Genomic DNA, 54530 nt, shown 5'->3' on the forward strand with positions numbered 1-54530 from the left:
AGGTGTCGTTGAACAGTTCGCTGGCCGGCGCCATGGCGGGCGTCGGTGCGGCCGCGGGTGGCGCAGCCGCAGGGGCCGGCGCCGGTGCCGGTGGTCTGCTGGCGGCCCTGGGCGGTATCGGCCTGGGTGGTGCGGCTGTGGCGGCTGGTAGTGGTGGCGGTGGTGACAATCGAGGCGGTAGCAATACTGGCGGTGCTGGTGGTGGTAGCGGCGCAGGCGGTGGCAACACAGGTGGCGGCACTGGCGGTGGCACAGGTGGTACAGGTGGTACAGGTGGTACAGGTGGTACGGGTGGTACGGGTGGTACGGGTGGTACGGGCGGTACTGGCAGTGGCACATTGCGCACCGTGCCGACGCTACAAGGGATGAGCAAGGACCAAGGTGCCAGCGACTCGGATTTCGTCACCAACAATGGTGATGCCGGGCGTGGCCTGTTCGGCAGCTTGTCCGCGCCGCTGTTACCTGGTGAACGACTGCGGGTATCGACCGACGGCGGCACGACCTGGCTGGACGCGTCGGTCAACGGACAGCGATGGACCGTGGTCGATCCCAATGCGCACAGAACCAACTGGACGGTCAAGATGGAAGTGGTCAACGGCAGTGGAAGCGCGGCTACCTATACCCAAGACATTATGCTCGACGCTATCGCGCCCAACGCGCCGGTGTCGATCACTCGTAGCGACGACACGGTGACGGTGGGTATCGCCGGCACCAATGCGGCAGCGGGCGATACATTGCACGTGACGGTTGGGCGCTATACGTTCGACCAGGTCCTGCGGGCGAGCGATATTGCTGTAGGGACAGTCCTGATTACCATTCCGCCATCGTTGTTGCCTTCGGTACTGCCAGGAACGGTGCTCGGTGCCAGCCTGATCGACCAGGCGGGTAACAGTTCTGCTTATAGGACTCTGGGCGCCGGATTTGTGGATTTCAATTCCGCCGTCTATACACTGGCAAATGGTGAGAGCTCAACGGCGGTATCTTCGCAGGCCGTGTTGACCGGCGACCTTCACATTGGTGGCGTCGGGAATTTCACCTTTGAGTCCAGCGAGGCACGGGGAAATATGTTCTCGGCATCCAATAGTGTCTTGATGGTCAAGTCCATGAGCGGTTACATGAGCCGGGTGTCGTTTGAATTGCTTGAAGTCTCATCGCCTGGCGCCGGAACTCGGGTTACGTTCTATGACGAAAGAGGTGACGTCATTCATGCCACGACCTACGCAGTCAATAAAATGTCGCAGACGGTTTCGTTTACTGCGCCCAGCGGCCGCAATCTTTCTTATATCAAACTGGACGCGGCCGACGGCAGCACTGGGACCCAATTCAAGCTCAATAACTTCAATTACACGGTCGATGGCGTTGCTAAGTCAGTTGATTTCACCCGGCCCTCATTCCGCTATGGTGATGGCAGTGCGATAGGAGATGATACTTTTAATATACAACCCTTTTACCTCGATGGCTCCCATGGCATGCAGATCAATTCCAGTGGATGGATATCCAGCTACACGCCGAGCGATGGCGCCACTAACTACACGACGGGTAATCGCCTTCTTGTAGGGGCAGACCAATCAACCACATTGACCTTGCCTGGCAATGGCATGAAGAGTGTTAGCCTGGACGTGGCGGCGGGTACGGCCGGCCATACGGTGGTGTTCTACAACGGTCTCGGGCAGGTTCTTCATACCTCCGAGCCCTTGCCCGTTGCTTCTAATTGGACTACGTCGCAGGCAGTATTCACGCCGGTACGCTTTACCGCCCCAGTCGGCGAGTCGATCGCATATCTCATCGTCAAGACCGTGGATGGCAATGGGGCCCAGATCGACAACATCGGTTATTCCAATCATGCCGACAGCTATCTCAATCCGTTTCCGGCAGAGTATAAGGTCATGCCTGGTGCTGATGCCTACTATGGCGGCCCGGGCAACGAGACCTTCGTGCTGCCCGAGACCCGTTATTTCCTGGCATCCGGAGCCGGCGTGCATGGCGGTGCCGGCATCGATACGCTCAAGCTGACCGGTGCCGACCAGACCCTGGAGCTGAGCACGATGGGCGGTTTCTCGACTGGGGCCAAGATATCGTCCATTGAAAAGATCGACCTGACCGGCAACGGTGACAACAAACTCAAGCTTTCGCTCAACGATGTGCTCAACCTGGGTGGGCGCGACCTGTTCGTGACCGACGGCAAGACGCAGTTCATGGTCAACGGTAATCACGGTGATCGAGTCGAGTTGTCGAAGATGCATGGCAATGGCGTCGATCCCGGCAGCTGGGCCAAGGCCGTCGATACCGTGACGGTGGCAGGACAGGTATATAACGTCTATGAGCACTCGGTTACCCATGCCGAGTTGCTGGTGCAGCAAGCCGTGACGACTACCCTGGTGTGAGTCCCCAATGCTGACGCTCGGGAAATGATCGGCAATATCGGCCCGGCCATCCGCCGGTCCGGTCGCCTTTGCCGATGGTCGCGCGCCGCGCCGCTACCGGTCCACTAGGTGGGGACCGGCAGTGGCGCGGCGCGCGGCCATGATGCAACGCCGCATAGGAAAAAGTGGAAATGCCGGATATTTAAAAGGGATATAGGGATATAATCCCGCAGAACCTACCTGGATGGTCCGAATATCCAGGTGGAAAAAGGTCCTTCCCCACAACTTGATGTGCAATCCGCTAACCGGTCAGGCCGTGTCGCGGAAGGTTTAGACACCCGCCAATGTCGCGAAGCGCGAAGAAAGGTGAGCAAATGACGAAGCTCTACGAGCAGTACAACATCAACTCCTACCTGTTCGGTGGGAACGCGCCGTACATTGAAGAATTGTACGAGCAATACCTGGAAAACCCAGGCTCGGTCCCCGATAACTGGCGCGCCTATTTCGACGCCGTGCAGCACGTACCCGCCACCGATGGCTCGGCCCGTCCCGATGTTGCCCACGCTCCCGTCATCGCTTCGTTCGCCGAACGCGCCAAGCAAGGCCCGATCCGCACCGTGATCGCCTCGGCCGACTCCGACATGGGTCGCAAGCGCGTGGCCGTGACCCAGCTGATCGCCGGCTACCGCGACCTGGGTTCGCGCTTTGCCAACCTGGACCCGCTGCAACGCCAGGAACGCCCCAGCATTCCAGAACTCGATCCAGCGTTCTACGGCTTCACCGATGCCGACCTGGACATCGTGTTCAACATCAACAATACCTACTTCGGCCCCGAAACAGCCTCGTTGCGCGACCTGCAACAGATGCTGCGCGACACCTACACGCGTTCCATCGGTGCCGAATTCACCTATATCTCGGACATGGCCGAAGTGCGCTGGCTCGAAGAGCGCCTGGAGCCGACCCGCGCCGCGCCGAGCTTCTCGGCCGAGAAGAAGAAGCACATCCTGGAGCGCCTGACGGCAGCCGAGGGCCTGGAACGTTATCTGCATACCAAGTACGTCGGCCAGAAGCGCTTCTCGCTGGAAGGCGGCGAAAGCTTCATCGCCTCGCTGGACGAAACCATCCAGCGCGCCGGTGAAAAGGGCGTGCAGGAAATCGTCATCGGCATGGCCCACCGCGGCCGCCTCAACGTGCTGGTCAACATCCTGGGCAAGACGCCGCAGGAACTGTTCTCCGAATTCGAAGGACGTCACGCCGACGACCTGCCGGCCGGCGACGTCAAGTACCACCAGGGCTTCTCGTCCGACGTCAGCACCCCAGGCGGCCCGGTGCACCTGTCGCTGGCGTTCAACCCGTCGCACCTGGAAATCGTCAACCCGGTGGTCGAGGGTTCGGTCAAGGCCCGCATGGATCGTCGCGGCGACAAGGATGGCTCGCAAGTGCTGCCGATCCTGGTGCACGGCGACGCCGCCTTCGCCGGCCAGGGCGTCGTGATGGAAACCCTGAACCTGGCGCAGACCCGTGGCTACGGCACCGGCGGTACGGTGCACCTGGTGATCAACAACCAGATCGGCTTCACCACTTCCGACCCGCGCGACTCCCGTTCGACGCTGTACTGCTCGGACGTGGTCAAGATGATCGAGGCGCCGGTGCTGCACGTCAACGGCGACGATCCCGAAGCGGTGGTGTTTGCGACCCAGATCGCAGTCGACTACCGCATGAAGTTCAAGAAGGACATCGTGGTCGACATCATCTGCTTCCGCAAGCTGGGTCACAACGAGCAGGACACCCCGGCGCTGACGCAGCCGCTGATGTACAAGAAGATCGCCCAGCATCCAGGCACCCGCAAGCTGTACGCCGACAAGCTGGTGGCCCAGGGCACGTTGCCGGCCGACGGTGGCGAAGAGCTGGTCAAGGCCTTCCGCGCCGCGATGGACGCCGGCAAGCACACGCTGGATCCGGTGCTGACCAACTTCAAGAGCAAGTACGCGGTCGACTGGATGCCGTTCCTGAACCGCAAGTGGACCGATGCTGCCGAAACCGCCGTGCCGCTGGCCGAACTCAAGCGCCTGGGCGCGCGCATCGCCACCATTCCGGAAGGATTCAAGGCGCACTCGCTGGTCGAGAAGGTGATCAACGACCGTGCCGCCATGGCGCGCGGCGAAATGAACCTGGACTGGGGCATGGGTGAACACCTGGCCTACGCGTCGCTGGTGTCGTCCGGTTACGCCATTCGCCTGACCGGCCAGGATGCCGGTCGCGGCACCTTCGTGCACCGTCACGCCGTGCTGCACGACCAGAACCGCGAACGCTGGGATGCCGGCACCTATGTGCCGCTGCAGAACGTGGCCGAGACCCAGTCGCCCTTTACCGTGATCGACTCGGTGCTGTCGGAAGAAGCGGTGCTGGCGTTCGAATACGGTTACTCCACGGCCGAGCCCAATACCCTGACCATCTGGGAAGCGCAGTTCGGCGACTTCGCCAACGGTGCCCAGGTGGTGATGGACCAGTTCATCAGCTCCGGCGAGGTGAAGTGGGGCCGTGCCTCGGGCCTGGTGCAGATGCTGCCGCACGGCTACGAAGGGCAAGGTCCGGAACACTCGTCGGCCCGCCTGGAACGCTACCTGCAACTGTGCGCCGACAACAACATGCAAGTGGTGCAGCCGACCACGGCCGCGCAGATCTTCCACGTGCTGCGTCGCCAGATGATCCGCCTGTTCCGCAAGCCCCTGATCATCCTGACACCGAAGTCGCTGCTGCGTAACAAGGATGCCGGTTCGCCCCTGTCGGACCTAGCCCGTGGCTCGTTCCAGACGGTGATCCCGGAAGTCGACGAAACCATCGACGCCAAGAAGGTCAAGCGCGTGATCGCCTGCTCGGGCAAGGTCTACTACGACCTGGTCAACGCCCGCAAGGAACGCGGCCAGACCGACACGGCCATCATCCGTGTCGAGCAGCTGTATCCGTTCCCGCACAAGACCTTCGCCGCTGCCTTGAAGCAGTTCCCCAACTTCAGCGAGCTGGTGTGGGCGCAGGACGAGCCGCAGAACCAGGGCGCATGGCTGCAGATCCAGCACAACATCTTCGAGAACCTGTCCGAAGGTCAGAAGCTGGCCTATGCAGGCCGTCCGGCCAGCGCTTCGCCGGCAGTCGGCTACTACGACAAGCACTACGCACAGCAGAAGGCATTGATCGAAACCGCCTTCGCCAAGCTCAAGGGCTTTGTGCTGACCAAGTAAGCATAGCGAGAACCGGGCGTGTCGCGAGGGCGGCACGCCTGCGTTTGAATGAACGAATTACCCGAAATCGGAGAAATATAAATGGCACAAATCGAAGTCGTTGTCCCGCAACTGTCCGAATCCGTCGCTGAAGCCACGCTGCTGCAGTGGCACAAGAAGGTGGGCGAAAAAGTCACCCGCGACGAAAACCTGATCGATGTCGAGACCGACAAGGTGGTGCTGGAATTGCCAGCCCCGGCCGATGGCGTGATCGCCCAGATCATCGCCGCCGATGGCGCCACCGTGGTGGCCGGCCAGGTCATCGCGATCCTCGACACCGACGCTGCCGCCCAGGTCGAGCCGGTCGAAGTGAAGGCTGCCCCGGCGCCGCAATCGACCAACGAACCGACCCCGGTGGCCGCGCCCGAGCTGGCCAGCAAGGGTGACGTCGCCATGCCGGCTGCCGCCAAGCTGCTGGCCGACAACAACCTGTCGACCTCGCAAGTCACCGGCACCGGCCGTGATGGCCGCGTGACCAAGGGCGACGTGCTGGGCGCACTGTCTTCGCCTGCCGCCGCTCCTGCGGCCGCCAAGCCGGCGCTGGCGCAAGTGCCGGCGACCGCCGCCGCCGGCCTGGAAAGCCGTCCGGAACAGCGCGTGCCGATGAGCCGCCTGCGTGCCCGCGTGGCCGAGCGCCTGATCCAGTCGCAATCGACCAACGCCATCCTGACCACCTTCAACGAAATCAACATGCAGCCGGTCATCGACCTGCGCAACAAGTACAAGGACCGTTTCGAGAAGGAACACGGCGTCAAGCTGGGCTTCATGTCGTTCTTCGTCAAGGCCGTGGTGCATGCACTGAAGAAGTACCCGATCATCAACGCCTCGGTCGACGGCAATGACATCGTCTACCACGGTTACTTCGACATCGGCGTGGCCGTCGGTTCGCCACGTGGCCTGGTGGTGCCTATCCTGCGCGATGCCGACCAGATGTCGATCGCCGACATCGAGAAGAAGATCGGTGAATTCGGCCAGAAGGCCAAGGACGGCAAGCTGTCGATCGACGAAATGACCGGCGGCACCTTCACCGTGTCCAACGGTGGCACCTTCGGTTCGATGCTGTCGACCCCGATCATCAACCCGCCGCAATCGGCGATCCTGGGCATCCATGCCACCAAGGATCGCGCCGTGGTCGAAAACGGCCAGGTCGTGGTGCGCCCGATGAACTACTTCGCGCTGTCCTATGACCACCGCATCATCGATGGCCGCGAAGCCGTGCTGAGCCTGGTCGCCATCAAGGAAGCGCTGGAAGATCCCGCACGTCTGTTGCTTGATCTGTAATGACCGCTGAGCAAGCTACCGCGCGAACCGATCTCGCCGCTGCGATGCTCGCCGTACATGGGTACGGCTGCGCTTGTCGCGACGACCTCGGTCCGCTCGCTACGCTTGCCCAACGGCCCACAGGGGTGGCTATGCGCTGAACGGCTTGTTGTTCGGCGCTTTTTTGTTTTCGTATGCGCGGATTGCTTGTCCGCGATCGACAAGGTTAGGAAAATCACATGAGCAAGAATTTCGACGTGGTCGTCATCGGCGGCGGTCCTGGTGGCTATATCGCCGCCATCCGCGCGGCCCAGCTGGGTTTCAACACTGCCTGCATCGACGAATGGAAGAACGAAAAGGGCGGTCCTGCGCCCGGCGGCACCTGCACCAACGTCGGTTGCATCCCGTCCAAGGCCCTGCTGCAGTCGTCCGAGCACTATGAGCACGCCGGCCACGGCTTCGCCGAGCACGGCATCGAAGTCAAGGGCCTCGGCCTGGACCTGGGCAAGATGCTGGGTCGCAAGAACACCGTGGTCAAGCAGAACAACGACGGCATCCTGTACCTGTTCAAGAAGAACAAGGTCACCTTCTTCCACGGTCGCGGTTCGTTCGTCAAGGGCGACGCCAACGGCTACGAGATCAAGGTCGCGGGCGCCACCGAGGAAAGCATCACCGCCAAGCACGTGATCATCGCCACCGGTTCCAATGCGCGCGCCTTGCCGGGCACGCCGTTCGATGAACAGCTGATCCTGTCCAACGCGGGTGCGCTGGCCATTACCGAAGTGCCGAAGAAGCTGGGCGTGATCGGCGCCGGCGTGATCGGCCTGGAAATGGGTTCGGTATGGCGTCGCCTGGGTGCGGAGGTGACCGTGCTCGAAGCGCTGCCGGCGTTCCTGGGCGCGGTCGACGAACAGATCGCCAAGGAAGCGCAGAAGCTGCTGACCAAGCAGGGCTTGAAGGTGAGCCTGGGCGTGAAGATCGGCGAGATCAAGGCCGGCAAGAAGAGCGTCACGGTCGAGTACACCGATAGCCAGGGCGCTGCGCAGAAGGGCGAGTTCGACAAGCTGATCGTATCGATCGGCCGTACCCCCAACACCATCGGCTTGAATGGCGAGGCGATCGGCCTGAAGCTCGACGAGCGTGGCTTCGTGGCCGTCGATGGCGATTGCAAGACCAACCTGGCCAACGTCTGGGCCGTGGGTGACGTGGTGCGCGGCCCGATGCTGGCGCACAAGGCCGAGGAAGAGGGCGTGGCGGTGGCCGAGCGTATCGCCGGCCAGCATGGTCACGTCAACTTCAACACCATTCCCTGGGTCATCTACACCTCGCCCGAGATTGCGTGGGTCGGCAAGACCGAGCAACAGCTCAAGGCCGATGGCGTGGCCTACAAGGCGGGCACCTTCCCGTTCCTGGCCAATGGCCGGGCTCGTGCGCTGGGCGATACCTCGGGCATGGTCAAGTTCCTGGCCGACGCCAAGACCGACGAAATCCTGGGCGTGCATATCGTCGGCCCGATGGCTTCCGAATTGATCTCGGAAGCGGTGGTGGCGATGGAGTTCAAGGCCTCGGCCGAGGACATCGCACGGATCTGCCACGCGCACCCGTCGTTGTCCGAAGCGACCAAGGAAGCCGCACTGGCGGTGGACAAGCGCGCATTGAACTTCTGATCTGCTTCGATACGCGCTTGCACCGCTACCCAGCACGACCGGGATAGGGTGCAGTACCTGTATCATGATGGGCGAGCCTGGCTCGCCCGTTTTGCTTTGAGCCAGTCAAACAACGAAGAACCCCACCATGGATGTCCGCCAATTCTACGAGCACGCGCTGGCCGAGCGCGACTACAAGTCCGACGAGGCCCAGTTGCGCGCCATCATGCGCCTGCAGCAGGCCTATGAAGAATGGACCGCCTACAAGGCCCAGCGCGCCAGCGCCTTCAAGCGCCTGATCAGTCGGCCCAGCGTGCCGCGTGGCGTCTACATGTGGGGTGGCGTGGGACGCGGCAAGTCGTTCCTGATGGACAGCTTCTATTCGGTGGTGCCGCTGGTGCGCAAGACCCGGGTCCACTTCCATGAATTCATGCGCGATGTGCATCGCCAGCTCGACGAGCTCAAGGGCATCGCCGATCCGCTCGACGAGGTGGCCAAGCGTATTGCCAAGAAATACCGCCTGATCTGCTTCGACGAGTTCCACGTCTCCGACATCGCCGATGCGATGATCCTGTACAACCTGCTCAAGGGCTTGTTCGACCTGGGCGTGTCGTTCGTGATGACCTCCAACTACGAGCCCAGCACGCTCTATCCCGAGGGCCTGCACCGCGACCGCATGCTGCCTACCATCGCCTTGCTCAAGGAAAAGCTGGACGTCATGAACATCGACGCCGGCATCGATTATCGCAAGCGCGTGCTGGAGCAGGTGCGGGTCTATCACACCCCGCTCAATGCCCAGACCGACGCGCAGCTGCGCGGCGCCTTCGCGGCCGTGGCCGAGACCGCCGATGAGGACTGCCGCGTCAATATCGAGGGGCGCGACATCCGCGCGCTGCGCCGCGCCGGCAGCGCCATCTGGTTCGATTTCGCCACGCTGTGCGGCGGCCCCCGTTCGCAGAACGATTACCTGGAGCTGGCCAGCCGCTTCCAGACCGTGATCCTGTCGGGCATCCCGCAGATGTCGGCGGCGATGTCGTCCGAGGCGCGCCGCTTTACCTGGCTCATCGACGTCTTCTATGATCACAAGGTCAAGCTGATCATGTCGGCGGCGGTCGAGCCGGACCAGCTTTACACCGCCGGCACCCTGTCCAATGAATTCCACCGTACCGTTTCGCGTATCATCGAGATGCAGTCCAAGGAATACCTGGAAGCGGATCGCCGCATTGCCGCCGACCGCCTGTCGTGAAGAGATTGGATAGACCCAAGATGGACAAGAAAAACATGTACGGCCTGGTGGCCGCTACCTCGCGCCGCCGCGGTGCGGCCGGCGTTGCGCTGGCGTGTGCGGTGGCATGGCTGTCGTTGACCCCGTCGGCCGGCGCCCAGGGCCTGCCGGTGGTCACGCCCCTGGCCGAGCGTTATCCGGCCGGCTCGATCAAGTCGGAGCAGGCCGCGGCTGCGGCGCTGGCGCAGGCGGCCGACGACCGGCGCGTGCTGGACACGCAATATGTACTGGACCAGCGCGAATGCTATGCCAGGTTCCTGGTATCGGCTTGCCTGGAAGCCGCCAAGGATCGCAAGCGCGAGGCCGAGAAGTCGATCAAGCAGGTCGAGATCGAAGCCAATACCTACCGCCGCCAGGCACAGGTGGATGATCGCGACCAGTCGCTGGCCGAGCAGCATGCCCGCGACCAGGCCGAGTCGGCGCGTCGCGTCCAGGAGCAGAAGGACCGCCAGGCGGCCACCGCGCGCCACCTCCAGGAAAGCGATGCCAAGCGCAACCAGGTGCAGCAGCGCGTGGACCAGAACCCCGATCCGGACACCCGCATTCGCGAGCATGAAGCCCGGGTGGCCCAACAGCAGGCCGACGAGGCGGCGCGCGCGCCCGAGCGCGAGGCCAACGCCGTGCAGCGCCAGCAGCGCATCAAGGATGCCGAGCAGCACCGCCAGGAAGTGGAGCGCAAGAAGCAGGAGAGCGAGCGCGAACGCGCCGAGAAGAAACGGAGCAGTCAGCCATGACCAGTACGCATCGCGAAGACATCCAGCGCCGTATCATCGAGCTCGAGGTCGAGCACCGCGACCTCGACAACGTCATCGACCTGCTCATCCGCGATACCCGCGCCGAAGACCTGCAGTTGCGCCGCCTCAAGAAGCGCAAGTTGCAATTGAAGGATCACATCTCGTTGTTGAAGATGCAATTGGTGCCCGATATCCCGGCCTGATCCGGTAGCGGCAGACCTGCTGGGTGAGAGCGCGTAAAATAGCCGATTCAGTTCCATTCCTACAGGTTGTCGCAGTGATTGCTCCAGAACAGGCCGAACCGGAGGCACCCGGTATTCATGATGCCGAGATCGACCAGCTGTTCGGCGCCGGCGGACCGCTGGGCGGCGCCGTCGGCAGCTACCGTCCACGTCACGCCCAGACCGCCATGGCCAAGGCCATCGCGTCGGCCATCGCCAACCAGGGTACCCTGATCGCCGAGGCCGGCACCGGCACCGGCAAGACCTTCGCCTACCTGGTGCCGGCCTTGCTGTGGGGCGGCAAGGTGATCGTCTCGACCGGCACCAAGACCCTGCAGGACCAGCTCTACAAGCGCGATATCCCGACCGTGCGCCGTGCTTTGGCCGCGCCGGTATCGGTGGCGTTGCTCAAGGGCCGTTCCAACTACCTGTGCCATTACCACCTCGAACGCACTGTGCAGAACGGTCGCCTGACCGCGCGCGAAGACGTCGGTTACCTGCGCGACATCTCGCGCTTCATGAAGACCACCACCTCGGGCGACAAGGCCGAACTGACCTCGGTGCCCGAGACGGCGTCGGTCTGGAGCCTGGTCACGTCCACCCGCGACACCTGCTTCGGCGCCGACTGCCAGTATTACCAGGACTGCTTCGTCATGAAGGCCCGCAAGGAGGCCCAGCAAGCCGACGTGGTGGTGGTCAATCACCACCTGTTCTTCGCCGACGTGGCGCTCAAGGACACCGGCGTGGCCGAACTGCTGCCCACGGCCAATACCGTCATCTTCGACGAGGCGCACCAGTTGCCCGAGACCGCCACCCTGTTCTTCGGCGAGACGGTATCGACCTCGCAGGTGCTCGAACTGTGCCGCGACGTGCTCGCCGAGGGCTTGTCGCATGCGCGCGATGGCGCCGACTGGGCGCGCCTGGTGGCGACCGTCGAGCGTGCCGCGCGCGATTTGCGGTTGGTGTTCCCGGAAGACTCGATCCGGCTGGCGGTCAACCAGATCGCCGCCTCCAGCACCTTCTTTGCTTCGCTGCAGACGCTCATGGACAGCATGGACGACATGATCGCGGTGCTCGACAAGCAGGCCGAGCGCGCCGAGACCATCGAGCAGTGCCGCGACCGGGCGGTGGAGATCGTGCGCCAGCTGGAAGCCTGGAACGACCCGCAAGCCGGCGCCAAGACGGCCAAGGCAGCCGAAGCCGCCGAAGCCGCCGAGGCCGGCACCCAGGGTGCGCCGGCCGCAGCCGAGCAAGCCGGCGACGAAGCACGGCAATTCTATGTGTTGTGGGTGGAGGCGTTTGCCTCGTCGCTGCAGCTGCATCGCACGCCGTTGTCGATTGCACCGATCTTCAACAAGCAGCGCGAGGGCAGCCCGCGCGCCTGGATCTTCACTTCGGCCACGCTGGCGGTCAAGCGCGACTTCAATCACTATGCCGCGCAGATGGGCTTGTGGAACGAGCCGGCGCATTCCTGGCCCAGCCCGTTCGACTACGAGCAGCAGGGCTTGCTGTATGTGCCCACCAACCTGCCGCAACCCAATTCGTTCGAGTACACCGACGCCGTGCTGGATGCGGCGCTGCCCGCCATCGAATCGGCCGGCGGACGCTGCTTCTTTCTGTGTACCACCCTGCGTGCGGTCAAGCGCGCCGCCGAGCGCCTGCGCGCCGAATTCGAGCAGCGCCAGCTGCCTTATCCGCTGTTCGTGCAGGGCGAGGCCGGGCGCACCGAATTGCTGGACCGCTTCCGCGCCTCCGGCAATGGCGTGCTGATCGGCAGCCAAAGCTTCTGGGAAGGGGTGGACGTGCGCGGCGATGCGCTGTCGCTGGTGATCATCGACAAGCTGCCGTTCTCGCCGCCCGACGACCCGGTGCTGGCGGCGCGCATCAGCGAAATGGAAAAGCAGGGCCTCAACGGCTTCGTGCATCATCAATTGCCGGCTGCCATCATCACCCTCAAGCAGGGCGCCGGACGGCTGATCCGCGACGAAGGCGACCGCGGCGTACTGATGATCTGCGATCCGCGCCTGATCACCAAGAACTACGGCCGTCGCATCTGGCAGAGCCTGCCCCCGTTCAAGCGCACTCGCGAGCTGTCGGTGGTGCAGGATTTCTTCCTGCGTCAGGCGGCCATCAAGGCCGGCGCCGGCACGGTTGCCGAACCGGTGATTCCAGAGGCATAGCCGCCATGTCCAGCCTGACTTCCCTGGTGCCGGTACGCGCCTCCGAACTGATGCTGGGCCGCCCCGCGCCTTGGCCGATCTACAACGAAGCCGGTGAACTGCTGCTGGCGCGCGGCACCGTGGTCGAGACCCAGGCGCAGCTCGAAGGGCTGGTGACCAATGGACTGTATCGCAACGCCAACTGGGTCAGCGAACCCGACACCATGTCGGTGCCGCTGCCGCAGGCACGCGACGTGTTGCGCAAGAAGCTGGGCATGGGCAAGAAGCCGCCGTTGAAGCCCTCGGCATCGGTGCGCGGGGCCGAGAGCGTGATCGCTCCCGAGGAGGTGCGCTGGCAGATGGGCGACAGCCTGTGGCTGCAGTTCAAGGATGACGCCGCCCAGCGCTTCGGCGTCACGCTGCTGGGCGTGATCCCCGGCAAGAGCATCCTGGTCAGCGTGCCGCTCAAGGAGGGGCGGCAGGTGTTCATCCGCGAAGGCCAGGCGTTCGTGGTGCGGGCGCTGGCCGGCAAGCGCGCCTATGCCTTTTCGGCGCAATTGCTGAAGAACCAGCAGGCGCCGTTTGCCTACATGCACCTGTCGAGTCCGCGCGAGGTGCGCTGCACGGTGATCCGCCAGGATATGCGGGTGCCGGTCGGCGCCGAGGGATATCTCACGTTCGGCGCGGCCCATCCGTTGCCGGCCAGCGTGATCGACCTGAGCCTGGGCGGGGCTTCGCTGGTGGCGCCGCCGCTGGCGCAGGGCGCGCCGCAAAAGGGAGCGCTCGGCAAGCTCTCGTTCGTGGCCGGTATCGCCGACCAGCAACTGAGCCTGGACCTGCCGGTGGTATTGCGCACCGTGGAGTCGCTGGGCGACCCCGGCTGGTTCAAGTACGGCATCGAATTTGCGCAGCTGCCGGCGCGCGACCGGCTGGTGCTGTCGGCCTATGTCTACCAGGAGCTGAGCGCCCAGGAATAGCGCCCGGGCTGGCCGCCGCGCGGGGCTGCGAGATTGTGCTGTCGCGCTGCGATGGCGGGCTTGGCTTCGGTTAAAATGCAGGCCATGAAAATCCTGATCAGCAACGACGACGGTTATCTTGCGCCCGGCATCATCGCCCTGGCCGAGGTGCTCGCACCGATCGCCGACATCACCGTCGTCGCGCCCGACAGCAACCGTTCCGGCAGCTCCAATTCTCTTACGCTGGACCGTCCGCTGTGGGTCGAGCAGGCGGCCAATGGTTTCTACTATCTCAACGGCACGCCCTCGGACTGCGTCCACGTCGCCCTGACCGGCTTGCTCACCGAACGCCCCGACCTGATCGTGTCGGGCATCAACCAGGGCCAGAACATGGGCGACGACACGCTGTACTCCGGTACCGTAGCGGCGGCCACCGAGGGCTTCCTGTTCGGCATCCCGGCGATTGCCTTTTCGCAGATGCACAAGGGCTGGGACCAACTCGAGAGCGCCGCGCGGGTCGCCCGCGAAGTGGTGCAGCGCCAGTTCGACACCTTGCCGCGCCCGTACCTGCTCAACGTCAATATTCCCAATCTGCCCTACGACCGGTTGCGCGGCCCGGTGGCCACGCGCCTGGGCAAGCGCCATATGTCCGAGCCGGTCCACAAGCTGACCGATCCCCACGGGCGCGACCTGTACTGGATCGGCCCGGCCGGGCAGGCACGCGACGGCGGCGAGGGCACCGATTTCCATGCCACGGCCAATGGCTTCGTCTCGATCACGCCGCTGCAGATCGACCTGACCCACGCCGCCCAGCTCGACAACCTCAAGAAAGCGCTCGCATGAGCGACAAGCAAAGCCGTTTTCCACTGACCTTGTCGTCGGTGGTCGACAAGAAGAAAAGCGGCAATGCCGGCGCCGGCCGCGCCCAGGCCACCACCCAGACAGCGGCCAAGAATGCGGCCCAGTCGTCGCAACGCGCGGCCGAGCAGCGCAATGCATTGACCCCGCTGCAGCAGGGCCTGTCGCAGGCACTGCGCACGCCGGCCACGCCGCGCCAGCTGCCGCCGTCCGCTCCGCCGCTGTTGAGTGCGCATCCGGTGCCCAAGACGGCGGTGCGCAATGTGATGAACGTGACCCAGACCAACAGCTCCAACCACCCCTCGCCATTGGCCTCGGAGGCGGTGCGGCGCGCCATGGTGGCGCGCGTGGCCAAGCAGGGCGTGAGCGACGCCACGGTGCTGGCCGCGCTCGAGGCGGTGCCGCGGCACATGTTCGTCGAGCCGGGGCTGGCCAGCCAGGCGTATATCGATGCCTCCCTGCCGATCGGCCATCACCAGACCATCTCGCAGCCCTACATCGTGGCGCGCATGATCGAGGTCATGCGTGAAAACCGCCATGGTGGGCGCCTGCAGCGGGTGCTGGAGATCGGTACCGGCTGCGGCTACCAGGCGGCGGTGCTGTCGCGGGTGGCCACCGAGGTGTATTCGATCGAGCGCATCAAGCCGCTGCACGAATTGGCCAAGACCAACCTGCGTCCGTTGCGCGTGGCCAATATCCGCTTGCACTACGGAGATGGTATGCTTGGCCTGCCCCAGGTGGCGCCGTTCGATGGCATCATCCTGGCCGCAGCCGGCCTGGAAGTACCGCAGGCCCTGCTCGAGCAACTGGCCATTGGCGGACGGCTGGTCGCGCCGGTGGGCGAGCGCCAGCAGATGCTGGAACTGATCGAACGTACCGGGCAACGCGATTGGCGGCGCTCGACGCTGGAACCGTGCCATTTCGTGCCGCTGCGGCCGGGCACGGTGTAATAACAAAGAACTAAGGGCCGCACGGGCCCATGGGCGCGGATGAACTTCTGTCGCTGGTGGCGGGTCCACTAGCGTTGTCTAAAATTTACTGTAAGAGCATGAACAAAATTCGTTTGGCTGTCCTGGGGGGCGTCGTCGGTATCCTGGCTGCTTGCAGCTCGACTCCCAACCAGGCGCCGGTGGTCGAACGTACCACCAATACTGCCAAGCCGGTCGAGACCGTCCCCATGGCGCCCGCTGCCGCGGCAGCGCCGTCCGGACACGGAACCTACACGGTCAAGAAGGGCGATACGCTGTATCGCATTGCACTTGAAGTGGGGCAGAGCTATCGTGACCTGGTGGCCTGGAACAACCTGACCAACCCCAACGATATCAAGGTCGACCAGGTGTTGCGCGTGGCGCCGCCCGATCGCGTGGGTGCCGGGCCGGCCCAGACCGCCATGGTGGCACCGACCCAGACGGCGGGTATCGAAGTCAAGCCGCTGGGCGCGCCCGGCACGGCACCGACGGCGGTAGCCGCAGCAGGTGGCAACAAGACCGGTCCGCGCGGCGACAAGCGGGCCTATTCCGACAGCGCCCTGGCCGAACTGGAGCGGCCGGATGCGGCGTCGGCGCCGGCAGCAGCGGCCGCACCCGCGGCGCCGAAGGCCGAGCAGCAGCATGCCTCCGACAAGCCTGGCACCGGCGCGCCGGCGGCCGCGGCCAACGAGGATGAGGGCGTGAGCTGGATGTGGCCGGCCGAGGGCAAGGTGGTGGGCACCTACGAGGGTGGCAAGAAGGGCGTGGATATCGCCGGCAAGTCGGGCCAGGCTGTCATGGCCGCAGGTGCGGGCAAGATCATGTATGCCGGCAGCGGCATTCGTGGCTACGGCAACCTGGTGATCATCAAGCACACCAACAACTTGCTGTCGGCGTATGCGCATAACAAGACCATACTGGTCAAGGAAGGGCAGAGCGTCACCAAGGGGCAGAAGATCGCGGAGATGGGCAATTCGGATAGCGACAGCGTGAAACTGCACTTTGAAATCCGTCAACAGGGCAAGCCTGTGGACCCCGCCAAATACTTACCGCCACGTTAGCTTATGACAGGTAATCGCCGCGATCACCAGCCGGACCAGGATCCTCGCCAAGAGGACATGGACGAACCCATTGATGAGGTCGACGAACCGGAAGTGATTGATGGCGATCCCGCCGCCCTGGACGCCCAGGGCGCCGCCGACGGCGAAGGCGAAGGCGGGCAGGGCGAGCCGGCGGCACCCGCCAGCGGCCAGGAAGAGCTCAAGAAGGTGCTGGCCGCCGAGCTCTCCACCGACACCACCCAGCATTACCTCAACAAGATCGGCGCCAAGCCGCTGTTGACGGCGGCCGAGGAACTGCACTTCGCCACCCTGGCCAAGCAGGGCGAGTTCGATGCCCGCCAGAAGATGATCGAGCACAACCTGCGCCTGGTGGTGTCGATCGCCAAGCACTATATCAATCGTGGCGTGGCCTTGCTGGACCTGATCGAAGAAGGCAACCTCGGCCTGATGCGCGCCATCGACAAGTTCGAACCCGAGCGCGGTTTCCGTTTCTCGACCTACGCCACCTGGTGGATCCGCCAGAGCATCGAGCGCGCCATCATGAACCAGGCACGCACCGTGCGCCTGCCGGTGCATATGGTGCGCGAACTGAACCAGATCCTGCGCGCCAAGTACCATCTCGAGGCGCAGCAGCGCAATGGGCGCGACGCCAGCGCCGAGGATATCGCCCATCTGGTCGAGCGCCCCGTCGAGGAAGTGCAGGACGTGCTGGCCTTGTCCGAACACGCCGCCTCGCTCGATACCCCGCTGGACAATGATCCCCAGGCCAGCCTGATGGACCTGCTGCCGAGCAACGTCGACGAGAACCCGGACACCCGCGCCGAGACCCACGAGATGGCGCTGCTGATCCGCGAATGGCTCAAGGGCCTGACCGAGAAGCAGCGCGTGGTGGTGGCGCGCCGCTTCGGGCTCGACAACGACGATCCTTCCACGCTGGAACAGCTGGCCGGCGAGATGGGCATCACCCGTGAACGCGTGCGGCAGGTGCAGCAGGAGGCGCTGGTCAAGCTCAAACGCCTGTTGACGGCGCGCGGCGTGGGGCGCGACGCCCTGTTCTAGGTCTTTTCGGCGCCTTTTGCCTGCGTGCCGATCCGGGCGAAACGACGCCGCTTCGGGTGCGGTGCTTTCCTCCGGCTGCCGGATCGCGGACAATAGCGCTTTTCCTTTTTGGCAGCGGACCCTGCGTCCCACCCTTGTCGTTTCCTTCATGCAACAAGATCCCATCATAGATATCAAATCGCTCGACATGGACGGTCGCGGCGTCGGCCACCTGCACAACGACGATGGCACGCCCGGCAAGGTGGTCTTCGTCGAGGGCGCATTGCCGGGCGAGCGCGTCAGTTTCAGCTCGTTTCGCAAGAAGGCCCGCTGGGAAGCGGCCAACATGACCGCGCTGCATCGCGAGTCGTCGCAGCGCACCACGCCGCGCTGCGCCTATTTCGACACCTGCGGCGGCTGCGCCATGCAGCACCTGGAACCGGCCGCGCAAGTGGCCATGAAGCAGCGCATCCTCGAAGACAACCTGTGGCATATCGGCAAGACCCGCGCCGGCGTCATGTTGCGTCCGGTCTACGGGCCGACCTGGGGCTACCGCTATCGCGCCCGCATCTCGGTGCGCAATGTGCCCAAGAAGGGCGGGGTGCTGGTGGGATTCCACGAAAAGCGCTCGATCTATATCGTCGACATGAAGACCTGCGACGTGCTGCCGCCGAACGTGTCGGCGATCCTGGTGCCGCTGCGTGAATTGGTCGCGGCGCTGTCGATCCGTGACAGCGTGCCGCAGATGGAGCTGGCCGTGGGCGAGGGCGACGATGGGGCCAAGGTCACGGTGCTGGTGCTGCGCGTGATGGCGCCGCCCAGCGCCGCCGATGAGGTGTTGCTCAAGGCATTCGCCGAGCGCCATGGCATCCAGTGGTGGTTGCAGTCGAAGGGCCCCGAGACGGCGGTGCCGTTCTACCCGCCAAGCTCGCAACTGCAGTACACCTTGCCCGAGTTCGGTATCCGGATGCCGTTCAAGCCCACCGATTTCACCCAGGTCAATCACCAGATCAACCGGGTGCTGGTGGCGCGCGCCTTGCGCCTGCTGGACGCGCAGCCGCACGAGCGGGTCGCAGACCTGTTCTGCGGGCTGGGCAATTTCACCCTGCCCATCGCCACCCAGGTGCGCGAAGTGGTGGGCATCGAGGGCAGCACTGCCCTGACCACCCGCGCGCTGGAGAATGCCGAGGTCAATGGCGTGGCCGGCAAGACCAGCTTTCATTGCCGCAACCTGTTCGAGGCCAAGCCCGAGGATTTCATCGCCCTGGGCAAGTTCGACCGGATGCTGATCGACCCGCCGCGCGAGGGCGCCCAGGAAGTCTGCCGCGCATTGGTGGAGCTGCCGCCGCAGCACCAGCACCTCAAGCCCAGGCGCATCGTCTATGTGTCGTGCAACCCGGCCACGCTGGCGCGCGACGCCGGCATGCTGGTGCATCAGGGCGGCTATACCCTCAGCCACGCGGGCGTGGTCAACATGTTTCCGCACACCGCCCATGTGGAGTCGATCGCCGTCTTCGACCTGGCGTGAGCCCGGCGTTGGCGTAAAAAAACCGGCCGTGAGGCCGGTTTTTTGTTGCCGAGGTGGCAACGTCAGTCGCGATTGCCGCCCAGGATGCCGAGCAGCGACAGCAGGTTCACGAACACGTTGTAGACGTCCAGGTAGATCGACAGGGTTGCCGAAATGTAATTGGTCTCGCCGCCGTTGACCACTTGCTGCACGTCGTACAGGATGTAGGCGGAGAAGATGCCGATGGCAATGGTCGAGATGGCCAGTTGCAATGCCGGCATATGCAGGAAGATATTGGCCACTGATGCGACCAGGATCACCAGCACACCCACGAACAGCCACTTGCCCATGCCCGAGAAGTCACGCTTGGACACCGTGGCGATGGTGGCCATGGCGCCGAAGATGACGGCGGTGCCGCCGAAGGCTGTCATGATCAGGGCGCCGCCGTTGGAATAGCCCAGCGTGTACTGGATCAGGCGCGACAGCATCAGGCCCATGAAGAAGGTGAAGCCCAGCAGGACCGCTACCCCCAGGCCCGAGTTCTTGGTCTTCTCGATGGCATAGAAGAAGCCGAAGGCAATTGCCATGAACAGCACGAAGCCGATCATGGGGCTGCCGGCGAACAGGCTGAAATTGAGCTGCACGCCCAGCCAGGCGCCCAGCACGGTCGGGATCATCGACAGCGCCAGCAGCCAGTAGGTATTGCGCAATACGCGGTTGCGACTGGCCACATTGGCAGTCGAATGGCCGAAAGCAGTATCCAGATGTTGATTCATTTGTCCTCCAAATGCGTTTAAATGCGAGTTACAGCATAGCATGGCTATACCCAATTGCGACAAGTTGTCACTCTTGCCAGTCAGCCGGCCGCCAGCCCGGACGGTGGTCGAGTTGTCGCGACCTGGCTTGCGATGATCGGATTGTCATGTTGTTTGATGGTTTCATGCTAAAATACAAGGTTCATCGAATTAACAATTTATGGCTTTAAGCCTTTATTTTTATTGGAGTTTTTCTCATGGCAATCGAACGTACCCTGTCCATTATCAAGCCTGATGCAGTGGCCAAGAATGTTATCGGTCAAATCTACAGCCGCTTCGAAAACGCCGGCCTGAAGATCGTCGCTTCGCGCATGGCCCAACTGTCGCGCGCCGAAGCCGAAGGCTTCTACGCCGTGCACCGCGAGCGTCCTTTCTTCAAGGACCTGGTCGACTTCATGATCTCCGGTCCGGTCGTGATCCAGGTGCTCGAAGGCGAAGGCGCGATCCTGAAGAACCGAGACCTGATGGGCGCCACCGATCCGAAGAAGGCAGAAAAGGGCACCATCCGCGCCGATTTCGCCGATTCGATCGATGCCAACGCCGTGCACGGTTCGGACGCTGAAGAAACCGCCAAGGGCGAGATCGCTTATTTCTTCCCTGCGCTGAACGTCTATTCGCGTTAATCTGTACCTGTTTTTGTCGGTTGCCATGGCCACTGCAGGAAGCGGCGCGGCACTCTCGCCGTACCTTCCTGCCCTGACCCGACCGAAAGCGTTATGACTACTGCTCTCACCAATCTGCTGGATATGGATCCCGCGCAACTCGTCGCTTACTGCGGCGAGTTGGGTGAGAAGCCGTTTCGCGCAAAGCAATTACAACGTTGGATCCACCAGTTCGGCGTCGGCGACTTCGACCAGATGACCGATCTGGCCAAGTCGCTGCGCGACAAGTTGAAGACCCGCGCCGAAGTACGCGCGCCGGCCATCATCAGTGACCACACCTCTGCCGACGGCACCCGCAAATGGCTGGTGGACGTGGGGCAGGGCAATGCGGTCGAGGCCGTATTCATTCCCGAAGAAAATCGCGGCACGCTGTGCGTCTCGACGCAGGCGGGCTGTGCTGTCAATTGCCGCTTCTGTTCCACCGGCAAGCAAGGTTTCAACCGCAATCTCACCGTGGCCGAGATCATCGGCCAGTTGTGGATGGCGGAGTTCGAATTGCGTCGCACCAAGGGTGTCGAGCCAGGACCCAAGGGCGAGCGCCAGATCACCAATGTGGTGATGATGGGCATGGGCGAGCCGCTGCTCAATTTCGAGCCGACCGTCACCGCCCTGCGCCTGATGCTCGACGACAATGCCTACGGCCTGTCGCGCCGGCGCGTGACGCTGTCGACCTCCGGCGTGGTGCCGATGATCGACCGCCTGTCACAGGAATGCCCGGTGGCGTTGGCAGTGTCGCTGCACGCGTCCAACGATGCGCTGCGCGATTCGCTCATTCCACTCAATCGCAAGCATCCGCTGCGCGAACTGATGGCTGCGTGCAAGCGCTATCTCGAGTTCGCCCCGCGCGATTTCATCACCTTCGAATATTGCATGCTGGACGGCGTCAACGATTCTGACGTCAACGCCCGCGAACTGATCGAACTGGTCACCCAGGGCGATACCGCGATCTCGTGCAAGTTCAACCTGATTCCCTTCAACCCGTTCCCGGAGTCGGGCCTGAAGCGTTCGCACAATCCGCGCATCAAGGCTTTCGCCCAGATTCTGATGGATGCCGGGATCGTGACCACCATCCGCAAGACGCGCGGCGACGATATCGACGCCGCGTGCGGCCAGCTGGCCGGCGAGGTCAAGGACCGCACCCGGGTGCAGGAACGCATGCAGAAGATGGCCGAGTACCAGGAAAAGTTCGGCCGCGACTTCGGTCGCATCGTGGAGATATCCGGGTGACGGCATGGATGTCGAAGTGCCGGCCGTCGCGTTGTGGGCGCGGCGCCGGGGCGCTCCAGAAGAATCCGGCTGCAGCCGGTTTTAAAAAAAGCTTTTTCACGTGGAGCATTGATGAGTGATCAGCAAATGAATGAGGTGCCGTTGTCGCAAGAGGGCGGGGCGGCACCTCAATCGCCGGCGATTGCGTTGCCGGGTGCTGTGCTGGCCGAGCAACGCCAGAAGAAGGGGTGGACCATCGAGCAGGCGGCCAGCCTGGTCAAGCTGGCACCGCGACAGGTACACGCCATCGAGACCGACAACTATGCCGCCTTGCCGGGCCTGGCCGTGGCACGCGGGTTCGTGCGCAGTTATGCCAAGGCGCTCGGGCTGGATGCCGATGCCGTCATCGCCGGCATGCCAAAGGATTCCCCGGTGGCCGCGCGCGACCACATCGTGCCCCAGCATTCACTGTCGACCCCTTTTTCGGAGGGCCCATTGCCGGCCATGATGCTGGCCAATCGCGGTGGCACCTCGCCGGCGACCGTCATCATCGGCGTACTGGTGCTCATTGCGGTGGCGGGCGCGGCGGCCGTGCACTGGACCAGCGTGGGCAATGACGTGCCGCAACTGGCCTGGCTCAAGCCACAAGCCGCCGACGCCAATGCCGTCGACGCGTCCCCGGCCGAGCCGGCCCCGGTTGCCGAAGGCGCTGCGGACACCCCGGTCAATGCGCGGGTCGAGACGCTCGAGCCGGGTGCGGGCGGCAACAATGCCGGCGCGCCGGCCGAGCCAACGCCGGCGGCCACTATCCCGGCACCGGCCGCGCCGAGCGCGATCGTGCCGGCCACGCCATCGGCCTCGGTGCCGGCGGCGGCACCGTCGGCTTCGGCAGCATCGACTTCGGCAGCATCGGCTGCGGCAGCGGCGACGCCTGCAGCACCCGCGGCTGCAGACGCTCCAGCCAGTGCCGCGGCAAAAGCGGCCGACCCGGCTCTTCCCAGCGGCCTGACCATCGTCAACAGTCGCGACCTGTTGCGCCTGACCTTCCGTGAAGACTCGTGGGTCGAGATCCGGCGCGCCGACAAGACCACCATCATTTCGCGCCTGCTCAAGGCAGGCACCACCGAAGCCTTCGATGTGGCCGACGCCAGCGTACTGGTGATCGGCAATGCCGCCGGCGTGGACGCAACGTTGCGCGGCAAGCCGCTGGAATTGAAGTCCACCAGTGGCAATAACGTCGCGCGCCTGAATCTGAACTGAGCCGTCATGTCCAATTTCCCGATCGCATCCGGACCCCTTACGCGTCGCCAGAGCCGCCGCGTGGTGATCAGCCATGGCACGCGCGAGATCGTCGTCGGTGGCGGCGCGCCGGTGATGGTGCAGTCGATGACCAATACCGATACCGCCGACGCCATCGGGACCGCGATCCAGATCAAGGACCTGGCGCGCGCCGGCTCCGAGATCGTGCGCCTGACCGTGAATTCGCCCGAGGCCGCCGCCGCCGTGCCGGCCATTCGCGACCAGCTCGATCGCATGGGCATCGATGTGCCGCTGGTGGGCGACTTCCACTACAACGGCCATACGCTGCTGACCGAATACCCCGATTGCGCCCGTGCGCTGTCGAAGTACCGTATCAACCCCGGCAATGTCGGCAAGGGCGCCAAGCGCGACACCCAGTTTGCGCAGATGATCGAGGTCGCCTGCAAGCATGACAAGCCGGTCCGCATCGGCGTCAACTGGGGCAGCCTGGACCAGGCGCTGCTGGCCCGCATCATGGACGAGAACGCCGGTCGCGCCGAACCATGGCCGGCCCAGGCCGTGATGTACGAAGCGCTGGTGACCTCGGCCATCGAGAACGCCCAGCGGGCCGAGGAACTGGGCCTGGGGCGCGACAAGATCATCCTGTCCTGCAAGGTCTCGGGCGTGCAGGATCTGATCGCGGTGTACCGCGAGCTGGCGCGCCGTTGCGATTATCCGCTGCACCTGGGCCTGACCGAGGCCGGCATGGGCAGCAAGGGCATCGTGGCTTCGACGGCGGCGCTGTCGGTGCTGCTTCAGGAAGGCATCGGCGACACCATCCGCATCTCGCTTACCCCCGAACCGGGCGGCGACCGCACCCGCGAGGTGGTGGTCGGGCAAGAGATCCTGCAGACCATGGGCTTGCGCAAGTTCACGCCGATGGTCATTGCCTGTCCCGGTTGCGGGCGCACCACGTCGACCGTGTTCCAGGACCTGGCCGACAAGATCCAGACCTACCTGCGCGACCAGATGCCGCTGTGGAAGGGCAAGTATCCGGGCGTCGAAAGCATGAACGTGGCCGTCATGGGCTGCATCGTCAACGGCCCCGGCGAATCGAAGCACGCCAACATCGGCATCAGCCTGCCGGGCACCGGCGAATCGCCGGCCGCGCCGGTGTTCATCGACGGCGAAAAGCGCATGACATTGCGCGGCGAACGCATCGCCGAAGAATTCCAGGGCATCGTGCTGGACTACGTCCAGTCGCATTACGGCCAGGACACGACGGCCTGAGCCTGCCCCGTGCGCGGCCGGCATGCGCCGGCGGCGCCATTTTGAAACGAAGATACTATTTCCGGACCCGGTATGTCAGAACAAAAGAAAGTCGAGAAGATCGTCGGCGTCAAGGGCATGAACGATATCCTGCCCGCCGATGCGCCCTTGTGGGAGCTGTTCGAGAACACCGTGCATTCGGTGCTCAAGAGCTACGGTTTCCAGCAGATCCGCACCCCCATCGTCGAACCGACGGCACTGTTCAAGCGTGGCCTGGGCGAGGTGACCGACATCGTCGAGAAGGAAATGTATTCCTTCACCGATTCGATGAACGGTGACCACCTGACGCTGCGTCCCGAGAATACCGCGGGCGTGGTACGCGCCGCGCTCGAACACAACCTGACCTACGACGGCCCCAAGCGGCTGTGGTACGTGGGACCGATGTTCCGCCATGAGCGGCCGCAACGCGGTCGGTATCGCCAGTTCCACCAGGTCGGCGCCGAAGCGGTCGGTTTCACCGGTCCCGACATCGATGCCGAGCTGATCATGATGTGCCAGCGCCTGTGGGATGACCTGGGCCTGGAAAACATCCGCCTGGAACTCAATTCGATCGGCGACGCAGAAGAGCGCAATCGCCATCGGGCCGACCTGATTGCCTACTTCGAACAGCACCGCGACCTGCTCGACGCCGATGCCCAGCGCCGCCTGCATGCCAACCCCTTGCGCATCCTCGATACCAAGAATCCGGCCATGCAGGACATGGTCAACGCCGCGCCCAAGCTGCTCGATTACCTGGGTGAGGAATCGTTGGCGCACTTCCAGGGGGTGCAACGGATCCTGCAGCACAACAACGTGCCGTATTCGATCAATCCGCGCCTGGTGCGTGGCATGGATTACTACAACCGCACCGTGTTCGAGTGGGTGACCGACCAGCTGGGTTCGCAGGGCACGGTCTGCGGTGGCGGCCGCTACGACCCGCTGGTCGAGATGTTCGGCGGCAAGCCGACGCCGGCCTGCGGTTTTGCCATGGGCGTGGAGCGCCTGCTGGAACTGATGAAGGCCAGCGGCGAGCAGTACGCGCCCAATCAATGCGACGTCTATCTGGTGCACCAGGGCGAAGATGCGCAAATGCAATCTTTCGTATTGGCCGAGCGTTTGCGGACTGCCGGGCTCGATGTTGTGCTACATTGCGCATCGGCCAACGGCGGCGGCAGCTTCAAGGCGCAGATGAAGCGCGCCGACGGCAGCGGCGCGGCGTTCGCGGTGATCATCGGCGAAGACGAGATCAAGGCCGGTACCGCCACCGTCAAGCACCTGCGCCAGGCGCCGGCGGGCGAGGGTGAAGCCGGCGAGGGCCACTCCAACCAGAGCAACCTGGCCTTCGATGGCGTGGTCGACTACATCGTGGACCAGATCGTCGGTGACCACGACCATGGCCATGATCACGGTCATGGCCACGAGCACGTGCACTACCGCCCCTGAACCCCGGCGGTTCGCCGCTTTCCATCCATCGTCAACCACATCAGATACTGAACTAGATAAATGGCATACGATCTCGAAGAACAAGAACAGCTCGACTCCATCAAGGCCTGGTGGGCGAAGTACGGCGCCCTGGCGACCTGGACCCTGATCGTCGTGCTGGCGGCCTATGCCGGCTGGACCGGCTGGAACACGTACCAGGGCCGCCAGTCGGCGCAGGCGTCGGTGTTGTACGAAGAGCAGCAGAAGTCCTTGCTGGCCGGCGACAATGCCAAGGTGCAGCGCGCCGCCGGTGACATCCAGGACAAGTTCTCGGGTACCGCCTATGCCGGCATGAGCGCCCTGGTGGCCGCCAAGTCGGCCTTCGAAGCCAACGACATCGACACGACCAAGAAGCAGTTGCAGTGGGTGATCGACCATGGCCGTGGCGCCGAGTACAAGGCCATCGCCGCGGTGCGACTGGCCGGCGTGCTGCTCGATGCCAAGTCCTACGACGAAGCGCTCAAGGTGCTGTCGGGCGATTACCCGGCCACCTTCGCCGGCGCCATCGCGGATCGGCGCGGCGACGTGCTGCTGGCGCAGGGCAAGCGTGACGACGCACGTGCTGCCTACAAGCTGGCGCTGGAGAAGACCGAAGCCAAGGATCCCGGCCGCCAGCTGATCCAGATCAAGCTCGACGCCATCGGTGGCGATACCCCGACGGCCTGACCAGGCATGACTACCGGACGTGCCTGCCGCACGCAGGGCGTCCGTGCCGGGGGCGACGAACCGCAACCCCGCCGCGAACCCATCCATCGCTTAGAGGAAAGACAACATGCGTAGTGCGACAGCATTTGCTGCCCAGGCAACATCCTTTGCCGGCTCCCGGAATGTCGGCAAGCTGGTCCTGAAACTGGCCGCCGTCGCGGCTGTGGTGTCGCTGTCGGGCTGTGCCTGGTTTTCCGGCAAGAAAGACCCGAATCCGCCGGCACCGCTGGTCGAGTTTGCACAGAAGCTGCGCGTCAAGACCGCCTGGAACGTGTCGGTCGGCAAGGCCGGCAACTTCAACTTCACCCCGGCCTACGCCGCCGGCAGCGTGTTCGCCGCCGGTGCCGATGGCAGCCTGGTGCGCATCAATGCGCAGACCGGCCAGACCGTCTGGCGGGTGCGCAACGAGATCCCGCTGACGGCGGGCGTGGGCACCGATGGCAGCACCGTGGTGGTGGTGGGCGAGAAAGGCATGATCCAGGCCTACGACGGCGCCGGCAAGCCGACCTGGAAGGCGCAGGCCTCCAGCGAAGTGCTGTCGGCCCCGGCCGTCGGTGAAGGACTGGTGGTGGTGCGCAGCATCGACAACCGCGTCACGGCCTATGACGCCGACAACGGCACGCGGCGCTGGATGGTCCAGCGCAACGTGCCATCGTTGACGTTGCGCAACGCGCCCGGCATCGTGATCGGTTCGCAGACGGCCTTCGTGGCGCTGCCGGGCGGTCGCCTGTCGGCCCTGGCCTTGAACAATGGCGGCCCGCGCTGGGAGGTGCCGGTGGGCGACCCGCGCGGCACCACCGAGCTGGAGCGTATCTCGGACGTGTCGGGCGTGCCGGCACTGGGCTTGCGAGACATCTGCGCGGTCGCCTACCAGGGGCGTATCGGCTGCTTTGACTTGCTCAATGGCAATGTGCGCTGGATCAAGGACTTTTCCAGCGACGTCGGCGTCACGCTCGACGACAGCAACGTCTACGCCGCCGACGTCGGTGGCGTGGTCACCGAATTCGCACGCGACACCGGTGCGGTAGTGTGGCGCAACGAGCGCCTCAAGAATCGCCAGTTGTCGAGCCCGATCGCCACCAGCCGCGCGGTGGCCGTGGGTGACTTCGAGGGGTATATCCACTTCCTGTCCCGGGAAGATGGTACCTTCGTGGCACGCGTGTCCAGCGATGGCAGTCCCATCCAGGCTCCTCCGGTCAATGCCGGGGAGACGGTGGTTTTCCAGACCCGCTCGGGATCCGTGGTAGCAATCGCGACCGAGTGAACTTGAAGTGAATTGAAATGAAACCGGTAATTGCACTTGTAGGCCGCCCCAACGTCGGCAAATCGACGTTGTTCAATCGGCTCACCCGCAGCCGCGACGCGCTGGTGGCGGATTTGCCCGGCCTGACGCGCGATCGACATTACGGCGAAGGCCGGGTTGGCGAACGCCCGTTCCTGGTGATCGATACCGGTGGATTCGAGCCGGTGGCCAAGGAAGGCATCATGCACGAGATGGCCAAGCAGACCAAGCAGGCGGTGGTCGAGGCCGACGTGGTGGTGTTCATCGTCGACGGCCGCCAGGGGCTCACCCCGCACGACAAGACCATCACCGATTTCCTGCGCAAGTGCGGCCGCCCGGTACTGCTGGTGGTCAACAAATCCGAGGGCATGAAGTACACCTCGGTGACGGCCGACTTCTACGAACTCGGCATGGGCGACCCGTATGTGATCTCGGCGGCCCACGGCGATGGCGTGGCCGACCTGGTCGAGGAGGCGCTCAACGTGGTCGAGGCCAACCGGCCCGAGGCCGAACCCGAGCCCGAGGGCCAGGTGCGGGGCATCAAGATCGCCATCGTCGGTCGCCCCAATGTGGGCAAGTCGACGCTGGTCAACACCTTGCTGGGCGAAGAGCGCGTGATCGCCTTCGACATGCCCGGCACCACGCGCGACTCGATCGAGATCCCGTTCGAGCGCGACGGCCAGCAATACACGCTGATCGACACCGCCGGCATCCGTCGCCGCGGCAAGGTGTTCGAGGCGATCGAGAAGTTCTCGGTGGTCAAGACCCTGCAGTCGATCTCGGACGCCAATGTCGTGCTGCTGCTGCTGGATGCCCAGCAGGATATTTCCGAGCAGGACGCGCACATCGCCGGCTTCATCCTCGAATCGGGACGGGCACTGGTGGTCGGCGTGAACAAGTGGGACGGCCTGCAGAGCGACCAGCGCGACGCCATCAAGAACGACATCGACCGCAAGCTCAATTTCTTGTCGTTTGCCAATACGCACTTCGTCTCGGCGCTCAAGAACAGCGGCATCGGCCCTGTGATGAAGTCGATCAACTCGGCCTACGCCGCCGCCACCGCCAACCTCAGCACGCCGCGCCTGACGCGCGCATTGGAGCAGGCGGTGGAACACCAGCAGCCGCCGCGCAAGGGTTCGATCCGTCCCAAGCTGCGCTATGCGCACCAGGGTGGGCAGAATCCGCCAGTGGTGGTCATTCACGGCAATGCGCTGGATGCCATCAACGATAACTACAAACGTTATCTCGAAAAACATTTCCGGGAAACTTTCTCCCTGGTTGGCACTCCACTGCGTATCGAGTTCCGCTCCGGAAAGAATCCATTCTCTCGAGAAAAGTAGTCGAAAATAACGCTTTAATTTGAGTACCGGTTTCGGTTGTCACGGCCAAAATCGTATACATTCATAAAGCATATAGGGGTCGCACTTGAATTTTTAAAAAGTGCATCCAAGTTCAAGATCACAACAACACCGTGGAGCTGCTATGAGCAACAAAGGGCAACTGTTACAAGACCCATTTCTGAACGCATTGAGAAAAGAGCACGTTCCCGTCTCTATCTACCTCGTCAACGGCATCAAGCTGCAAGGCCAGGTAGAGTCTTTCGATCAATATGTGGTCCTGCTGCGCAACACCGTTACGCAAATGGTCTACAAGCACGCCATCTCGACCGTGGTGCCTGCACGCGCGGTCAATCTCAGCCTCGACTCGCCCGACGCCGAATAATGGCTTATGGAGCCGGCTTGACGCCGTGTGCATCTTAAAATGCGTGCCGGGTTAGTCGGCCTGGACTTTGGCAAGGGTGACTTTGCCGCAAGTCTGGATGAGTTATTCCTCCTGGCCAAGTCGGCTGGCGCGGAGCCCGTGATGACCATCACCGGGCGTCGTGCCAGTCCGGACGCCGCTCTCTTCGTTGGTTCCGGCAAGGCACAGGAAGTCGCCGACGCCGTTGCCGATCTGCAACTCGAACTCGTCATTTTCAACCACGCCTTGTCGCCTGCCCAGCAGCGCAACCTCGAGCGTGTACTGAAGGTGCGCGTGCTCGATCGCACCAGCCTCATTCTCGACATCTTTGCGCAACGGGCCAAGAGCCACGTGGGCAAGGTGCAGGTCGAGCTGGCGCAATTGCAGCACCTCGCGACCCGCCTGATTCGCGGCTGGACCCACCTCGAACGGCAAAAAGGGGGGATCGGCCTGCGCGGACCGGGCGAAACCCAGCTCGAGACCGACCGTCGCCTCTTGGGCGAGCGGGTCAAGGCCTTACGGGCGGTGCTCGCCAAGTTGCGCAAGCAGCATGCCACGCAGCGTCGTGCGCGGGGGCGCAACGATACATTCTCGGTATCGCTGGTGGGTTATACCAACGCCGGCAAGTCGACCATTTTCAACGCGGTGGCCAAGGCCGGCGTGTATGCCGCCAACCAGTTGTTCGCCACCCTGGACACGACTTCGCGCCGGGTCTACCTCGGCGATGCTGGACATGCCGTGGTATCGGACACCGTCGGCTTCATCCGCGAACTGCCGCACCAGCTGGTCGAGGCGTTCCGCGCCACCTTGGAAGAGACCATCCACGCAGATCTCCTGCTGCACGTGGTGGACGCCGCCAGCCCGGTGCGCATGGAACAGATCGAGCAGGTCAACCTGGTCCTGAAGGAAATCGGCGCCGATCACGTGCCGCAGATCCTGGTCTGGAACAAGATCGACGCGGCAGGGCTGGAGCCGGCAATCGAGCATGATGAGTATGGTAATATCCAGCGGGTTTTCGTCAGCGCAAAGTCTGGTGCTGGCCTGGATCTGCTGCGCGAGGCGGTGGCCGCTTCGCTCAAGGCCGCTATGGAGGCGAGGGGCCGCAGCCAATCCCTGCCAGTCGATTCCGAAGACGTGCGCGCCTGAGCTTGGCCTCGGTCGTTGTGCGCATTCCTCCTTGGTTCTCTTAATCAATAACTACAGCCGGATCGCAAACGCATGCTTGTGTCTTTATTCAAGAAAATCGGTGTGAAGTTTTCGTTGAACGACCCTCAATGGGGGCGCGGCTCACAAGACGAAAATCGCGACAATAACGCGAATGGTGGGGACAAACGCCCTGAAAAGCCATCCGGCGGCCGTAATGACGGCCCGCCAGACCTCGATCAGATGTGGCGCGACTTCAACCAGCGCCTGTCCGGCATGCTGGGTCGCCGTGGCAACGGCGGTGGCGGTTCCGATGGTGGCGGCGGCTTCAATCGCGGCGACATCAAGGGCGCCGGCATCGGTGTGGGCGTCATTGCGGTGATCGTCGCCTTTCTCTGGCTGGCCAGCGGTTTCTTCATCGTGCAGGAAGGCCAGACTGCCGTGGTGACCACCTTCGGCCGTTACAGCCATACCACGCTGCCCGGTTTCAACTGGCGCTGGCCGTATCCGATCCAGGGCCACGAAATCGTCAACATGTCGCAGGTGCGTACTGCCGAGATCGGCTATCGCGGTAACGTGCGCAACAAGCAACTGAAGGAATCGCTGATGCTGACCGATGATGAAAACATCATCGACATCCAGTTCGCGGTCCAGTATCGCCTCAAGAATGCCGCCGAATGGCTGTTCAACAACCGCGACCCGGACGATTCCGTACGCCAGGTTGCCGAGACCGCCATCCGTGAGATCGTCGGTCGCAGCAAGATGGACTTCGTCCTCTACGAAGGCCGCGAGAAGGTCGCGATGGACGTCAACCAGCGCATGCAGCAGATCCTCGACCGCTACAAGTCGGGCGTGCAGATCACCAATGTCACGATGCAGGGCGTGCAGCCGCCCGAACAGGTGCAGGCTGCGTTCGATGACGCCGTCAAGGCCGGCCAGGACCGCGAACGCCTGAAGAACGAGGGCCAGGCCTATGCCAACGACGTGGTGCCGCGCGCCTCCGGCGCGTCCTCGCGCCTGCTCGAGGAAGCCGATGCCTATCGTTCGCGCGTGGTGTCCAATGCCGAGGGCGATGCCTCGCGCTTCAAGCAGGTGCTGGATGAATACCAGAAGGCGCCGGCCGTCACCCGTGACCGCATGTACCTCGAAACGATGCAGCAGATCTTCGCCAATACCACCAAGGTGATGGTCGACTCCAAGAGCAATGGCAACCTGCTGTACCTGCCGCTGGACAAGCTGATCCAGCAGGGCGCGGGCGATGCCCAGCCGGCCAAGGCCCCGGTGCCGGCCGGCAGCCAGTCGCCGGTGCCGGCGGGCGCGGCGGCTTCTTCCAACAATACCTCGGGAAATGACACAGTGTATTCGTCCGAATTGATGCGAGACATGAGAAACCGTGATCCGCGCGAGTCGCGCGAAAGGGAGGTGCGCTGATGGGCCGCCTTATCTCTACCGTGATCGTCGCCGTGGTGGCGATCTGGCTGGCCTCGTCGACCATCTTCGTGGTCGACCAGCGTTCCTCGGCCATCGTCTTCGCACTCGGTGAAGTCAAGCAGGTCATCAGCGAGCCCGGCCTGCACTTCAAGCTGCCGCCGCCGTTCCAGAACGTGATGTACCTGGACCGCCGCATCCAGACCCTCGATACCCCGGACGCCGATCGCTTCATCACGGCCGAGAAGATGAACGTGCTGGTCGATGCCTACGTCAAGTGGCGGGTGGTCGACCCACGCCTGTACTTCGTCTCGTTCGGCGCCGACGAGCGTCGCACCCAGGATCGCCTGTCGCAGATCGTCAAGGCCGCCCTGAACGACGAGATCACCAAGCGTACCGTGCGCGAAGTCATCTCCAGCCAGCGCAACAAGGTGATGGATGCGCTGCAGACGCGGGTGGCCAACGAAGCCAAGCAGATCGGTGTGGAAGTGATCGATGTGCGCCTGCGTCGCGTCGATTACGTCGAGCAGATCAACAATTCGGTATTCGAGCGCATGAAGTCCGAGCGGGTGCGGGTGGCCAACGAACTGCGCTCCACGGGCGCGGCGGAATCCGAGAAGATTCGCGCCGATGCCGATCGCCAGCGGGTGGTGATCCTGGCCGAAGCCTATCGCGAATCCGAAAAGATCCGGGGTGCCGGCGACGCCAAGGCATCGCAGATCTATGCCCAGGCCTTCGGGCAGAACCCGGATTTCTACAAGTTCTATCGCAGCCTCGAGGCGTATCGCGCCAGCTTCAAGAACCGTCACGACGTCATGGTGGTGGATCCGAGCTCCGAGTTCTTTAAATATTTCAAGGGTGTCGGCACCAGCACTGCAAGCCCCAAGAAGTAATCAACCGCGTAGAATGCGCCCGTGACGCCGTGGGCCGATCGGGTAAAAGGAGGGATGCCGCTAGTTGAGGGCATCTTTCCTTTTTTCGCTCGGCCGAAAGCATTCTTGCCTGGCAATTTTCCCGTGATGCGAGAGTTTTTCCGGGTATGGTCGCCTAACCTGTTTTTCCGTTTTTTCTCTTGATTGATCCGTTTTATGCCTAACTGGCTTCTTCCCGAAAACATCGCCGACGTCCTGCCGTCCGAGGCGCGCAAGATCGAGGAGCTGCGCCGTCGCCTGCTCGACAACTTTCGCCTCTACGGGTATGAGATGGTCATGCCGCCCATGCTCGAATACCTGGAGTCGCTGTTGACCGGCGCCGGCCAGGATACCGACCTGCGCACCTTCAAGCTGGTCGACCAGTTGTCCGGTCGCACGCTTGGCGTGCGTGCCGACATGACCACCCAGGTCGCCCGCATCGACGCCCACCTGCTCAACCGTGCCTCGGTGACGCGCCTGTGCTATGCCGGCAGCGTGCTGCACACCCGGCCGTCGGGCCTGCATGCCACGCGCGAGCCGATCCAGATCGGCGCCGAGATCTATGGCCATGCCGGCCTCGAAGCCGACGCCGAGATCCAGGAACTGGCCTTGAATTCGCTGGCGCTGGCGGGCATGCAGCAGGTTCGCCTCGACCTGTGCCATGTGGGCGTGCTGCGTGCCATCATCGCCAACGACGACGCGGCCCGCCGCCAGGAAGCGCAACTGTTCGCGCTGCTCGAGGCCAAGGACGTACCCGGCCTGCAAGAGCTCACCGCCGCCTACCAGCCGCAGACGCGCAATGCGCTGCTGGCCTTGCCCAGCCTGTACGGCGACATCTCGGTGATCGCGCGTGCGCGGCTGTGCCTGCCGGCGCTGCCCGGCATCGCCGCCGCGCTCGATGAGCTGCAGGCGCTGGTCGAGCTGGCTGAGCGCCATGCGGGGGCGGCCGTCACCATCGACCTGGCCGACCTGCGCGGATACCATTACCATAGCGGCGTCATGTTCGCCGGGTATGTGGCGGGCCTGCCCAATGCGGTGCTGCGCGGCGGTCGCTACGACCATGTCGGCGAAGCCTTCGGACGCGCGCGTCCGGCCACCGGTTTCTCGCTGGACCTGCGGGAGCTGGCGCGGCTGATGCCGGGCGCCGAACGCAAACGTGCCATCCATGCGCCATGGAGCACCGAAGCCGGTCTGCGTGAGAAAATAGCGCAATTGCGCCAAAGCGGCGAGATCGTGATCCAGAGTCTTCCGGGTCACGACAACGATCAGGACGAATTCGATTGCGACCGTGCCGTCGAGTTCAGCAATGGAAACTGGATTATCAAAAACTTGGGCTGAGTCATGTTACAGAATAGCAATGCAAAGAATGTCGTCGTCATCGGTACACAATGGGGCGACGAGGGCAAGGGCAAGATCGTCGACTGGCTGACCGATCACGCGCAAGGCGTGGTGCGCTTCCAGGGCGGTCACAATGCCGGTCACACGCTGGTCATCGGTGGTCAGAAGACCGCGCTGCAACTGATTCCGTCGGGCATCATGCGTCCCGGCGTGGCTTGCTACATCGGCAACGGCGTGGTGCTGTCGGTGCCCGACCTGCTGCGCGAGATCGACAAGCTCGAGGCCGCCGGCGTCGAGGTCTGCTCGCGCCTGAAGATATCCGAGGCCTGTCCGCTGATCCTGCCTTACCACGTCGCGCTGGACGTGGCGCGCGAGGCCGCCCGTGGCGAAGCCAAGATCGGCACCACCGGCAAGGGCATCGGCCCGGCCTATGAAGACAAGGTGGGGCGCCGCGCCATCCGCGTGGCCGACCTGCTCAACGAAAAGCGTTTCGCCGAGAAGCTGCTGGCCAACCTGGACTACCACAACTTCGTACTGACGCATTACCTCAAGACCCAGCCGGTGGATTTCCAGAAGACCCTGGACGACGCCCTGGCCAACGTGCCGCGCATCAAGCCGATGGTCTCCGATGTCTCCAGCGACCTGTACGCCGCCCATGCGGCCGGTGGCAAGATCCTGTTCGAAGGCGCGCAGGGCAGCCTGCTCGACGTCGACCACGGCACCTATCCGTTCGTCACCTCCAGCAACTGCGTGGCCGGCAATGCCGCCGCCGGTACCGGCGTGGGTCCGGGCATGCTGCACTACATCCTGGGTATCACCAAGGCCTACACCACCCGTGTCGGTTCCGGCCCGTTCCCGGCCGAGCTGCCCACCGATGCCGGCGTTGGCAAGCACCTGGCCTCGGTCGGTCACGAGTTCGGCACCGTCACCGGTCGCGCCCGTCGTTGCGGCTGGTTCGACGCCGCCTTGCTCAAGCGCTCGGTACAGATCAACGGCGTCTCCGGCATGTGCCTGACCAAGCTCGACGTGCTCGACGGGATCGATTCGCTCAAGCTGTGCACCGGCTACAAGCTCAACGGCGTGGAGGTCGACATCTTCCCGGTGGGCGCCGAGGAAGCGGCAGGTTGCGAGCCGATCTATGAAGAAATGCCGGGCTGGAGCGAGTCCACCGTCGGCGCCAAGTCGCTCGACGCGTTGCCGGCCAATGCCCGCGCCTACATCAAGCGCATCGAAGAACTGGTGGGCGTGCCGATCGACATGGTCTCCACCGGCCCTGACCGCGAAGAAACCATCGTCCTGCGCCATCCATTCAAGTAATCCAGCATCAAACGAACACGTAACAATGCAAGAGCAACAATGAAGATATCTGACGACAAGGACCTGTGGGTCACCTGGGAAGACTACAACCGCCTCATCGAGCGCCTGGCGCTTCAGGTGCACGAGTCGGGCTGGCAGTTTGACCAGGTGCTGTGCCTGGCGCGCGGCGGGCTGCGGCCGGGCGATGTGATGTCGCGCATTTTCGATGTGCCACTGGCGATCCTGTCGACCAGTTCGTACCGCGAAGCGGCCGGCACCATCCAAAGCTCGCTCGATATCGCCAAGTACATCACCATCACCAAGGGCACCCTGGGTGGACGCATCCTGCTGGTGGACGACCTGGTCGATTCGGGCGTCACGCTCAAGAAGGTGGTGACCCACCTGAAGGAGCACTATCCGGCGGTGACCGAGATCAAGAGTGCGGTGCTGTGGTGGAAGGCATGTTCGATCGTCGAACCCGATTATCATGTCGACTACCTGGCGACCAATCCGTGGATCCACCAGCCGTTCGAAGAATACGACAGCCTGGGGGCGCATCAGTTGGCAGCCTGGGTGAAGAAGGGTGCTGCCTGAGGCCACGGCTGGACGGCAGCGTGAACTAGCTATCCAAAATATTTTCATACCCCTCCCGAAGGGGTATTTTTTAGTTCGCGAACTACACGAACCACGCGAGGACGTCCGAATATTGCCAGTCATCGATAAACACGCTCCATGACCCAACACACCGACCAGACGGCGCTGCTGTCGAACTGCGACAGGGAGCCGATCCACCTACCGGGCAGCGTCCAGCCGCATGGCGCGCTGCTGGTGCTGCGTGCAGTCGACCGGGTGATCCTGCATGTCAGCGAGAATTTCGCGGCGCCGTCCGGCCAGCGCGCCGCCGACCTGGTCGGCCAGCCGCTGGGCCAGGCCTTCACGCCAGCTGCGGCAGCCTGGCTCGAGGCCAGGTTGTCGGATGCCGCGATCGATTTTCGTCCCAGTTACCTGGGGATCCTGGATCAGGCCGGTCAGCGCCACGAAGTGCTGGCCCACACCAGCGGCCCGGCATTGATCGTCGAACTGGAGTCAGTGCCGCCGGATGCCAGCACGCAGGTCAACTTCTTCTATCCGCTGGTGACCAAATTCGTCGGCGCGCTGGCCGAGGCGCGTACGGTCGACGAGATGAGCCTCTTGGCAATCAACGAGATCAAGGCGCTGACCGGTTTCGGCCGGGTGCTGCTGTATCGCTTCGACGCCGAGCAGAACGGCGAAGTGATTGCAGAAACGGCCTCGGCCGGCTATCCCTCGTATCTCCACCAGCATTTTCCCGCCTCGGACATCCCGCAACAGGCGCGCGCATTGTACGTGGCCAACCGGGTGCGCCTGATCAGCGACGCCAACTACCGGCCCGTGCCCATCGTGCCGCAGCTCGACGCCATCACGCGGCAACCGGTCGACCTCAGTTTTGCCGTGTTGCGCAGCGTCTCGCCGGTGCACATCGAGTACATGAAGAACATGGGCACGCTGGCGTCGATGTCGATCTCGATCATCATCCGGGGCCAGTTGTGGGGGCTGGTCTCTTGCCACAACTTCGAACCCCTGCGGGTGCGCTTCGAGACCCGTGCCATCTGCGAGCAACTGGGACAGATCCTCGCGGTGCACTTCGAGGCCGCCGAGGAGCGGGAAGAATTCAATCATCGCCTCGAATTGCGGCATACGCTGGTGCGGCTGCTGGCGTCGCTGTCCAAGCCGGACCATTTCGCCGTCAACCTGGCCACCGTATCGCACGACCTGCTGGAGTTCGTCGACGCCTCCGGCGCGGCGCTGGTGCTGGGAGGCGAGATATCGCTGTTCGGGGTCACGCCGAGCTCGCAGCAGATCGAGGACCTGGTGCAGTGGATCGCCCGCAATCGCGCCGGCGACGTGTATGAGACCGACAGCCTGGCCAGCCAGTATCCGGGTGCCGCCGATTATGCCGAGGTCGCCAGCGGCGTGCTGGCGCTGTCGATTTCGCAGTTGCACGATCACTTCCTGATCTGGTTCCGTCCGGAAATCGTGCAGACCATCAACTGGGCCGGCAACCCGCATCTCAAGGCCACCGCCGCGGATCCGTCGCGGCTGTCGCCGCGTCGCAGCTTTGCCGTCTGGAGCGAGACCGTCAAGGGCATATCCAAGAGCTGGCGCCAGAGCGAGATCGATACCGCGCTGGAGTTTCGCACCGCGTTGCTGGGCATCGTGCTGCGACGTGCCGAAGAAATGGCGGAGCTGGCCGACAACCTGGGACGCGTCAACAAGGAACTGGAATCCTTCTCGTATTCCGTATCGCACGACCTGCGCTCGCCGCTGCGCCACATCGTCGGCTTTGCGGACATGTTGATCGAGATGGAGCAGGAGCGGCTCAGCGCCAAGGGCGTGCGCTTTCTCAACAACATCAAGTCATCGGCACAGTTCGCCGGCAAGCTGGTCGACGACCTGCTCAGTTTTTCGCAGATGGGCAGGGCGTCGCTGCACATCTCCAAGGTCAACATGAACGTGCTGGTGAGCGCCGCCATCGAACGGCTGACCCAGGACATCGGCGAGCGCCAGGTCCGGTGGAACGTGGCCCGATTCCCGGAAGTCGACGGCGACGCCCGGTTCCTGGCGCTGGCGGTGCAGAACCTGTTATCCAATGCAGTCAAATATACGCGCTCGCAGGCGCAGGCCGTGATCGACGTCGATTTCGAAGATCACGGCGACCACATCACGTTCATCTTCAAGGATAATGGCGTCGGTTTCGATGCCGCCTACAGTCACAAGCTGTTCGGCGTGTTCCAGCGCTTGCACCGCATGGAAGAATTCGAGGGGACCGGGATCGGTCTGGCCAACGTCAAACGCATCATCGAACGGCATTCGGGAACGGTGTCCGCCCAAGGGCAGACCGGCCAGGGTGCGGTTTTTTCATTCTCATTACCGAAGGTACTTCCACTGGAAGCGAGGCACTAATGCTCAAACCAATCCTGTTGGTCGAAGACAATCCCAACGACCTCGAACTGACGCTGCACGCGCTCGAGCGCAGCAAGCTGGCCAACGATGTGATCGTCATCCGCGATGGCAGCGAGGCATTGCACTATCTCAATGCCACCGGTCCCTACCACGACCGTGCGCCGGGCAACCCGGCCGTGATCCTGCTCGATCTCAAGCTGCCCAAGGTCGACGGCCTGGAAGTGCTGCGATTCGTGCGTGAGTCGGTCACCTTCAAGAGCACGCCGGTGGTCATGCTGACCTCGTCACGCGAAGAGCAGGACGTGGTCAAGAGTTATGAACTGGGCGTCAACGCCTACGTCGTCAAGCCGGTCAATTTCCAGGAATTCATCAAGGCCATCTCCGACCTGGGGATATTCTGGGCCGTGCTCAACGAACCGCCGCCAGGATCGGTGCGCGCTTCCCTGCGTCCTTAATGGGGCAGGGTAGGCTGCACCGCCAGCAGGTATTTCAGTTTTGCGGCCAAGTCGTCGATGTTATAGGGCTTGGCCAGGAAATTGATATCGGACTTGCCGCTCCATTCCTCCAGCACGTCGCTCTGCACATAGCCTGACGTAAACAGCACCGACAGGCCGGGACGCAGGGCCTGCGCCCGCAGCACGAAATCGATGCTCCTGACCGGGCCGGGCATGACCACGTCGGTGAAGACGATATCGATATCGTCGTTCGATTCGACCAGTGCCAGCGCCGCCTCGCCGTCGGCCGCGCTGAGGGTGCGAAACCCCAGTGCCTCGAGCAACTCGATGGTCGACGAGCGCACACCATCCTCATCTTCGACCACCAGCACCAGTTCCTTGGTATCGGTCTTGGGCGGTGCCTCGCGCACTACCGCATGCGCGGCCGTGTCGAGCGTGGCGCGCAGGTAGATCGACACGGTAGTGCCGGCGCCCACCATGCTGTCGATGGTGATATGGCCATGGCTTTGCTTGACGAAGCCATAGGCCATGCTCAGGCCAAGCCCGGTTCCCTTGCCCTTGGGCTTGGTGGTGAAGAACGGTTCGAACACCCGTTCCCGGATCTCGGCCGGGATACCGGCGCCGGTATCGGTGACCGAAATGACGACAAACGGGTTGGGGTCGTTGCGGAACTGCCGGGGCGCGATATTGTGCGCGCTGATCTTCACGGCGCCGCCGTTGGGCATGGCGTCCTTGGCGTTGATGACCAGGTTGAGCAGCACATTCTCGAGCTTGCCGGGATCGGCCGTCACGTTCCACAGGTCGTCCATCGGCCCCACTTCGAGCCGGATCGTCTCGCCCAGGCCATGCTGCAGCAGGATCGAGACATCGTCGACCAGTTTCTTGACCACCACCGTCTCGGGTTGCAACGGCTGGCGCCGGGCAAAGGCCAGCAACTGCGACGAAAGCTGCGAGCCACGGGCAATGCCGGCCAGTGCCACGTCGATCTTTTGCGCCGCCCGCTCATTGCCGGCGCAATACATCTTGAGCAGGCTCAGCGAACCATTGATGATCTGCAGCACGTTGTTGAAATCGTGCGCGATGCCACCGGTGAGGTTGCCCAGCGCCTCCATCTTCTGCGCCTGGAACAACGCCGCCTGGCTGGTTTCCAGTTCCTGGCTCTTCTGCAGCAACTGCTGCTGGCTCAACTTCAGGTCGGCGAACGCTGCGTCGCGGTCGCGCCGGGCCAGGAAGGCATGCGAGTGGTAGCGGATGCGTGCAATCAGTTCACGCCGGTTGGGCCACTTCACCAGGTAGTCGTTGGCGCCGATCTCGAAACCCTTGACCTTGAGCACCGGGTCGTCCTCGGACGACAGCATGATGATGGGGACATCCGGATCGGGGCCATCCTGGCGCAGCAGGCGAATCACCTCGAAGCCATCGATGACCGGCATGCGCAGGTCGACCAGCAGGATGGTGGGGCGCAGTTCATGGGCGGCGGCCAAGGCCGATCGGGGATCGCAAACGCTGTTGAAATCAAGGTCGCCGTCATCGGCCACCATCTGCGCCACCAGTTCGGCGCCCATCTCTTCATCATCTATCAGCAGGATCTTGTGTCGGTGTTGTGTGTTATCCATGAGGTCGGGAACGCGGGAAAGCAAGTGGCCAGGATCGATCGTTGGAATTATAAGTTGTGGCGCATTTTGCCGCCGCCAGTTGCTGCAGATGAAAGAACCGATTAGGTAATCGCGCCCGATAAAAGTTGCAGTTGAAGGGGCCAAAGTTGCTGGTCGCGAGGGCCAGGCCCAAACGAAAAACGCCCGATGCGGGGCATCGGGCGTGGCAGGGGGCACCGCAGTACTAGCGCGCCTGCGGCTGGTGCGTGGCCGGCAAGGGCGCGGCGCGGTCCATGCGCCAGCTCACCAGCGCCACGGCGATGCCGGCCAGCGGCAGGATGGCGGCCACGTAGGGCACCGCATGCAGGCCAGGCCCGTGGTCGATGGTCAGGCCGCCCAGCCAGGCGCCGGCGGCATTGCCCAGGTTGAAGGCGGCGATATTGACCGACGATGCCAGGTTGGGCGCGCCGGTGGCTTTTTCCAGCACCCGCATCTGCAGCGGCGGCACCGTGGCGAAGGCGGCCATGCCCAGCAGGCCGACGCCGACGATCGATGCGATCTTGTTTTCGTTGGTCAGGCCGAACAGCACCAGCACCACCGCCAGGGCGACCAGGCTGCCGACCAGCGTGGGCATCAGGCGCCGGTCCGACAGCTTGCCGCCGGCCAGGTTGCCGATCACCAGGCCGACCCCGAACAGCAGCAGGATGGGCGAGACCGCAGCCGGTGCGAAGCCGCTGATGTCGGTCAGGATCGGGGCGATATAGGTGAATGCGGCAAACACGCCACCGAAGCCCAGCACGGTCATCGCCAGTCCCAGCAGCACCTGGGGTCGACCCAGCACGCGCAACTCGCGACCGAAGTCGGCTGCCTCGCCGCCTTGCGAACGTGGCACCAGCCAGCCGGTCGCGGCCAGGGCCAGCACGCCGATGGCAGTCACCGCCCAGAACGTGGCTCGCCAGCCGTAGATCTGGCCCAGCCAGGTGCCAAACGGCACGCCCAGCACGTTGGCCACGGTCAAGCCGGTAAACATCAGGGCGATCGCGGAGGCCTGTTTTTCCTTCGGCACCAGGCCGGTGGCCACCACCGAACCGACACCGAAGAACGCGCCATGGGCAAACGAGGCGATGATGCGTCCGATCATCAGTGTGCTGTAGTCGGGCGCCATGGCGCAGGCCAGGTTGCCGATGACGAATACCACCATCAACGCCATGAGCAGGGTCTTGCGCGGCAGGCGGCCGGTGGTGGCGGTGACCAGCGGCGCGCCGACGAACACCCCCAGCGCATAGCCGGTGACCAGCATGCCGGCCGCCGACAACGTCACGCCCAGGCTGGTGGCGACCTCGGGCAGCAAGCCCATGATCACGAATTCGGTGGTCCCGATGGCAAATGCGCTGATGGTCAGCGCCCAGAGTGCAATTGGCATGGCAGTGTTCCCAGGTTGAAGGTTGAAGGCAGGATGGCATGCAGTATGCGTGAAGTGTTTGTTGAGAAAAATACCGTTAAAATCAAAGAATATTTGATCTGGAGTCAATGATGGCGATTGAATCGGAAGACCTGCGCAATTTCGTGGCGGTGGTCGAGGCCGGCAGCCTGTCGGCGGCCGCCGAGATACTGGGGCAGACCACCTCGGGGGTGAGCCGCGCGCTGACGCGGCTGGAACAAAAGCTCGCCACCAGCCTGTTGACCCGCACCACGCGGCGCATGGACCTGACCGAAGAGGGCCTGGCGTTCCTGCTGCAGGCACGCAGCATCCTGGGCGCGCTCGACCAGGCCGAGGAGTCGATGCGGCTGCGCACGCAAAAGCCGGTCGGCAAGCTGCGCGTCGATGCCGCCGCGCCGTTCCTGCTGCATTGCATCGTGCCGCATGTAGGGGCGTTTCGCGCCGCCTATCCGGGCATCGAACTCGAACTGACCACCAATGACCGTTTCATCGACCTGGTCGAGCAGCGCACCGACATTGCCATTCGCATTGGCGAGCTGCAGGATTCGACCCTGCACGCCAAGTCGCTCAGTACCGCCCGCATGAACGTGGTGGCCAGTCCGTCCTATCTCGCCGCGCACGGCGTGCCGCAGGACGTCGAAGCGCTCGACGCGCACACCTTGCTGGGTTTTTCGCAGCCGGATTCGCTTAACATGTGGCCGCTGCTGCATGCTGGCGGTGATCGTTATCCGGCCCGTGCGGCGGTGCGTGCGTCCAGCGGCGAGACGATCCGCCAGCTGGCGTTGCACGGGCAGGGCATTGCCTGCCTGTCGGACTTCATGTCGCAGGCCGATATCGCCGAGGGCCGCCTGGTGCGCCTGTTGGCGCAGGCCGACAGCGGCTATCGGCAAAAGATATCGGCGGTTTATTATCGCAACACGCAATTGGCCAGGCGCATCAGCTGCTTCCTCGATTTTCTGCACGAGCGTTTGTGAAACAGGGCAATCGCCAATGCAACAAAATGGCAGGCCCCCGGTCTGAGGCTGGGCAGCATCGCATCGCGCGAAACATCACCTAGAATAAATACGAGTCGGAGAGCAAGATGAATACAACGGGGGGCGGCGGCGCCATCGAGAAACAATGGTTGCGCGCAGCGCTGGCAGCAGTCGCGGCGGTGGTCCTGGCATGGACCGTGGCACCCGTGGCCGACGCGGCCACGGCCAGTGTCACCAGCGTCTCGCCGCAGGGCGAGGTGGCACGGATTCGCCAGGTGCGCGTACGTTTTTCGGAATCGATGGTCAAGTTCGGCGATCCCAAGGCCGCCGCGCCTTTCGACGTCGACTGCCCGGTGGCTGGCACGCCACGCTGGGCCGACGACAAGAACTGGGTCTATGACTTCGAACGCGACCTGCCGCCCGGCACCAGTTGCGCGCTCACCCTGCGCGGCGCCGCCCGTTCGGCCGCCGGCAATGCGGTCGCTGGCAAGCGCCGCTACCAGTTCAGCACCGGCGGGCCGGCGGTCAGCCGCACCCGCCCTGAATATGGCCAGCTGATCACCGAAGACCAGGCCTTCGTGCTGTACCAGAACGGCGCCGCCGTGGAGTCCTCGGTGCTGCAACACCTGTATTGCGAGGCCGAGGGCATCCACGAGCGGATCGCCGTCAAGCTGCTGCCGGCGCAGCAGCGCCAGGCCTTGCTCAAGAGTTTCGACGAGAAGGTCGATCCGGCCACCATCACTATCGTGCAATGCCAGCAGCGCCTGCCCAACGACGCCGCCGTGCGCCTGGTATGGGACCGTGGCATTGCCGCGGCCAATGCGCCCGCGATCACCACCACGCAGCCGCAGGTGTTCAAGTACACGGTGCGCAGCGAATTCAGCGCCAGCTTTTCTTGCCAGCGCGAGAACGCCAATGCCGCCTGCTCGCCGATCCTGCCGGTGACGCTGTCGTTTTCCTCGCCGGTGCCGCGCAAGCTGGCCGAGCAGGTCGTGCTCGACGGCGGCAGCGGCAAGATCAAGCCCAGCTTCAGCCAGGATGAGCGCGGCGATACCGTCAACGCGGTCACCTTCAAGCCGCCGTTCGTCGAGAAATCGGCCTTCACGCTGCACCTGCCTGCGGGTTTCAAGGATGAGGATGGTCGCGTGCTGGCCAACGCCAGCGCCTTTCCGCTGAAGTCGGCCATGGCCGATTTCCCGCCGTTGGCAAAATTCCCGGCGGCGCCGTTCGGCATCATCGAGCTCAATGCCGATCCGGCCTTGCCGGTGACGCTGCGCCGGGTCGAGGCATCGTTGCAGGTGCGCGGCACCGATGGGCGCGCCATGCCGGGCAAGGTGGCCGATCTCAAGGTTCAGGATGACCGCGGCATCATCACCTGGCTGAGCCGGCTCAACCGTTATCACGAGAAGTGGGGCAACCCCAAGCAGGTCGACTCGCGCGGCATCAGCCTGCTCGAGCGCGAGCCGGGGGTGAAGACGCTCAACCTGCCGCAACCCAAGGAAGCGGTCGAAGGCAGCTGGCCGTTCGAGGTGGTCGGCATTCCCCTGGCCGACCCCGGCTTCTACGTCGTCGAGCTGGCCTCGCACAAGCTGGGGGCGTCGCTGCTGGGCAAGCCGCAACCGATGTACGTCCGTACCAGCGCGCTGGTGACCAACCTGTCGGTGCACGTCAAGCTGGGGCGCGAGAACGGCGCGGTCTGGGTCACCCGCCTGGATGACGCCAAGCCGGTGGCCAATGCCGACGTGCGCGTGTCCAGCTGCACCGGCCAGTCGCTATGGCAGGGCAAGACCAACGCCGCCGGCGTGGCCATGCTGCCGGCACTGGACGACCCGTGCCTCAACCTGCCCTATGAAGAGGGGCGCATCGGCGGCCTGTTCGTCAGCGCCCGCAAGAGCGATGAGAAGGGCCGCGCCGACATGGCCTTTGCGCTTACCTCCTGGAACGACGGTATCGAATCGTGGCGCTTCAACCTGCCCACCGACACATCCCGGCAAGCCACCACCCGTGCCACCACCATTTTCGACCGTACCCTGTTGCGCGCCGGCGAGACGGTGTCGATGAAGCACCTCATGCGCGTGGAGTCGATGCAGGGTTTTGGCTTGATGCGAGCGCAAGACCTGCCCACGCGGGTACGCATCACGCACCAGGGAAGCGGCCAGCAATTCCAGTTCCCGTTGTCCTGGCGCGCCGGCAAGAGTGCCGAGACCGTGTTTGCCTTGCCCAAGCAGGCCAAGCTGGGCGCCTATGACGTGGTGCTGGACCAAGGCCGCGCCGACCCCAACCGCCAGGACGCCGCCAACGGTGACGCCGATGGCGACGGCGGCGACGGCGACGGTGGCCAGCATGCCTTCTACACCGGCAGCTTCAGGGTGGAAGAATTCCGACTGCCGCTCATGCAGGGGCGCATGAGTGCGCCCAAGGGGCCCCAGGTGGCCATCAAGGAATTGCCGCTGCAGCTGCAGCTGAACTACCTCAACGGCGGTGGCGCGGCTGGCCAGCAGGTACGGGTATCGAGCCTGTTGCGCGCACGCAGCGTGAGCTTTGCGGGCTACGACGGTTTCTCGTTCGTGCCTCCGCAAGACGATGACAACGGTGCCGCCGGCGACCAGAAGATCGTGGCCGACAAGCTGGCCGTGACGCTCGACAAGAACGGCAGCGCCAGCGCCGTCATCGCCAAGCTGCCGGCCATCTCGCGCGCCCAGGAGTTGCTCACCGAGATGACCTATAACGACCCCAACGGCGAGGTGCAGACCATCTCCGGCGTGACGCCCCTGTGGCCCTCGGCGGTGGCAGTCGGCCTGCGCGCCGGCAACTGGATCTCGGTCAAGAAGAAGCTGACCCTGACGGCGGTCACGCTGGACACCGACGGCAAGCCGCAGGCCGGGATGGCGGTCGAGATACGCGCCATCGCCCGCAAGACCAATTCGCATCGCAAGCGCATGGTGGGTGGCTTCTACGCCTACGAGAACGACCAGACCACGCAAGACCTGGGCAAGCTGTGCGCGGGCAAGAGCGACGCCCATGGCATGTTCAACTGCGACACCGAACTGTCCGAGCCTGGCAACGTCGAGCTGATCGCCAGCGCCAAGGACGCGCGCGGCAACACCAGCGCGGCCTATTCGTCGGTGTGGGTGACCGGTCGCGGCGAGCTGTGGTTCGATGGCGAGAACCAGGACCGCATCGATATCCTGCCCGAGAAAAAGACCTACCAGGCCGGCGAGACGGCGCGCTTCCAGGTGCGCATGCCGTTTCGCCATGCCACCGCGCTGGTGGCGGTGGAGCGCGAAGGCGTGATCGATACCCAGGTGGTGCAGTTGTCGGGGCAGGACCCCAATATCAGCGTACCGGTCAAGGCCGCCTACGGGCCCAACGTCTATGTGTCGGTGCTGGCCGTGCGTGGGCGCATGCGCGACGTGCCGTGGTACTCGTTCTTCCTGTGGGGCTGGAAGGAACCGGTCAATTGGTGGCATGAGTTCCGCGAGTACCAGGCGCCGGGCACCATGGTCGACCTGTCCAAGCCGGCCTGGAAATACGGCATCGCCGAGATCGGCGTGGGCGAGGCCGCCCACAAGCTGCAGGTGGCGGTGAGCACCGATAAATCCAGCTATCCGGTGCGCGGCGTGGCCAAGGTCCAGGTGCAGGTGAAGCTGCCCGACGGCAAGCCGGCGGCCGGCGCGGAATTTGCGCTGGCGGCAGTCGACGAGGCACTGCTCGAACTGCAACCCAACGGTAGCTGGGACTTGCTCAAGGCGATGTTGCAGCGGCGCAGCTACGGGGTCGAGACCTCGACGGCACAGATGCAAGTGGTGGGCAAGCGCCATTACGGCAAGAAAGCCACGCCGGCGGGCGGCGGCGGCGGTCGTGCGCCGACCCGCGAGTTGTTCGATACGCTGCTGCTGTGGAAGCCCAGCGTCAAGCTCGATGGCGACGGCCGGGCGCAACTGGAGGTGCCCCTGAACGATGCGCTGACCTCGTTCCGGATCGTCGCCATCGCCGACAGCGGCGCCGACCTGTTCGGTACCGGCAGCACCTCGATTCGCGCCACGCAGGATGTGCAGTTGATCTCGGGCCTGCCACCGCTGGTGCGCGAAGGCGATAGCTTCAACGCCATGGTCACGCTGCGCAACACCACCAACCGCGACATGAAGATCAAGGTCGTGGCGCGCGCAGAGGGCAGTGCGCTGAGCCTGCCCGAGCGCGAACTGGCGTTGGGGGCGGGCCAATCGGGCGAACTGGCGTGGCCGGTCACGGTGGCGCAGGACCTGAACCAGCTGAATTGGGAAATCAACGCCCAGGAGCAGGGCGGCGCCGGTGCGCGCGACGCCATCAAGCTGAGCCAGCGGGTGTTGCCGGCGGTGCCGGTGACGGTGCAGCAGGCCACGTTGTTCCAGCTCGACAAGAGCGCCAGCATCGATATCGTCCAGCCGGCCGGCAGCCTGCCGGGACGCGGTGGACTGGCTGTCGGGCTCAAGGCCAGCCTGGCCGGTGGCAGCGATGCGCTGACCCGTTACTTCACCCAATATCCGTTCTCGTGCCTGGAGCAGAAGACCTCCAAGGCCATCGGCCTGCGTGACGAGGCAGGGTGGCAGCGCATCGCCGCCGACCTGCCGACCTACCTCGACGGTGACGGCCTGGCGTATTACTTCCCGCCGCCGGACTCGTCGGCGCGACGGGGTAGCGATACGCTCACTGCCTATCTGCTGGCGGCGGCCAACGAAGCCGGCTACGCCATTCCCACGCCAAGCCGCGACAAGATGCTCGATGGCCTGGCCGGCTTCGTCGAAGGCCGTATCACGCGCCAGTTCTGGTCGCCCAGGAAAGATCTCGACGTGCGCAAGCTGGCCGCGCTCGAAGCGCTGTCGCGCTATGGCCGGGTGCAGCCGGCCATGCTGGGCTCGTTGCAGATCAACCCGAACCAGTGGCCGACCTCCGGCCTGCTGGACTGGATTGCCGTGCTGCAGCGGGTGCCTGCCATCGCCGAGCGCCAGAAGAAGCTCGACGAAGCCGACCAGATCTTGCGTGCAAGGCTCGATTTCCAGGGCACGCGCATGGGGTTTTCAAGCGAGCAGGACGATTACTGGTGGTGGCTCATGAGTGGTGCCGACGCCAACGCCAACCGCCTGATCCTGCTGCAATTGAACAATCCCGCCTGGCGTGACGACCTGCCGCGCCTGGTGGCCGGCGCCATCGCCCGCCAGCAGCGCGGCCACTGGAACACCACCACCGCCAACGTCTGGGGCAGCCTGGCACTGGACCGCTTCGCGCGCAAGTTCGAGACGGAAAAACCCGCCGGCACCACCCGCGTGAGCGTGGAGCCGGCCACGCAGAGCTTTGCCTGGGCGGCCGGCAGTGATGGCGGCAAGCTGCAACTGCCATGGCCGGCCACTGCCAGCGGCGGCGTGGCGCGTTTCGCCCATGACGGCGCCGGCAAGCCCTGGGTCACGCTGCAAAGCCTGGTGGCGGTGCCGCTGACGCAGGCCTTCTCCAGCGGCTATCGCATCACGCGCAAGATCGAAGCGGTGGAGCAGAAGGTCGGCGGCAGCTATAGCCGGGGCGACGTGTTGCGGGTGAGCCTGGAGATCGATGCCCAGACCGACATGACCTGGGTAGTGGTGAGCGACCCCTTGCCGGGTGGCGCCACGCTGCTGGGCTCGGGCCTGGGACGCGATTCGGTCATCGGCCAGGGCAGCCAGCCCAGGGACGATGCCGGACGCGGCCAGCTGGCCTATGAGGAGCGCAGCTTCGAGGCCTATCGCGCCTACTACGAATCGATGCCCAAGGGCCGCACCAGCATCAGCTACACGGTGCGCCTGAACAACGTGGGCGAATTCAACCTGCCACCGACCCGGGTCGAGGCCATGTATGCACCGGAGATGTTCGGCGAGTTGCCGAACCAGAAGATGGTGGTCAAGGCGGCACCGTGATACGGCCCCTGCCCGCGGCGCTGCTGGCGGCGGCCTTGCTGGGGCCGCCGGCGGCGCAGGCGGCGCCCGGGTTCGCCGAGGTCAAGCGCGACTTCGTGCCGTCCGAGGCCAGCCTGCTCGACCGCCACGGCGAGTTGCTGCAGCGCCAGCGGGTCGACATGGACCAACGCAAGCTGTCCTGGGTCAGCCTGGAAGACGTATCGCCGGCCATGCGGCGCTCGCTGGTGGCGTCCGAGGACCGGCGCTTCTACCAGCACAGCGGAATCGACTGGAACGCCGTGGCGGCCTCGGCCTGGGGCAACCTGTGGCATAGCCGCACGCGCGGCGCATCGACCATCACGATGCAACTGGCTGGCTTGCTGCACGACGACCTGCGCCGCAAGTCCAATGCCCGCTCGCTCAGCCAGAAGCTGTCGCAAGCGTGGGTGGCCCAGGGCTTGGAGCGCAGCTGGCGCAAGGACCAGATCCTGGAAGCCTATCTCAACCTGGTCGCGTTCCGGGGGGAACTGGTGGGCGTGCACGCGCTGTCGCGCGTGATGTTCGGCAAGCACCCCAGCGGGCTCAACGAGAGCGAGGCGGCGGTCGCCGTGGCGCTCATCCGCGGCCCCAACGCCACGCCGCGCCGGGTGGCCGAGCGGGCCTGCGCCATCCTCAAGGACGAAGGCGTGCCCGAGCAGTGCCAGGGCCTGGAAGGACGCACCGAGCTCTACCTGGCGCGCGCTACGGCACGACGCGACCTGCCGGGGGCCAGCGATGCGCCGCAACTGGCGCCGCACCTGGCGCGCAAGCTGCTGGAGCGGCCCGGGCAGCAGTTGCGTTCCACGCTCGATGCCCCGCTGCAGCGTTTTGCCAACCAGGCCTTGCGGCGCCAGTTATCGGGCCTGGTCGAGCGCAATATCGAAGATGGCGCCGTGATCGTGATCGACAACGCCAGCGGCGAAGTGCTGGCCTGGGTCGGTTCCAGCGGCAGCCTGTCGGGGGCCGCCGATGTCGACGGCGTGGTCGCGCAGCGCCAGGCGGGATCCACCCTCAAGCCGTTCCTGTACGAGCAGGCGATCGAGAACCGGTGGTTGACGGCGGCCTCGCTGCTGGACGATTCGCCGGTCAACCTGGCGACGACGGCCGGGCTGTATGTTCCGCAGAACTACGACAAGCAGTTCAAGGGGTTGGTCAGCCTGCGCACGGCGCTGGGTTCGTCGCTCAATATCCCGGCGGTACGCACGCTGGTGATGGTCACGCCGGAGCGGTTTTTCCAGCGCCTGCAGGCGCTCGGATTCAACCTGCGCGAGAACGGCGACTACTACGGCTACAGCCTGGCGCTGGGCAGCGCCGACGTGACCCTGGCCAATCTTGCCAATGCCTATCGCGCCTTGGCCAACCAGGGGCGTTACTCGCCGCTGCGCACGCGGCTGGAACAGGGTGGGGCAGTGCGACCGGTGCAGGTGATGAACCCCGAGGCCAGCTTCATCGTTGGCGACATCCTGTCCGACCGCAGCGCAAGGGCGCGCACCTTCGGCCTGGAAAACGCGCTGGCCACGCGCATGTGGAGCGCCGTCAAGACCGGTACCTCCAAGGACATGCGCGACAACTGGTGTGTCGGCTATTCGACCCGTTATACGGTCGGGGTGTGGGTCGGCAATGCGTCCGGCGCGCCGATGTGGGACGTCTCGGGCGTGACCGGTGCGGCGCCGGTCTGGCAAGAGGTGATGCAATACCTGCACAGCGCGCGCGGCACGCCGATGAAGGTCGCCGTGCCTGGCACGCCTGCCGGCGTCGTGGCGCGCACCATCCACTACCAGGACCAGATCGAGGCCAGCCGCACCGAATATTTCCTGCCTGGCACCGCGCAGGACGATATTCGCGTAGCGCGCGGCGCCGACATCCGCACCGCCATCGCCTATCCGACGGCGGGCATGCTGAGCGCGCTCGACCCCGACATTCCGCCGCAGCGCCAGCGCATCCGTTTCCGGGCGCAGGGCGTGCCGGCCGGCAGCCGCTGGGTGCTCGATGGCAAGACCATTCCCGAATCGATGCGGGTGCAGGGTTCGCGCGATGAGCTGCTGGCCGACTGGATGCCATGGCCGGGCAGGCATCTGCTGGTGTTGCAGGATAGCGCGGGGGCGCAGCTCGATAGCGTGCGCTTCGAGGTCCGGGGGGCGGTGGAGCGGGCGCAGGTCGAGCCCGCCAGGAAGTGAGTCGCGCCCGGATGCACGGCAGGCGATGCGCTACAGCGTCGCCGTGACCGCCGCGATCGACTCGCGCAGCCATGCCTGGGCCGGATTGCCATCGCTTCGCCGATGCCAGATCAGGTGAAACTCGATCGGTGGCAACGCCACCGGCGGTGCGAACATGACCAACTGGTTGCCGACCGGGGAATTGAGCGCCACGCGCTTGAGCACGGTCGCGCTCATCTGGGTGCGCGCTACCACGGCAGGCACGGCAAACATCTGCGGCAAGGTCAGCGCCAGCGTGCGCTGCCTGTTCAGCTGCGCCAGCGCCTGATCCACCAGGCCATGCCGCTGGCCTTCGGGCGAGGCCAGCACATGCACCAGCGACAGGTAGGTCTGCAAGGTCATGGCGCGGCGCGCTGCCGGATGATCGCGGGCGATGATGGTGGTGAATTCGTCGCTGAGAACCGGGCGGGTCAGGATGCGTCCTTCCGCCGACGTGGGCGGCACGCCGATGGCGACATCGATGGCGCCCGCGTCGAGCAGCGACACCGCGTCATCGCGGTCATTGAACGCATGCACATGGATGGTCACTCCCGGTGCCTGGATCGCCACCGCTTCCAGCAGCGCCGGCAGGACCACGAAAGCAGCGTAGTCGGACATGCCCAGGTGATAGGACAGTGATGCCTTCTCGGGCGCAAAGGGCGACTTCGTCACCAATGCCGCTTCGATCTGGCGTAGCGCCTGGGTAATCGGCTCGGCCAGCTCACGCGCGCGTGGCGTGGGCAGGAGCCCATCGGCGCTGCGCAGGAACAACTGGTCTGCCAGCAGCAGCCGCAGGCGCGACAGGGCCGCGCTCATGGCCGGCTGGCTCACGCCTACCTGGGTTGCGGCGCGCGTCACGTTGCGCTCGCTCATCAGGGCGTCGAACGCCGCCAGCAGGTTCAAGTCGATGCCATGAAAATCCATATATCGAATAATTATCTATAAAGGTTATTTGTTGGACTGATTTTACTCCACGTCGCACACTGCGTGACTTCTCCACCACGCAATGAGCACACCATGAACATCTCCGACCGAACTGCCGAGCAACGCATGGCGATCGAACGCCAGGCCGTCGAGACGCTGTATCGCGCTTTCAGCGAGAACGCCCCGAGCTGGTTGACGCCGTATTGGCGCCGGATTGGGACGACATTCCGATGGCGCCCGGCCAGGAGCCCGGACCGCAGGGCATCAAGCCCATCATCGGCAGCCTCGCCGCAGCCTTCCCCGACGTGAAGATCGTCATTCACGATCTGCTGCAGGTGCCGGGGCGTGTCGCCGTGCGCGCCGAGATCAGCGGCACCCACCAGGGGCCGATCTTCGGTATTGCGCCCACCGGCAAGCACGTCAGCTTCCGTCTGCATGAATTCCACGCCCTCGACGGCGCCCGGATCACGACCACCTGGCATATGGAGGACTGGTTCGGCCTGTTCCTCCAGCTCGGCCAGTTCCCGCCGCAATCCTGATGCACGAACGGAGATAACGATGAAAGCAGCAGTCATTACCGGCTTCGGTGGCCCCGAAGTCGTCACGATCGCCGAAGTGCCGCCGGGCTCGGCATTGCAGCCGCACCAGGTGGCGCTGCGGATAGAAGCGGCCAGCGCCAATCCGCTGGACCTGAAGATCCTGGCGGGCTACATGCAGCAAGTCTTTCCGGTGAGCTTCCCCTATGTGCCGGGCACCGACTTCAGCGGCGTGGTGGTAGCCACCGGCGCCGAGGTGAGCCATCTGCAACGCGGCACGCGGGTATTCGGTCGCTGCGCGCCCACTGCGGGTGGCGCCTTCGCGCAGCACCTCTGCATCGACGCGCAGCAGTTGTGCGTGATGCCGGCGGAGATGAGTTTCGAGCAGGCCGCTTCGCTTGCGTCCACCTATGGCACGGCGCGTCAGGCGCTGTTCGACAACGGCAAGCTGGCGCGCGGCCAACGGGTACTGATCCACGCCGGGGCCGGCGGCGTGGGCAGCATGGCGGTGCAGCTGGCGCACCTGGCGGGTGCCTACGTGATCGCCACGGCCTCGGCCGCAAACACGGCGTTGGTGATGGGCCTGGGCGCTGACGAAGTGATCGACTATCGCACGTCGGCCATGTCGCAGGTACGCGACATCGATCTGGTGCTCGATACGATCGGCGGTGCCACCTTGCAGCGTTCGTGGCCGATGGTGAGAGCGGGCGGTCGCATCGTCACGCTGGTGGAGTTCGGGATCGCGCCGGTCAACGGCGTGCATGCTCAATCCGTGTTCTTCGCCGATGCCGCACCCGCCTTGCCCGAGGCTGTCGGGCAGTTCCAGGCGGGCAGGCTGCAGATCATCATCGATTCGATTTTTGCATTGCCTGATACCCGTGCGGCGCTGGAGAAACTGGCCACCGGTCATGCGCGCGGCAAGGTGGTGATTCGCATGCGGTGACGATTCGCTGGCAGGGAAGCGCCTTCGGTGAGCAAGCCCGCAGGGCCGTATCGAAGACGCACGGATGGTGATCCTTCGATACGCTGCTGCGCAGCTACTCAGGCCGAACGGGGAATGAATATCAAAGGAAAAACCGGACGGTCCGAACGGTATCTGGTTTACCGACCGAGGCTTGAATCAAAATATCGACCCTGTGTAGCATCCCGTTCGGACTGAGTAGGCCCGCAGGGCCGTATCGAAGACGCATGGATGGTGATCCTTCGATGCGCTGCTGCGCAGCTACCCAGGCCGAACGGGGGGAGGGATATTAGAGGAAAAAGCCGATCATCCTGAGTAGCCGCGCAGCGGCGTACCGAAGGAGGGCTCCAAAACGCAAAAGGCCGACTGGCTTTCGCCAATCGACCTTTTATGTTTTGGTGCCCACGGAGGGACTCGGTCACGTTCCGCGACCCCGGCTGGCCTTGCAAGGCCAGCCTTTCTCGTCCCCCCGCAAAGCGCGCAGGCGCTTTGCTCGTGGGCCCCAAAACGCAAAAGGCCGACTGGCTTTCGCCAATCGACCTTTTATGTTTTGGTGCCCACGGAGGGACTCGAACCCCCACACCTCGCGGCACATGGACCTGAACCATGCGCGTCTACCAATTCCGCCACGTGGGC

At 64.1% G+C, this 54530-nt stretch carries 41 protein-coding genes and 1 tRNA gene; 37 read left to right on the forward strand and 5 right to left on the reverse strand.

Annotation, left to right across the window (positions count from 1 at the left end; all coding sequences use genetic code 11):
- Nucleotides 1-57: 57 nt before the first annotated feature.
- From PMI40_RS24085 to rlmD, 15 genes are all read left to right on the forward strand, one after another.
- The gene (locus PMI40_RS24085) at nt 58-369 is read left to right on the forward strand and encodes a hypothetical protein (protein ID WP_040502253.1); all 312 of its coding nucleotides are present in this window, start codon (nt 58-60) and stop codon (nt 367-369) included.
- Nucleotides 366-2384, forward strand: a complete 2019-nt coding sequence (locus tag PMI40_RS23395) for a hypothetical protein (protein ID WP_008117803.1) — start codon at nt 366-368, stop codon at nt 2382-2384. Before PMI40_RS24085 ends, PMI40_RS23395 begins: the two co-directional genes overlap by 4 nt.
- A gap of 353 nt (nt 2385-2737) precedes the next feature.
- Nucleotides 2738-5602 (forward strand): 2-oxoglutarate dehydrogenase E1 component, encoded by a 2865-nt coding sequence (locus PMI40_RS16985; RefSeq protein ID WP_008117806.1) that lies wholly within the window; start codon nt 2738-2740, stop codon nt 5600-5602.
- A gap of 81 nt (nt 5603-5683) precedes the next feature.
- On the forward strand, nt 5684-6922 hold the full coding sequence (gene odhB / locus PMI40_RS16990; protein WP_008117808.1) for a 2-oxoglutarate dehydrogenase complex dihydrolipoyllysine-residue succinyltransferase: 1239 nt from the start codon (nt 5684-5686) through the stop codon (nt 6920-6922).
- 218 nt (nt 6923-7140) lie between these two features.
- Entirely contained in the window at nt 7141-8568 is a 1428-nt protein-coding gene (gene lpdA, locus PMI40_RS16995; RefSeq protein WP_008117809.1) for a dihydrolipoyl dehydrogenase, read from the forward strand.
- A 127-nt stretch (nt 8569-8695) separates the two neighbouring features.
- A complete protein-coding gene (zapE, locus tag PMI40_RS17000) occupies nt 8696-9793 on the forward strand; it encodes a cell division protein ZapE (protein WP_008117811.1) in 1098 nt (365 codons plus the stop codon).
- 20 nt (nt 9794-9813) lie between these two features.
- Nucleotides 9814-10566 carry a hypothetical protein gene (locus PMI40_RS17005; RefSeq protein ID WP_008117813.1) on the forward strand — a complete coding sequence of 251 codons (753 nt, stop codon included), beginning with the start codon at nt 9814-9816 and terminating at the stop codon, nt 10564-10566.
- Nucleotides 10563-10769 carry a YdcH family protein gene (locus PMI40_RS17010; RefSeq protein WP_008117814.1) on the forward strand — a complete coding sequence of 69 codons (207 nt, stop codon included), beginning with the start codon at nt 10563-10565 and terminating at the stop codon, nt 10767-10769. Before PMI40_RS17005 ends, PMI40_RS17010 begins: the two co-directional genes overlap by 4 nt.
- A 74-nt stretch (nt 10770-10843) precedes the next feature.
- Nucleotides 10844-12967 (forward strand): ATP-dependent DNA helicase, encoded by a 2124-nt coding sequence (locus tag PMI40_RS17015; RefSeq protein WP_008117816.1) that lies wholly within the window; start codon nt 10844-10846, stop codon nt 12965-12967.
- Nucleotides 12968-12972: 5 nt separating this feature from the next.
- Complete coding sequence (locus PMI40_RS17020) at nt 12973-13923, forward strand: flagellar brake protein (protein ID WP_008117819.1); 951 nt, start codon at nt 12973-12975, stop codon at nt 13921-13923.
- Between the two features lie 84 nt (nt 13924-14007).
- Entirely contained in the window at nt 14008-14745 is a 738-nt protein-coding gene (surE, locus tag PMI40_RS17025; RefSeq protein WP_040502260.1) for a 5'/3'-nucleotidase SurE, read from the forward strand.
- Nucleotides 14742-15710 carry a protein-L-isoaspartate(D-aspartate) O-methyltransferase gene (locus tag PMI40_RS17030; RefSeq protein WP_008117822.1) on the forward strand — a complete coding sequence of 323 codons (969 nt, stop codon included), beginning with the start codon at nt 14742-14744 and terminating at the stop codon, nt 15708-15710. The genes surE and PMI40_RS17030 overlap by 4 nt, the downstream gene beginning before the upstream one ends.
- Before the next feature lie 98 nt (nt 15711-15808).
- A complete protein-coding gene (locus PMI40_RS17035) occupies nt 15809-16789 on the forward strand; it encodes a peptidoglycan DD-metalloendopeptidase family protein (RefSeq protein WP_040502254.1) in 981 nt (326 codons plus the stop codon).
- A 3-nt stretch (nt 16790-16792) separates the two neighbouring features.
- Entirely contained in the window at nt 16793-17848 is a 1056-nt protein-coding gene (gene rpoS / locus PMI40_RS17040; RefSeq protein WP_040502256.1) for an RNA polymerase sigma factor RpoS, read from the forward strand.
- A gap of 148 nt (nt 17849-17996) precedes the next feature.
- Complete coding sequence (rlmD, locus tag PMI40_RS17045; protein WP_008117828.1) at nt 17997-19355, forward strand: 23S rRNA (uracil(1939)-C(5))-methyltransferase RlmD; 1359 nt, start codon at nt 17997-17999, stop codon at nt 19353-19355.
- A gap of 62 nt (nt 19356-19417) precedes the next feature.
- On the opposite strand, the gene PMI40_RS17050 is transcribed toward rlmD, so the two are convergent.
- On the reverse strand, nt 19418-20110 hold the full coding sequence (locus PMI40_RS17050) for a Bax inhibitor-1/YccA family protein (RefSeq protein ID WP_008117830.1): 693 nt from the start codon (nt 20108-20110) through the stop codon (nt 19418-19420).
- 236 nt (nt 20111-20346) lie between these two features.
- Between PMI40_RS17050 and ndk the strand changes: the two genes are divergently transcribed.
- The 17 genes from ndk (at nt 20347) to PMI40_RS17135 (ending at nt 39326) form a co-directional block, all read left to right on the forward strand.
- Nucleotides 20347-20772, forward strand: a complete 426-nt coding sequence (ndk, locus tag PMI40_RS17055; protein ID WP_008117832.1) for a nucleoside-diphosphate kinase — start codon at nt 20347-20349, stop codon at nt 20770-20772.
- Between the two features lie 93 nt (nt 20773-20865).
- Nucleotides 20866-22038 carry a 23S rRNA (adenine(2503)-C(2))-methyltransferase RlmN gene (gene rlmN / locus PMI40_RS17060; RefSeq protein WP_008117833.1) on the forward strand — a complete coding sequence of 391 codons (1173 nt, stop codon included), beginning with the start codon at nt 20866-20868 and terminating at the stop codon, nt 22036-22038.
- A gap of 111 nt (nt 22039-22149) precedes the next feature.
- Nucleotides 22150-23277, forward strand: coding sequence for a helix-turn-helix domain-containing protein (locus tag PMI40_RS17065; protein WP_008117834.1), 1128 nt, complete (start codon nt 22150-22152; stop codon nt 23275-23277).
- 6 nt (nt 23278-23283) lie between these two features.
- The gene (ispG, locus tag PMI40_RS17070; RefSeq protein ID WP_008117835.1) at nt 23284-24546 is read left to right on the forward strand and encodes a flavodoxin-dependent (E)-4-hydroxy-3-methylbut-2-enyl-diphosphate synthase; all 1263 of its coding nucleotides are present in this window, start codon (nt 23284-23286) and stop codon (nt 24544-24546) included.
- A gap of 72 nt (nt 24547-24618) precedes the next feature.
- On the forward strand, nt 24619-26007 hold the full coding sequence (gene hisS / locus PMI40_RS17075; protein ID WP_008117838.1) for a histidine--tRNA ligase: 1389 nt from the start codon (nt 24619-24621) through the stop codon (nt 26005-26007).
- A 60-nt stretch (nt 26008-26067) separates the two neighbouring features.
- Nucleotides 26068-26712: a tetratricopeptide repeat protein gene (locus PMI40_RS17080; protein ID WP_008117840.1), complete on the forward strand. Its 645-nt coding sequence runs from the start codon at nt 26068-26070 to the stop codon at nt 26710-26712.
- Nucleotides 26713-26818: 106 nt separating this feature from the next.
- On the forward strand, nt 26819-28015 hold the full coding sequence (gene bamB, locus PMI40_RS17085) for an outer membrane protein assembly factor BamB (RefSeq protein ID WP_008117843.1): 1197 nt from the start codon (nt 26819-26821) through the stop codon (nt 28013-28015).
- Nucleotides 28016-28032: 17 nt separating this feature from the next.
- Entirely contained in the window at nt 28033-29373 is a 1341-nt protein-coding gene (gene der / locus PMI40_RS17090; protein ID WP_008117844.1) for a ribosome biogenesis GTPase Der, read from the forward strand.
- Nucleotides 29374-29515: 142 nt separating this feature from the next.
- Nucleotides 29516-29755 (forward strand): RNA chaperone Hfq, encoded by a 240-nt coding sequence (gene hfq / locus PMI40_RS17095; RefSeq protein WP_008117846.1) that lies wholly within the window; start codon nt 29516-29518, stop codon nt 29753-29755.
- Nucleotides 29756-29794: 39 nt separating this feature from the next.
- Nucleotides 29795-30919: a GTPase HflX gene (gene hflX, locus PMI40_RS17100; protein WP_008117848.1), complete on the forward strand. Its 1125-nt coding sequence runs from the start codon at nt 29795-29797 to the stop codon at nt 30917-30919.
- A 72-nt stretch (nt 30920-30991) separates the two neighbouring features.
- Nucleotides 30992-32347: an FtsH protease activity modulator HflK gene (gene hflK / locus PMI40_RS17105; protein ID WP_008117850.1), complete on the forward strand. Its 1356-nt coding sequence runs from the start codon at nt 30992-30994 to the stop codon at nt 32345-32347.
- A complete protein-coding gene (gene hflC / locus PMI40_RS17110) occupies nt 32347-33237 on the forward strand; it encodes a protease modulator HflC (protein WP_008117851.1) in 891 nt (296 codons plus the stop codon). Before hflK ends, hflC begins: the two co-directional genes overlap by 1 nt.
- A gap of 195 nt (nt 33238-33432) precedes the next feature.
- On the forward strand, nt 33433-34593 hold the full coding sequence (locus PMI40_RS17115) for an ATP phosphoribosyltransferase regulatory subunit (protein ID WP_008117853.1): 1161 nt from the start codon (nt 33433-33435) through the stop codon (nt 34591-34593).
- A gap of 3 nt (nt 34594-34596) precedes the next feature.
- Nucleotides 34597-35910, forward strand: coding sequence for an adenylosuccinate synthase (locus PMI40_RS17120; protein ID WP_008117855.1), 1314 nt, complete (start codon nt 34597-34599; stop codon nt 35908-35910).
- Nucleotides 35911-35949: 39 nt separating this feature from the next.
- Nucleotides 35950-36483, forward strand: coding sequence for a phosphoribosyltransferase (locus tag PMI40_RS17125; RefSeq protein ID WP_008117857.1), 534 nt, complete (start codon nt 35950-35952; stop codon nt 36481-36483).
- Nucleotides 36484-36621: 138 nt separating this feature from the next.
- Complete coding sequence (locus PMI40_RS17130; protein ID WP_008117858.1) at nt 36622-38871, forward strand: ATP-binding protein; 2250 nt, start codon at nt 36622-36624, stop codon at nt 38869-38871.
- Entirely contained in the window at nt 38871-39326 is a 456-nt protein-coding gene (locus PMI40_RS17135) for a response regulator (RefSeq protein ID WP_008117860.1), read from the forward strand. Before PMI40_RS17130 ends, PMI40_RS17135 begins: the two co-directional genes overlap by 1 nt.
- Here the strand turns inward: PMI40_RS17135 and PMI40_RS17140 are convergent.
- Nucleotides 39323-40942: a response regulator gene (locus PMI40_RS17140; RefSeq protein WP_008117862.1), complete on the reverse strand. Its 1620-nt coding sequence runs from the start codon at nt 40940-40942 to the stop codon at nt 39323-39325. The two genes, PMI40_RS17135 and PMI40_RS17140, sit on opposite strands and share 4 nt — an antisense overlap.
- A 223-nt stretch (nt 40943-41165) precedes the next feature.
- Complete coding sequence (locus tag PMI40_RS17145; protein WP_008117863.1) at nt 41166-42344, reverse strand: MFS transporter; 1179 nt, start codon at nt 42342-42344, stop codon at nt 41166-41168.
- Between the two features lie 110 nt (nt 42345-42454).
- On the opposite strand from PMI40_RS17145, the gene PMI40_RS17150 reads away from it, so the two are divergent.
- The 3 genes from PMI40_RS17150 (at nt 42455) to pbpC (ending at nt 51455) form a co-directional block, all read left to right on the forward strand.
- A complete protein-coding gene (locus tag PMI40_RS17150) occupies nt 42455-43336 on the forward strand; it encodes a LysR family transcriptional regulator (protein ID WP_008117866.1) in 882 nt (293 codons plus the stop codon).
- Between the two features lie 107 nt (nt 43337-43443).
- Nucleotides 43444-49260 (forward strand): Ig-like domain-containing alpha-2-macroglobulin family protein, encoded by a 5817-nt coding sequence (locus PMI40_RS17155; RefSeq protein ID WP_008117868.1) that lies wholly within the window; start codon nt 43444-43446, stop codon nt 49258-49260.
- Nucleotides 49257-51455 carry a penicillin-binding protein 1C gene (gene pbpC, locus PMI40_RS17160; protein ID WP_008117870.1) on the forward strand — a complete coding sequence of 733 codons (2199 nt, stop codon included), beginning with the start codon at nt 49257-49259 and terminating at the stop codon, nt 51453-51455. The genes PMI40_RS17155 and pbpC overlap by 4 nt, the downstream gene beginning before the upstream one ends.
- A 30-nt stretch (nt 51456-51485) precedes the next feature.
- Here pbpC and PMI40_RS17165 read toward each other — a convergent pair whose 3' ends face one another.
- Nucleotides 51486-52397 carry a LysR family transcriptional regulator gene (locus PMI40_RS17165; RefSeq protein ID WP_008117872.1) on the reverse strand — a complete coding sequence of 304 codons (912 nt, stop codon included), beginning with the start codon at nt 52395-52397 and terminating at the stop codon, nt 51486-51488.
- 203 nt (nt 52398-52600) lie between these two features.
- Between PMI40_RS17165 and PMI40_RS17170 the strand changes: the two genes are divergently transcribed.
- Together PMI40_RS17170 and PMI40_RS17175 are read left to right on the forward strand one after the other, a co-directional pair.
- Entirely contained in the window at nt 52601-52936 is a 336-nt protein-coding gene (locus PMI40_RS17170; RefSeq protein WP_238540972.1) for an ester cyclase, read from the forward strand.
- Nucleotides 52937-52955: 19 nt separating this feature from the next.
- Nucleotides 52956-53876, forward strand: a complete 921-nt coding sequence (locus PMI40_RS17175; RefSeq protein WP_008117875.1) for an NADP-dependent oxidoreductase — start codon at nt 52956-52958, stop codon at nt 53874-53876.
- 569 nt (nt 53877-54445) lie between these two features.
- On the opposite strand, the gene PMI40_RS17180 is transcribed toward PMI40_RS17175, so the two are convergent.
- Nucleotides 54446-54530, reverse strand: a tRNA-Leu gene (locus tag PMI40_RS17180).

Source organism: Herbaspirillum sp. YR522 (assembly GCF_000282575.1).
In the GTDB taxonomy this organism is placed as follows: domain Bacteria; phylum Pseudomonadota; class Gammaproteobacteria; order Burkholderiales; family Burkholderiaceae_D; genus Herbaspirillum.

Bases quoted from the DNA above. Each gene is read 5' to 3' on its own strand.
- PMI40_RS17125 (WP_008117857.1), top strand. From the start codon at position 35,950: ATGAAGATATCTGACGACAAGGACCTGTGGGTCACCTGGGAAGACTAC.
- bamB (WP_008117843.1), top strand. From the start codon at position 26,819: ATGCGTAGTGCGACAGCATTTGCTGCCCAGGCAACATCCTTTGCCGGC.
- PMI40_RS17150 (WP_008117866.1), top strand. From the start codon at position 42,455: ATGGCGATTGAATCGGAAGACCTGCGCAATTTCGTGGCGGTGGTCGAG.
- PMI40_RS17010 (WP_008117814.1), top strand. From the start codon at position 10,563: ATGACCAGTACGCATCGCGAAGACATCCAGCGCCGTATCATCGAGCTC.
- PMI40_RS16985 (WP_008117806.1), top strand. From the start codon at position 2,738: ATGACGAAGCTCTACGAGCAGTACAACATCAACTCCTACCTGTTCGGT.
- der (WP_008117844.1), top strand. From the start codon at position 28,033: ATGAAACCGGTAATTGCACTTGTAGGCCGCCCCAACGTCGGCAAATCG.
- hflC (WP_008117851.1), top strand. From the start codon at position 32,347: ATGGGCCGCCTTATCTCTACCGTGATCGTCGCCGTGGTGGCGATCTGG.
- PMI40_RS17115 (WP_008117853.1), top strand. From the start codon at position 33,433: ATGCCTAACTGGCTTCTTCCCGAAAACATCGCCGACGTCCTGCCGTCC.
- ispG (WP_008117835.1), top strand. From the start codon at position 23,284: ATGTCCAATTTCCCGATCGCATCCGGACCCCTTACGCGTCGCCAGAGC.
- zapE (WP_008117811.1), top strand. From the start codon at position 8,696: ATGGATGTCCGCCAATTCTACGAGCACGCGCTGGCCGAGCGCGACTAC.
- hflX (WP_008117848.1), top strand. From the start codon at position 29,795: ATGCGTGCCGGGTTAGTCGGCCTGGACTTTGGCAAGGGTGACTTTGCC.
- PMI40_RS17035 (WP_040502254.1), top strand. From the start codon at position 15,809: ATGAACAAAATTCGTTTGGCTGTCCTGGGGGGCGTCGTCGGTATCCTG.
- hfq (WP_008117846.1), top strand. From the start codon at position 29,516: ATGAGCAACAAAGGGCAACTGTTACAAGACCCATTTCTGAACGCATTG.
- PMI40_RS17130 (WP_008117858.1), top strand. From the start codon at position 36,622: ATGACCCAACACACCGACCAGACGGCGCTGCTGTCGAACTGCGACAGG.
- PMI40_RS17135 (WP_008117860.1), top strand. From the start codon at position 38,871: ATGCTCAAACCAATCCTGTTGGTCGAAGACAATCCCAACGACCTCGAA.
- surE (WP_040502260.1), top strand. From the start codon at position 14,008: ATGAAAATCCTGATCAGCAACGACGACGGTTATCTTGCGCCCGGCATC.
- PMI40_RS17155 (WP_008117868.1), top strand. From the start codon at position 43,444: ATGAATACAACGGGGGGCGGCGGCGCCATCGAGAAACAATGGTTGCGC.
- PMI40_RS17005 (WP_008117813.1), top strand. From the start codon at position 9,814: ATGGACAAGAAAAACATGTACGGCCTGGTGGCCGCTACCTCGCGCCGC.
- PMI40_RS17120 (WP_008117855.1), top strand. From the start codon at position 34,597: ATGTTACAGAATAGCAATGCAAAGAATGTCGTCGTCATCGGTACACAA.
- hflK (WP_008117850.1), top strand. From the start codon at position 30,992: ATGCTTGTGTCTTTATTCAAGAAAATCGGTGTGAAGTTTTCGTTGAAC.
- lpdA (WP_008117809.1), top strand. From the start codon at position 7,141: ATGAGCAAGAATTTCGACGTGGTCGTCATCGGCGGCGGTCCTGGTGGC.
- PMI40_RS17165 (WP_008117872.1), bottom strand. From the start codon at position 52,397: ATGGATTTTCATGGCATCGACTTGAACCTGCTGGCGGCGTTCGACGCC.
- rlmN (WP_008117833.1), top strand. From the start codon at position 20,866: ATGACTACTGCTCTCACCAATCTGCTGGATATGGATCCCGCGCAACTC.
- hisS (WP_008117838.1), top strand. From the start codon at position 24,619: ATGTCAGAACAAAAGAAAGTCGAGAAGATCGTCGGCGTCAAGGGCATG.
- PMI40_RS17145 (WP_008117863.1), bottom strand. From the start codon at position 42,344: ATGCCAATTGCACTCTGGGCGCTGACCATCAGCGCATTTGCCATCGGG.
- rpoS (WP_040502256.1), top strand. From the start codon at position 16,793: ATGACAGGTAATCGCCGCGATCACCAGCCGGACCAGGATCCTCGCCAA.
- PMI40_RS23395 (WP_008117803.1), top strand. From the start codon at position 366: ATGAGCAAGGACCAAGGTGCCAGCGACTCGGATTTCGTCACCAACAAT.
- PMI40_RS17140 (WP_008117862.1), bottom strand. From the start codon at position 40,942: ATGGATAACACACAACACCGACACAAGATCCTGCTGATAGATGATGAA.
- PMI40_RS17020 (WP_008117819.1), top strand. From the start codon at position 12,973: ATGTCCAGCCTGACTTCCCTGGTGCCGGTACGCGCCTCCGAACTGATG.
- odhB (WP_008117808.1), top strand. From the start codon at position 5,684: ATGGCACAAATCGAAGTCGTTGTCCCGCAACTGTCCGAATCCGTCGCT.
- rlmD (WP_008117828.1), top strand. From the start codon at position 17,997: ATGCAACAAGATCCCATCATAGATATCAAATCGCTCGACATGGACGGT.
- PMI40_RS17080 (WP_008117840.1), top strand. From the start codon at position 26,068: ATGGCATACGATCTCGAAGAACAAGAACAGCTCGACTCCATCAAGGCC.
- PMI40_RS17065 (WP_008117834.1), top strand. From the start codon at position 22,150: ATGAGTGATCAGCAAATGAATGAGGTGCCGTTGTCGCAAGAGGGCGGG.
- PMI40_RS17030 (WP_008117822.1), top strand. From the start codon at position 14,742: ATGAGCGACAAGCAAAGCCGTTTTCCACTGACCTTGTCGTCGGTGGTC.
- PMI40_RS17175 (WP_008117875.1), top strand. From the start codon at position 52,956: ATGAAAGCAGCAGTCATTACCGGCTTCGGTGGCCCCGAAGTCGTCACG.
- ndk (WP_008117832.1), top strand. From the start codon at position 20,347: ATGGCAATCGAACGTACCCTGTCCATTATCAAGCCTGATGCAGTGGCC.
- PMI40_RS17050 (WP_008117830.1), bottom strand. From the start codon at position 20,110: ATGAATCAACATCTGGATACTGCTTTCGGCCATTCGACTGCCAATGTG.